The organism is Methylobacterium sp. J-067 (genome assembly GCF_022829465.1).
GTDB lineage: Bacteria > Pseudomonadota > Alphaproteobacteria > Rhizobiales > Beijerinckiaceae > Methylobacterium > Methylobacterium litchii.
In genome coordinates this window covers 52,316-108,100 of sequence record NZ_JAKSXZ010000108.1, presented here as the reverse complement: position 1 = coordinate 108,100, position 55,785 = coordinate 52,316, and the positions used below count along the sequence as shown (strand labels likewise).

Here is a 55,785-nt window from a genome sequence, read left to right as displayed (position 1 = left end):
CTGCTCGGCGAGAAGGCAGCGCAGGCGGTGGTGACGCGCTACCTGCAGGACGAAGGCGCCTATCCGGCGCGGATCGTCATGGACCTCTGGGCCTCGCCGACCCTGCGCACCGGGGGCGAGGACGTGGCGCACGCCCTGTCGCTGATGGGCGTGCGGCCGGTCTGGGACCATGCCAGCACCCGCGTCACCGGCTTCGAGGTGTTGCCGCTCGCCGTGCTCGACCGCCCCCGGATCGACGTGACGATGCGCGTTTCCGGCGCCTTCCGCGACACCTTCCCGGATACGCTCGCCCTTCTCGATCGGGCGGTGCGCGCCGTCGCCGCGCGCGACGAGGACGAGGAGGACAATCCCCTCGCCGCTGCCGCCCGCCGGGGCGAGGCCGGCGCGCGCGTCTATGGCGCCGCGCCGGGCCGCTACGGCGCGGGCGCCGCCGCCCTCGCCCTCGACGGCGATTGGCAGGAGCGCGACGCCATCGGCCGGGCCTACCTCGCCGCCAGTGGCTACGCCTATGGCGACCGCGAGGGGCCGGATGCGGGCTTCGGCCGGCGGGTGGCGCAGGCGGATGCCTATGCGCACGCCTTCGACGTGGCCGAGCGCGACCTGTTCGACGGGGACGCCGCCGTCGATGCGATGGGCGGGTTCGCTGCCGCCGCGACGCTCAGCGGCGCCAAGCCGGCCCTCTACAGCCTCGACGTGTCAGAGCCCGAGCGCCCGAAGGCCCGCACCGCGCGGGAGGATTCCGCCCGTCTGATCCGTGGCCGCCTCGCCGATCCCCGCTGGATCGCGGCGCAGCTTCGCCACGGCTATCGCGGCGCGCAGGAACTGGCGCAGGGGCTCGACGCGGTGTTCGTCCTGGCTGCCGGCAGCGATGCCGTGACAGACGCCGGGTTCGAGGCGCTGTATTCCGCCTGGATCGCCGATCCTGACGTGTTCGAGCGCCTGCGCGCCGCCAACCCCGCCGCCACGCGGGCGATCCTTGACCGCTTCGACGAGGCGCGCGACCGGGGCCTCTGGACGAGCCGCCGCAACGCGCTCCCCGCCGACGCGCTGCTCGGCGAGGTGGCCGGATGACCCGCGCCCTGCCCGATTCCGCCCGCCGTGGCTGGTGCCCCGGTCTCAGCCGGCCGATGCCAACCGGCGATGGGCTCCTCGCGCGCATCCACCCGCCGCTGGGCGTGCTGAGCTTGGCGCAAGCCCGTGCCGTGGCCGAGGGCGCGCGCCGCTTCGGCAACGGCCATCTCGACCTGACGGCGCGGGCGAACCTTCAGATCCGGGGCGTCACCGAGGCGACCACCGTGCCGCTCGCCGCCCTGCTCGAGAGTGTCGGCCTCGGGGATACCCGCCGGGATGGCGGCCCGCAGCGCCTGACCCTGACAAGCCCCCTCGCCGGGGACGGCATTTCCGCGCTGGCGAAGGCCATTGAGGAGGCCGGGCGCGGCGTGCCGGGCCTGCCGCCGAAGACGCTGGTCGCGGTCGGCATGGCGATGGCCGAAGCGGACCTGTCCGTCATGCCGCTGTCGGCGGATCGGGTCACCATCGTCGCGACGACTTCCGCATGGGAATGCGATGTGGCGGACGCTCCCTCCGCCATCGCCGCCCTGCTCACCGCCTTCGCCGCGACGGGCCAACGGCGGATGAGGGATGTGAATCTGGACGCTCTCCGTCATTGCGAGCGAAGCGAAGCAATCCAGGGCAGCGCGACGTCTCGGAGTCTGGGCGAAAAGCCGAGTTCTCCCCTCACTCCCCCTCATCCTGAGGTGCCGCGCAGCGGCCTCGAAGGAGGGCTCCAGACAGCTCCGCGATCGCTGGAGCCCTCCTTCGAGGCCTCCGCTGCGCTCCGGCACCTCAGGATGAGGTCGAGGGTACAAGAACCGCCGAACTCTCGGCCAGACACTCCGAACGTGGCGCCGCTGGATTGCTTCGCTCCGCTCGCAATGACGGTGGCGGTTCCGGCGCCAGGCCTCTCCACCCATCACGGCCGGCCCGTCGTCGCCCTCGACGCACCGTTCGGCCGCTGCACCGTCGACGCCTTCGAGCGGCTGATCGCCGTCGCGGAGGATATCGGCGCGTCGGAAATCCGCCTGTCGCCCTCGCGCGGCGTGGTGCTGCTCCCCTCCCAGCCCAAGCGGATCCGCCTCGCCGCCCTCGCCGCCGACTTCATCGTCGCGGCGGACGATCCGCGCCGCGCGGTGGCCGCCTGCACCGGGGCGCCGGCCTGCGCCTCCGGCTCGACGCCGACGCTCATCGACGCCGCCCGCCTTGCGGAGAGCTTTCGCCCCCTCGCGGCGCGGGGCCTCTCGGCGCATGTCTCGGGCTGCGCCAAGGGCTGCGCGAAACCCGGCCCAGCCGACCTGACCCTCGTCGGGCACGAGGGCGCGTACGCCATCATCGTCGGTGGAGCGCCCGGCGATTCACACCAACTGCAAGTCCCTATCGAGGCGGCTTTGGAGCGGTTAGGAAGGGCGGCAACTCTCGGGCTTGCCGCCGCCTTCGCGTCGGCTACCAACGACGGGGGGAGGAACCGGAGACCGGCATGAGCGCGAGCCCGACCGCCGTGCAGCACGACACGTCGCGTTACGAGTATGTCCGCGATGGCGGCGCGATCTACGCGAAGTCCTTCGCGATCATCCGCGCCGAGGCCGACCTCGCCCGCTGGTCGGGGGCGGCCGAGCGCTGTGTCGTGCGCATGATCCACGCCTGCGGCATGACCGACCTGCCCGCCGACGTCGAGATGTCAGACGGCTTCGCCGAGGCCGGCGCGCGGGCGCTCGCCAACGGCGCGCCGATCCTGTGCGACGTCCACATGGTGGCGGACGGCGTGACCCGCGCCCGGCTTCCCGCCGACAACCGGGTCGTCTGCACCCTGCGCGATCCGCGTGTGCCGGAGATGGCCCAGCGCCAGGGCACCACCCGCTCGGCGGCGGCGATGGAATTGTGGCGCGAGCATCTGCCCGGCAGCGTCGTCGCGGTCGGCAACGCGCCGACCTCCCTGTTCCGCCTGCTCGAATTGCTGGACGAGGGCGTCGCGCCGCCCGCCGCCGTGATCGGAATCCCGGTCGGGTTCGTGGGCGCGGCGGAGTCCAAGGAGGCGCTGGCGCGAGACGGGCGGGTGCCCTTCGTCGTCGTCCACGGGCGCCGGGGCGGCAGCGCCATGGCGGCGGCGGCCGTCAACGCGCTCGCCAGCGAGGTCGAGTGATGGACGGGCTGAGGCCCTTCGAGGGCGAGACGGACGAGGTGACACGCGCGGTCGAAACCGGCACGCTCTACGGCGTCGGCATGGGGCCGGGCGACCCGGACCTGCTCACCGTGAAGGCCCTGCGCATCCTGCAGCGGGCGCCGGTCCTGGTGCATTTCTGCAAGCAGGGGAAGCGCGGCAACGCGCGCGGCATCGCCGACGCGATCTTCAGCGATCCGTCCCGCGAGATGGCGCTGGCCTACCCCTACACGACCGAGCTTCACCCGGAGCACCCGGACTACGTCTCCGCCCTCGCGACCTTCTACGACGAGGCGTCGGACAAGCTCGCCGGCCATCTCGATGCCGGCCGCGACGTGGCGATCCTGTCGGAAGGCGATCCCTTCTTCTACGGCTCGTTCATGCACCTGTGGCGGCGCTTGAAGGACCGCTTCCCCGTGGATGTCATCCCCGGCGTCACCGGCATGTCCGGCTGCTGGACGCGAGCCGGCACGCCGATCACCTGGGGGGACGACGTGCTCACCGTCCTGCCTGCGACCCTGCCGCTGCCGGTGCTGACCGAGCGCCTCAAGGGCACGGACGCCGCCGTGGTGATGAAGCTTGGCCGGCACCTGCCGAAGGTCCGCGCGGCGCTGACCGAGGCGGGGCTTCTGTCGCGCGCGGTCTATGTCGAGCGCGGGACCATGGCCGGCGAGCGGGTGATCCCCCTCGAGGTGAAGGCCGACGATTCGGCGCCCTACTTTTCCATGGTCCTCGTGCCGGGCGAAGGCCGCCGGCCGTGAGCGGCAGCGTCACGGTGGTCGGGCTCGGTCCCGGCGACCCGTCGCTCCTGACGGAGTCCGCCCGCCGCGCCCTCGACGCAGCCACCGACCTGATCGGCTACTTTCCCTACGTCGCCCGCGTGCCGGAGCGTGACGGCCTCGTGCGCCATGCCAGCGACAACCGCGTCGAGGTCGACCGCGCCCGCCATGCCCTGAGCCTCGCCGCCGCCGGCCAGCACGTGGCGGTGGTGTCGGGGGGCGATCCCGGCGTCTTCGCCATGGCCTCGGCGGTGTTCGAGGCGGTGGAGCACGGCGAGCCCGGCTGGCGCGACCTCGCGATCACCGTCGAGCCCGGCATCACCGCCATGCTCGCCGCCGCCGCGCGCCTCGGGGCTCCGCTCGGCGGGGATTTCTGCGCGATGTCGCTCTCCGACAACCTCAAGCCCTGGCCGGTCGTGACCGCGCGGCTGGAGGCGGTGCTGCGGGCCGATTTCGTGATCGCGCTCTACAATCCGATCTCCTCCGCGCGCCCTTGGCAGCTCGGCGCCGCGCTGGAGCTGGCCGCCGGCATCCGCCCGCCGGAAACCCCGGTGATGTTCGCCCGCGCCATCAGCCGGCCGGATGAGGCGATCCGCGTCACCACGCTCGCCGAGGCGCCCTCCGCCCCCGCCGACATGGCGACGATGGTGATCCTCGGCGCTTCCGGCACGCGGCTGATCCCCCGCGAGGGCAAGGCGCCCTTCGTCTACACCCTGCGCAGCGTGCCGGGGGCGGCGTGATCGCGCAGCCAAGCCAGCGCTCCCGCCGCATCCGCCACGCTCGGGACGTACGGCTTGGCGGGCCGGCGCACCATCACCACCGGCAGGCCGAGGCGGCGGGCCGCGACGATCTTGCCGTGGGTCGCCGCGCCGCCGGCATTCTTGCTCACCACCACCTCGATGCCGGCCTCGCGCATCAGCGCCGCTTCGGCCTCGGCGTCGAATGGACCGCGCGCGGCGATGGTGGTGAGGCGCGGCACCGGCAGGGCATCGCCCACCGGCTCGATGCTGCGCACGACATACGCATGGTGAGGCGCCCCGGCGAAGGCGGACACCTCCTGCCGGCCGATGGTGAGGAACACCACGCGCGGCACCGGCCCGAGGGCTCCGGCCGCCGCCGCCATGTCATCGACCTCGATCCAGGCGTCACCCGCCTCCCGCTCCCAGGCCGGGCGGCGGATCGCGAGCAACGGCACCTGCGCGAGTTCGGCGGCACGGGCCGCGTTGGCGGAGATCCGCGCGGCGAAGGGATGCGTGGCGTCGATCAGCGCCGCGATTCCCTCCTCGCGGAGAAAGCGGGCCAGCCCCTCGGCCCCGCCGAACCCGCCGACCCGCATGGGGACGGGGCTCGCCATCGGCGCGCTGGTGCGGCCGGCAAGCGAGAGCACGGGCGCGAAGGCCGGATCGTCGGCGAGCGCCCGCGCGAGGGCGGTCGCCTCCGTGGTGCCGCCGAGGATCAGGAGTCGCGTCGGGGATTCGGGCATGGCCGCCTTGTCCCCGTCCGGTGAGCCCGTGTCGAGCCGCTGGCTGACGATCGTGGGGATCGGCGAGGACGGTCGACCCGGCCTCTCACCCGCCGCCGCCGCCGCCCTCGATGCGGCCGAGATCGTCTATGGCGGGCGCCGCCACCTCGACCTCGCCGCGCCGCTCACGGCCGAGACCCGGATCTGGCCAAGCCCCATCTCCGACGCCTATCCCGGCATCCTCGCCCGGCGCGGACGGCCGACCTGCCTCCTCGCGACGGGCGACCCGTTCCATTACGGCATCGGCGCCGAGATCGCCCGGCTGGTGCCGGCGGACGAGATCGCCGCCTTCCCGCAGCCCTCCGCCTTCAGCCTCGCCTGTGCCCGGCTTGGCTGGCCGCTGGCCGAGATCGGCCTCGTCACGCTGCATGGGCGGGCGTTGGAGCGGATCGTCCCGCATCTGCGGCCGGGGGCGCGGCTCCTCGTCCTCGCCTGGGACGGCGGCACCGCCTCGGCCCTGGCCGGGCTCCTGACCGCGCGCGGGTTCGGCACCAGCGTCGTGACGGTGCTCGAAGCGATGGGCGGCCCGCGCGAGCGCATCCGCCGCGCCCGCGCCGAGGGCTTCGACCTCGGTGACATCGCCGCCCTCAACACCCTGGCCATCGAGGTTTCGGGCGAGGCCGAGGGCCTGCCGCTCGCGCCGGGGCTCGATGACGAGCTGTTCGAGAACGATGGCCAGCTCACCAAGGCCGAAATCCGCGCGCTGACCCTCTCGGCCCTGAAGCCGCAGCCGGGGCAGCACCTGTGGGATATCGGCGGGGGGGCCGGCTCGGTCTCCATCGAATGGATGCTGCGGGGGCCGTCCCTGCGGGCCACCGCCATCGAGGCGCGGCCCGAGCGGGCCGAGCGGATCCGCCGCAACGCCCTCTCCCTCGGCGTGCCGGATCTCGCCGTCGTCCTCGGGCGGGCGCCGGCCGCCCTCGACGGGCTGGTGCTGCCGGATGCAATCTTCGTCGGCGGCGGCGTGTCGGAACCGGGGCTGATCGACCTTGCATCGGAGGCGCTGAAGCCGGGCGGGCGGTTCGTCGCCAACGCCGTGACCCTCGAAGGCGAGGCCGCCCTGCTCGCGGCCTATGCCGCGCGGGGCGGGAGCTTGCGCCGGGTCTCGGTGGCGCGCGCCGGCGCAGTTGGCGGGCTGCAAGGCTGGCGGACGGCGATGCCGGTGACGCAATGGGCCTGGACGAAGCCGCGATGATCGTCGCCGGCATCGGCTTCCGCCGGGGCGCCGAGGCTTCCGAGATCGTGGCGCTGATCCGGCGGGCGCTGGCAGAAGCGGGGCTCGCGCCTGGCCGCCTCGCCGCCATCGCCACCGCCGACGACCGGGCCGGCGACGCGGCGCTATGCGAGGCGGCGAGTGCCTTCGGCCTCTTGCCGCAGGGCATCGCCCCCGAAGCGCTCCTCGCCTGCGATGCCCGCGTGCCGACCCGCTCGGCGCGGATCGAGGCCCTGCGCGGCGTCGGCTCCCTCTGCGAGGCGGCGGCGCTCGCCTGCGCCGGGCCGGAATCGCGGCTCGCGCTCGACAGGATCGCCAGCGGCAGCGTCACCTGCGCACTGGCCTTCCGGCCGGAAACCCGCCAGAGGGCTGAAGGATGACGGTCCATTTCATCGGCGCCGGGCCCGGCGCGGCCGACCTCATCACCGTGCGCGGGCGTGATCGCATCGCCGCCTGCACGGTCTGCCTCTATGCGGGCTCCCTGGTCGCCCCGGAGATCCTGTCGTGGTGCCCGCCGGGCGCGCGGATCGTCGACACGGCGCCGCTCTCCCTCGACGCCATCATGGCGGAGATCGAGGCGGCGTATGCGGAAGGCCACGACGTGGCGCGCCTGCATTCGGGCGATCTCTCAATCTGGAGCGCCCTGGCGGAACAACTACGCCGGCTCGACCGGCTCGCCATCCCCTACACGATCACCCCCGGCGTGCCCGCCTTCGCAGCGGCGGCCTCGGTGCTCGGCCGGGAACTCACCGTGCCGGGCCTCGCCCAATCCGTGGTGCTCACCCGCACCTCGGGCCGCGCCAGCGCCATGCCGGAGCGTGAGCGGCTGGCCGCCTTCGCCGCGACGGGGGCGACGCTGGCGATTCATCTCTCGATCCACGTCATCGACGCGGTCGCCGCCGAATTGACGCCCTTCTACGGAGCCGATTGCCCGGCGGCCGTGGTGTTCCGCGCGACGTGGCCCGACGAATTGGTGGTCCGTGGAAAGCTTCGAACAATCCCACAACTTGTGCATGCAGCAAATCTTGAGCGGACCGCAATTATTTTCGTCGGGCCGGCTCTAGAGGCCGAGGACTTCCGCGAAAGCGCGCTTTACGCCGCCGATTACGACCGCCGGTTCCGGCCGAACGGGGCCGTGGGAGGCCGTTCGGCATGAGTGCGCCGGGCCTTCTGATCGCCGCACCGCGCTCCGGCTCGGGCAAAACCACCGTCACGCTGGCCCTGATGCGGGCCCTGCGCCGCCGGGGCATGCGGGTCCGGGGCGCCAAATGCGGGCCCGATTACATCGATCCGGTCTTCCACCGGGCCGCCACGGGGGAGCCGAGCTTCAATCTCGACAGCTTCGCCATGGCCCCCGCCCTGCTCGATACCCTCGCTGGCGCCTCGGCGGCCGAGGCCGACATCGTCCTCGCGGAGGGGTCGATGGGCCTGTTCGACGGCGTCCGTGCCGCCGAGAACCGCTCCGGCGCCAACGCCGACATCGCCGCGCGCTACGGCTGGCCGGTGATTCTGGTGATCGACGTCTCGGGCGCGGCCCAGTCCGCTGCCGCCGTGGCCCTGGGCTGCACGCTCTACGATCCGCGCCTGACCATCGCCGGGGTGATCCTGAACAAGGTTGCGAGCCCCCGCCATCGCCGTCTCGTGGAGGCGGGCATGGAAAGGGCGGGCCTGAGGGTCTTCGGCGCCCTGTCGCGGGAGGCCGGGCTGGTCCTGCCGGAGCGGCATCTCGGGCTCGTCCAGGCGGGGGAGACCGCCGACCTTGCCGCACGACTGGAGCATCTGGCCGGGTTGGCCGAGGCCGGGATCGATCTCGATGCCCTCGTGGCCGCCGCTAGCGGCGCGGCGCCGACAGGTGGCGCCCGCCCCCTCGTGCCGCCGCCGGGGCAGCGGATCGCCATCGCGCAGGACGAGGCGTTCAGCTTCGTCTACCCGCACATGGAGGCGGGCTGGCGGGAGGCCGGAGCGGTCCTGGTGCCGTTCTCGCCGCTGGCGGACGAAGCACCGCCCGAGGATTGCGATTGCTGTTGGCTGCCAGGGGGTTACCCGGAACTCCATGCCGGCCGCATCGCCGCCGCGTCACGCTTCGTGGAGGGCATGCGCGCCTTCGCGCGGACGCGCCCCGTCCATGGCGAATGCGGGGGCTACATGGTGCTGGGGGAGAGCCTGGAAGACGCGGACGGGGCGGTCCATCCGATGCTGGACCTTCTCCCCGTCGCCACGTCCTATCGTCGGCGGAAGCTGCATCTCGGCTACCGCGTGGCGCGGCTCGCCGGAGACTGCGCCCTGGGCCGGTCGGGGACCGGCCTCGTCGGGCACGAGTTCCATTATGCCAGCGTCACGTCGGACCCGCCGGACGAGCGCATCGCCCTCGCCCGCATCGCCGACGCCGAGGGCGTCGACATGGGCTTCACGGGTCACCGCCTCGGGCCTGTCAGTGGAAGCTTCTTCCACCTGATCGCGGCCGGAGACTGATCCAGTTGCCGCCCCGCAGGGCGGCCACCTCACTGCTGGGCGCCGGCCTCGGCACCGGTGGCGCGCAGATGCGCCAAGCGGGCGGCGCTGCGGACCAGCGCCAGAACGTCACGGCGCATCTGGTCGTCCACGATCTGCGTGTAGGCGCGCAGCAATTCCACCGAACCCGGGGCGTTGAGGAAGCTGAACACGTCCTCCTGCGGCCCGTCCGACGAGGTGTTGTCGTCGAAGAAGGCCGAGACCGGCACTTCAAGGAGCCGGGCGATCTCACGCAGGCGCCCGGCGCCGACGCGGTTCTGGCCCTTTTCGTACTTCTGCACCTGCTGGAAGGTCACGCCGACGGCGGTGCCCAGCGCGGTCTGGCTCAGGCCGCGGGCTTTCCGCAGGGCGGTGATTCTCAGGCCGACGAGCCGGTCGACGTCCGTGGTCTGCTTCGGCATCAGCGGCGGCATCGCGTCCTTCCCCAGGGGGCGACTGCCTTTCAAATGCAGATCCGTCAATTTATTCTCACTTCTGTCCACTTTCCCCACCCCGTCGTTGGTGCGTCACCGGAAAGCATCCCCTTATGCTCCGGAGCGGTGCATCGTGGCACCGACGCAATCACTAGGACCCCAAATCTTTGAATTCTGCAAGTCGCACAATGCACGTTGTGGTTTCACGAAGAGAGATGAGCGTTTCCGAGCCAAGTCTTGGATTGAAGTCACGAGTTGTATCGTTTTATACACCGCAACTTCAGGGAAATTGATCTCGGAACGACGTCCGCCGTCTCCAAGTTTTGCGCTAGCTCCCAGTCTGAACGAAGGGAATTATCTTATGTTTCTCGCTATGAACCGCTTCAAGGTCGTCAAGGATGCCGTCGACGAATTCGAAGCCGTCTGGCGCAATCGCGACAGTCATCTAGGAGAGATGGAAGGTTTCGTTAACTTCCATCTGCTCAGGGGCCCCGAATTGCCCGATCATATTTTGTATGCATCCCACACGGTGTGGCGGTCTCGTGCGGATTTCGAGGCCTGGACCCGGTCCGAACAGTTCAGAAAGGTACATAGTCGCGCACCTTCGACGCGACCTTTGTATCTCGACCACCCGAATTTCGAGGGATTCGAGTCGGTTCAAGAGCTCTAATCTGTAACCTCACCTGCATTAGACGCAGGGCACGGGACTTCGCCGGGCCGGCGATCTCGCCGGCCCACCCCCCTCAACGATTCAGCCGAATCGAAGCCGACAGCGAAATAAGTATTCCGCGGAGTTGCCGTACGGTTACGGTGCGGTTATCCCCCGCACATGCTTTCAAGCATCGACCAGAGTGAAGTCCTGTCGCGAAAGAGTTCATCGCGCGCGGGAGTCTGAACCCGGCAAGGGGCGGTGAACGTCCTCGAACCGGGCCGGAAAAGGGTGTGTCATGGCGGCAGGCTCGGCGCTTGCTCACACCCCCGGTGGGTGCCGTGACCGAAACCACGTTCGTTTCAAAACGGCACAGAGACCGACCGGTACGGGACAGGCAGACCGATGCTTCAAGAGCGGGTCCCACAATCGTACGAGCCCATCACGCTGGGCACGGCGACGCGACGCCGACGCGTCTGGGCGGCGCTCCTGCCGCAGCGCGGCCGTGGCGTCATGCGGGTGATGCTCTCCGTCGCGGCCGCCATGGCGGACCTCGCGGCCATCGCGGGCGTGACACTGGCGAGTGAACTGTCCTACCGGATCGCTTTCTCCGACGACGACGCGTGGCCGACCGAGACCCGGGGCCTGCAACTCACGGCGCTCCTCAGTCTCGTGATCGTGACCACGAACGCCCTGCGCGGCGAATACGCCCTCGACCGGCTCGTCGAAGGGCGCGCCGGCCTGCGTCGGGTCGTCTCCCTGTGGTTCGTCGCCTGGGCGGTGGTGCTGGTGATCGGCTTCCTCACCAAGACGACCACCGACTATTCGCGTCTCGTATCCATCGTCGTATTCTTCGTCGGCCTGCCGACCCTCTTCGCAAGCCGGCTGGCGATGAGCCGCCTCATCGGCCGCAGCCTCAACCCGGCCTCGCCCACGGTGAGCCGCGTCCACCTCGTCGGCTACGAGGAAGACATCCACGCCTTCTACGCCAGCAACCACACCGGCGGGCCGGGCCTGCGCGTGGTCGGCACCAGCTACCTGCGCCGCACCGATCCGCAGGCCGACACCGCCACGCGCTACGAGCAGCTTCAGGAAGACCTCGACCTCGCCGTCTCGGTGGTGCGCTTCCTGCGGCCGGATGACGTGTTCGTCCTCGTGCCCTGGGCCGACGCCGCCGAGGTGGAGCGCTGCATCGACGCCTTCCTGCGCGTGCCCGCCGCGCTGCATCTGCGCCCCGGCACCGTGCTCGACCGCTTCCCCGACATGCAGGTCGCCCGCGTCGGCAAGGTCTCCGGCATCAATATCGGCCGCCGCCCGCTCAACCTCGGCGAGATCGTGCTGAAGCGCTGCTTCGACGTCGTTGTCGCCTCGCTCGCCCTGTTCGCGTTGTTCCCGCTGCTGGCGGTGATCGCGGCGGCGATCAAGCTCGATAGCCCCGGCCCGGTCTTCTTCCGACAGCGCCGCTACGGCTTCAATCAGCAGCCCTTCGACGTGTTCAAGTTCCGCTCGATGAAGGCGGAGCGCAACGCGGCCTTCGTCCAGGCCACCCGCAACGACAGCCGCATCACCCGGATCGGCGCGCTGCTGCGGCGGACGAACCTCGACGAGCTGCCCCAGCTCTTGAACGTCATTCTGGGCGATATGTCCCTCGTCGGCCCGCGCCCGCACGCCCTGGCGCACGACCGCAGCTTCGAGCGGCGCATCGCCCTCTATGCCCGCCGCCACAACGTGAAACCGGGCATCACCGGGTGGGCGCAGGTCAACGGCTTCCGGGGCGAGACGCAGACCGACCAGGACATGGCGGGCCGCGTGGAGCACGACCTGTTCTACATCGATCACTGGTCGATCTGGCTCGACATCCAGATCATGATCCTCACGGTGCTGTCGCGCCGCGCCTACCGGAACGCGTTCTGAGGACAGGCGGCGTGGCCCGGCTTGCGTTCGCGCGGCGAGCCGGCCATATAGCCGGCGGGGGGTTGGCGGGGGACGTTTCACTCGCCAACCGGGTCAGGTCCGGAAGGAAGCAGCCCTAACGAGACCGAGCGGGTCTCTGTCCAGCCTCCCACCCCTGATCCAGGGCGCGAAGCTCCTCACCCGATACGTCATGGACGCACCGACCGGCACGCCTGACGACGAGCCGGGGCTTCCCGGGCTCAAAGCCCCGACTTTGCAGCCGGCGCCCTACCGCGTCCTGGCGCGCAAGTACCGCCCCACGCATTTCGGCGACCTGATCGGCCAGGAGGCCATGGTCCGCACGCTGGGCAACGCCTTTGCGGCCCAGCGCATTCCCCAGGCCTGGATGCTGACCGGCGTGCGCGGCGTGGGCAAGACCACCACCGCCCGCATCCTGGCCCGCGGCCTCAACTATGCCCGCGCGGGCGTGCCGGACACCGGCCCCACCGTGGACATGCCGGAACTCGGCGTTCACTGCCAGGCGATCATGGAATCCCGGCACATGGACGTGCTGGAGATGGACGCCGCCTCCCATACCGGCATCGACGACGTCCGCGCCATCATCGACGGCATCCGCTACGGGCCCGTCTCGGCCCGCTACAAGGTCTACATCGTGGACGAGGTCCACATGCTCTCGGAGAAGGCGTTTAACGCCTTCCTGAAGACTTTGGAGGAGCCGCCGCCCCACGCGAAGTTCGTGTTCGCCACCACCGAGATCCGCAAGGTCCCGGTGACGATCCTCTCGCGCTGCCAGCGCTTCGACCTGCGCCGGGTCGAGGCGCCGGTGCTGCGCACCCACCTCGCCCGCATCTGCGAGGCCGAGAAGGTCGGCGTCGAGGATGAGGCCCTCGCGGCCATCGTCCGCGCGGCGGAGGGCTCGGTGCGCGATTCGCTCTCGCTCCTCGATCAGGCCATCGCCCACGGGGCCGGCACGGTCTCGGCGCAGGGCGTGCGCGACATGCTCGGCCTCGCCGACCGCGCGCGGATCGTGGACCTGTTCGAGGCGGTGATGCGCGGCGCCGTGCCCGCCGCCTTCGCCGAACTGCGCGCGCAATACGACTCCGGCGCCGACCCGGCGGTGGTGATGTCGGACCTCGCGGCCTTCACCCACCTCGTCACCCGCCTCAAGATCGTCCCTGACGCCGCCGCCGACCCGACCCTCAGCGAGACCGAGCGCCTGCGCGGAGCGGAGTTCGCCGGCAAGCTCTCCATGCGGGCGCTGTCGCGGGCGTGGCAGATCCTGCTCAAGGCGATTCCGGAGGTCCAATCCGCCCCCCGGCCCCTGGCCGCCGCCGAGATGGCCCTCGTCCGCCTCGCCTACGCCGCCGACCTGCCGACCCCGGACGAAGCCCTGCGCCGCCTGCGCGAGGAGGCCGCCTCGGGGGGCGAGGGCGAGCCGCGCCAAGCGCTTCCGCCGACGCCGCCCGCGCCCGTCGCCCTCGCCGCCCCGCGCCCGGTCCTCGAACGGATCGTGCCGCCGCCGGCCCAGGCGGTGAACGCCCCGCCCGTGGCCGCGCCCATGGCTGCCCGCCGCCCGGCGCCGACGCCCGCGCCCGCTGCGGAGGCCGGTCCGAGGCTCGCGCGGTTCGAGGACGTGGTCGCCCTGGCCGATGCGCGGCGGGACATTCTGATGAAGGCCGCGCTTGAGCGCGACGTGCACCTCGTGCGCTTCGAGGAAGGCCGGATCGAACTGCGCCTCGCGGCCGGCGGGCGGCCGAGCCTTGCGAACGACCTTTCCACGTCGCTGACGGCCTGGACGGGCCGCCGCTGGGTTGTCAGCCTGTCGCAGGAAGACGGCGCGCCGACGCTCGCCGAGAACAGCCGCATGGCGAGCGAGACGCGGCGGGAGAACGCCGCCGCCGACCCGTTCGTGCGGGAGGCCCTGACGCGGTTTCCGGGGGCCGAGATCGTCGACGTGCGGGAGACGGCGACGGACGCACGCGCCACGGCCGAGGAGGAAATCCTTGGAGACGTCGATGCGGCCCGCGTCGAGGAAACGGAGAGCGACGACCTCTAGGGGCGTCGGCTCGATTATAGCGATTGCGAGAGTAAGGAATCCGGCATGCGCGACCTGATGGGCATCATGAAGCAGGCTCAGGCCATGCAGGAGAAGATGGCCGGGATGCAGGCCGAACTCGACACCGTCGAGGTCGAAGGCGCGTCCGGCGGCGGCTCCGTCCGCGTGACGATGACGGCCAAGGGCCAGTTGCGCCGGGTGAGCATCGACCCCGCCCTGATGGTGGCCGACGAGCGCGAGATCCTGGAAGACCTGATCGTCGCCGCCTCGAACGATGCGCGTGGCAAGGCCGAGCATGTCATGCAGGAGCGCATGGCCGACCTCACCAAGGGCCTGCCCCTGCCGCCCGGCATGAAGCTGCCCTTCTAGGCGTCCCATGCCATCCGACGCCCTCGTCTTCTCCTGCCCGGAGACGGTGGCGCAGGCCGAGCCCGCCTTCGCGGGCGACACGGCGCTCTATGCCGCCATGCGCGGGCGGGTCAGTGCGCGCACCCGTGCGGTGGCGACGCTGTTCCCGCCCTATTCCTATCGCCGCCCCGCCCCGAAGCAGCTCGCCGGCCCCGATCCGGCCGGGGTCGCGGAGGTGGCGCGCTGGTATAGCGAATTGGACGAGACCTATCGGGCCTTCCCGGCGACGATCCTGTGCGAGACCACGGACGTCCGCCTCGGCGGCAACGTCCTGCATTATCGCGAGGGCGGCGCCCTGCGGGTGCTCTTCGAGACGCACCGCCTCAGCGATCTCAAGATGATCGAGGCGATCGGCCTCGATGACGACAGGGTCGACGAGCAGTTCGGCCCCGAGGGCGTGTATTTCTATCTCGGCTCAGTCGGCTCGTTCAATTACGGCCACTGGCTCGTGGACGACCTGCCCCGGCTCGAAGGTTTCTTCGTGCTGCGTCGGCGGCATCCGGGCCGGATCATCACGATCCTGCTGCCGGGCTACGATCCGCAGATCGATGAGGTGCGGCGGCGGATGATCGCCCTCACCCTCGGGCGCGACGACAGATGGCGGGCCGTCTTCTACGACCGGACGCGCGTGTACGCCTTTCCGCACCTGTATTTCGCCAGCCCCTGCAGCCAAGAGCCCTACGGCAAGTCGCCTGAAGCCGTCGCCGCCGTGCGGTCTCGTCTCTTGAAGCGCACGCGCGTGGCCCGCGCCGAGGCGGCGTTTCGCCGGATCGGAGCGGAGAACGACGGGCGGCGCCTATTCGTGGACCGCTCCGGGGCCAGGGGGCGTACCCTCGTCAATCGGGCGGAGGTCGTCGCAGCGATGGAGCAGCGCGGCTTCGAGGTGATCGACCCGGAAAAACACAGCCCGCGTCAGCAGATCGTCCGCTTCGCAAGGGCGCGGGTCGTGGTCGGGCTCGCGGGCGCGGCGATGACCAACACGATCTTCAGCCCGCCGGGCGCGAAGATCCTGACCATCGCCCCCGATAGCCGCTGGAGCGATCCGTTCTTCTGGGATCTCGCCGCCGTCTGCGGCCAGCCCTACGCCGCTTTGTTCGGCCAGTGGAGCGAGCGGGAGGAGGTCGCCGCCCGGCGCGACTTCTCGGTGGCGGTGCCGGCCCTCGAAGCCGCGCTGGACGCGCTGTAGGGCGGCGGCACCCCGTGGGGCACCGCCTGTCGGATCAGGCCGCGATGGCCTGGGCGCTCGGGCCGGCGGCGCGGACATCCGCGTCGACGTGGTTCTCGAAGCGCTTGAAGTTGTCCTCGAACATCTTCACGAGGCGGGCCGCCGTCTCGACGAAGGCGCTCTTGTTGCCCCAGGTCTTCACCGGCTGGAGGATGTGCGGCTCGACGCCCGGCACGAAGACCGGCACCGCGAAGCCGAAATACGGGTCGCGGCGGAACTCGGCGTTCGAGAGCGAGCCGTCGAGGGCGGCGGCCAGCAGGCGGCGGGTGACGCGGATCGGCATGCGGCGGCCGGTGCCGACGCCGCCGCCGGTCCAGCCGGTGTTGACGAGCCAGCAATCGACGCTGTGCTTGGCGATCAGGTCGCGCAGCAGGTTGCCGTAGGTGCTCGGGTGGCGCGGCATGAACGGCGCGCCGAAGCAGGTCGAGAACGTCGCCTCCGGGCCGGTCAGGCCGCGCTCAGTGCCGGCCACCTTGGCGGTGTAGCCCGAGAGGAAGTGGTACATCGCCTCGGCGCCGGTCAGCTTGGCGATCGGCGGCATCACGCCGAACGCATCGCAGGTGAGCATCACGATGTTCTTCGGATGCCCGGCCCGGCCGGTGCTGCTGGCGTTGGCGATGAAGTCGAGCGGGTAGGCGCAGCGGGTGTTCTCGGTGCGCGAGGCGTCGTCGAAGTCCGGCACGCGGGTCAGCGGGTCGATGACGACGTTCTCCATCACCGTGCCGAAGCGCTCGGTGGTGGCGTAGATCTCGGGCTCGGCGTTGCGCGACAGGCGGATCGTCTTGGCGTAGCAGCCGCCCTCGAAGTTGAAGATCCCCTCGTTCGACCAGCCGTGCTCGTCGTCACCGAGCAATTGGCGGGAGGAATCGTTCGACAGGGTGGTCTTGCCGGTGCCGGACAGGCCGAAGAAGATCGCCGAACCGCCCTCGGCGTCGAGCGCCGCGTTCGCCGAGCAGTGCATCGGCATCACGCCCTGTTTAGGCAGCGTGTAGTTCAGGTAGGTGAAGACCGACTTCTTCATCTCGCCGGCGTAGGCCGAGCCGCCGATCAGCACGAGCTTCTTGGCGAAGTCGATGGCGATGACCGTCTTGGAGCGGCAGCCGTGCCGGGCCGGGTCGGCCTGGAAGCTCGGCAGGTCGATGATCGTCAGGTCGGGGGTGTAGCCGGCGATCTCGGAATGGTCCGGCCGGATCAGCAGGTTGCGGATGAACAGCGAGTGCCACGCGAACTCGGTGAACACCCGGGCCTTCACCCGGTGGGCCGGATCGGCGCCGCCGTAGAGGTCCTGGGCGAACAGTTCCTTGCCCTCGGCGTGCTTCAGGAAATCCTGGCGCAGGGTCTCGAACTGCTCCGGCGTGATGGCGCCGTTGTTGTCCCACCAGATCTCGTTCTCGGTGGAGGCGTCCCGCACCACGAACTTGTCCTTGGGCGAGCGGCCCGTATGCGAGCCGGTCGTGGCGACGAAGGCGCCGCCGCGGGCGAGCTGGCCCTCCTTGCGGGTCAGCGCCTCCTCGTAGAGGCGGGGGGCCTCGAAGTTCCAGTGAACCGCCTTCAGTTCCCGGAAGCCGGCAGCCTCAGCGCCGTGGGCCGCGTTGAAATCACCGATGTTGTTCAAATGCGAATCTCCCGGGCACCTGCGCGCGGCGCACCCTGACAAGCGGACGGCAGGGCCGTCACACGGCTCTTCCGTTGCGTAAACAGCGAAGCGTCGCCGTCAATATGACCTTCGTAGGGGCCTCGCAACGTCGCCTGAGCCCAATTATATCAATGCGGCTCAAACGTCATGGCGATCAGCATAGCAACCCGCCAGTAACCTGAACGGAGGGAACCCCTCCAACACCATTACAAAATCCACGAAGTCTATCGTGCGAGGCTGGATATTGCCGCGTCCGCTTCTTGGCGCCGCACCCGCTTCCCCTTCGGCCGGCAGCGTTCTAGACGGAGACACGAGCCGCCGAAGACACACGAGACCCGATGCCTCAAGCCGTCGCCGGCCCGGAGATCGAACGCCTGATCCAGTTGCTGGGCCGGATGCCGGGGTTGGGCCCGCGCTCCGCCCGCCGGGCCGCGCTCCAACTCATCAAGAAGCGGGACACGCTCCTCGCGCCGCTGGCCGAGGCGATGCGGGTCGCCTCCGAGCGGATCGTCGTCTGCTCGAACTGCGGCAACGTCGATACGAGCGAGCCCTGCACCGTCTGCCGCGACCCCGGCCGGGACCCGACGACCCTCGTGGTGGTGGAGGATGTGTCGGACCTTTGGGCGCTCGAACGCTCCGGGGCGGTGAAGGCGCGCTACCACGTGCTCGGCGGGGTGCTCTCCGCCCTCGACGGGGTGCGGCCGGAGCACCTGAACATCGCGCGCCTCGTGGAGCGGGCGGCCGACCCGGCGGTGACGGAGGTGATCCTGGCGCTGAACGCCACCGTGGATGGGCAGACGACCGCCCATTACATCACGGAGGCGATCCGGCATCTCGACCGAAGGATCACCCGCCTCGCGCATGGCGTGCCGGTGGGCGGCGAACTCGACTATCTCGACGAGGGCACCCTCTCGGCCGCCATCCGCAGTCGGACTCTGTTCTAGACCCAGCGGTATTTGACCACCTTCGGGTGCCGCCATATTGCCACAACTGATTAGGGCGCCCTCCTCCGGCGCCGCGCCGGTAGACGCCATGACCATACACCCCCTCGTCATCCTGCCCGATCCGCGCCTGAAGCTCGTCTCCGAGCCGGTCGGTCCGATCACCGACGAGATCCGCACCCTCGTCGCCGACATGCTGGAGACCATGTACGACGCGCCGGGCGTCGGGCTGGCCGCGATCCAGATCGGCGTGGCCAAGCGCGTCGTCACCATCGACACCTCGAAGGAAGAGGGCGTGCGCGAGCCGCGCGTCTTCATCGATCCCGAGATCGTCTGGGCGTCAGAGGAGAAGCGCGTCTACGACGAGGGCTGCCTCTCGATTCCGGAATATTATTCCGAGGTGGAGCGCCCGGACCGCGTGCGGGTGAAGTTCCGCGACCTCGACGGCAAGGAGCAGGAGATCCCGGCCGATGGCCTGCTCGCCACCTGCATCCAACACGAGATCGACCACCTCAACGGCGTGCTGTTCATCGACCACCTGTCGAAGCTGAAGCGCGACCGGGTGATGAAGAAGTTCACGAAGGCCGCCAAGCGCGACGCGGCCTGATCCTGCCATGCGCGTCGTCTTCATGGGCACCCCGGATTTCGCGGTGCCGACCCTGGCGCGGCTGGCCGCCGATGGGCACAAGATCGCCGCCGTCTACACCCGCGCCCCGGCGCGGGCCGGGCGCGGCATGGCCTTGCGCCCCTCCCCCGTCCACGCCCTGGCGGACAGCCTCGGCGCCCCCGTGCTGACGCCCTCGACGCTGCGCACGCCGGAGGCCGCCGAGACCTTCGCCGGCCATGGCGCCGATGTGGCGGTGGTGGTGGCCTACGGGATGCTGCTGCCGCAGGCGATCCTCGACCTGCCCCGCCACGGCTGCCTGAACCTGCACGGCTCGCTGCTGCCGCGCTGGCGGGGCGCCGCGCCGATCCAGCGGGCGGTGATGGCGGGCGATGCCGAGAGCGGCATCGGGGTGATGCGGATGGAAGCCGGGCTCGATACGGGCCCCGTCGCCCTGGAGGCGCGGGTGCCGATCACGGCGGGGATGACGGCCGGCGAGTTGCACGATGCGCTGATGCCGGTCGGCGCCGGGCTGATGTCCGATGCGCTTAAGGCCCTCGACGGCGGGGGCCTCACCTTCACGCCGCAGCCCGAGGAGGGCGTGGTCTACGCCCACAAGATCACCAACGAGGAGGCGCGGATCGACTGGTCGCGCGACGCCGCGACAGTGGCCGCCCACATCAACGGCCTGTCGCCCTTCCCCGGCGCCTTTTTGGAGGCCGATCTCGGCAAGGGGCCGGAGCGGGTGAAGGTGCTGCGCGCCCTCCCCGCCGAGGGCAGCGGCGAGCCCGGCACGCTCCTCTGCGGCGAGGCGACCATCGCCTGCGGCGCGGGCGCCGTGCGCCTCCTCGAAACGCGCCGGGCCGGCAAGGGCGGCAGTGCGACCGGCGGCGAGTTCGTGCGCGGCGCGCGTCTGGCACCGGGCGCGCGCCTCGGCTGATGCCCCGCTACAAGCTGATCATCGAATACGACGGCGGCCCGTTTTGCGGCTGGCAGCGGCAGAGCGACGACCCGACCGTGCAGGGCGCCATCGAGGCGGCGGTGACGCGGTTCTCCGGCGAAACTGCCCGCCTCACCTGCGCGGGTCGCACCGATGCCGGCGTTCACGCGACGCATCAAGTCGCCCATCTCGACCTCGCCAAGGAGTGGCGGACGGACACCGTGCGCGACGCGATCAACGCGCATCTGCGCCCGCGTCCGGTGGCGGTGATCGCGGCCGAGATCGTGCCCGAGACCTTCGACGCGCGACATTCGGCGATCCGCCGGCACTACCGCTACCGCATCCTCAACCGACGCAGCCCGGCGGCGCTGACCCGCGCCCATGTCTGGCACGTCCCCTGGCCGCTCGACGCTGAGCTGATGCACGCGGCCGCGCAGCGGCTCACCGGCCTGCACGACTTCACCGCCTTCCGCGCCGCCGAGTGCCAGGCGAACAGCCCCGTGCGCACCCTCGAAAAGCTCGATGTGAGCCGGCAATGGATGGGCCAGCACGGGGAGATCGTGATCGAGACCTGTGCCCGCTCCTTCCTGCACCATCAGGTGCGGGCGATGGTCGGCACGCTGATGCTGGCGGGCTGCTGCCGGCTCTCGGCCGACGACGTGGCCAACATCCTCGCCACGGGCGATAAGACCCGCTGCGGCCCCCTGGCGCCGGCCTGCGGACTCACCTTCGTGGGCGTGGATTACGAGGCCGGGAAGTAGGCGTCGAGCACCCGGCCGTAGATCGCCGTCAGCCGCTCGATGTCGGCCACCGCGACGCATTCATCGACCTGATGCATCGTCTCGCCCACGAGGCCGAACTCGATCACCGGGCAGACATCCTTGATGAACCGCGCGTCCGAGGTGCCGCCCGTGGTGGAGAGCACCGGCGTCAGGCCGGTCTCGGCGCGGATTGCCTCCGAAACGAGGTCCACGAAGGCGTTCGGCCGGGTCAGGAAGGCCGGCGAGTTCGAGGGCTGAAGGTCGAGGAGGTAGCGCACCGAATTGCCGGCAGCCTTGTCGAGGCGGCGGCGGATCTCGGCGCCGAGGCTGTCGGCCGTCCAGTCGTCGTTGAAGCGGATGTTGAACACCGCCCGCGCGGTCGACGGGATCACGTTGGTCGCCGTGTTGCCGACGTCGATGGTGGTGAATTCGAGATTCGAGGCGTCGAAATGCGCGCTGCCGCCGTCGAGCGGTTCGGCGATGAGCGCCGTGGTCAGGCGCAGCAGGCCGGGGATCGGGTTCTCGGCCTTGTGCGGATAGGCGACGTGGCCCTGCCGGCCGAGCACCGTGAGCTTGCCGGTGAGCGAACCCCGCCGGCCGATCTTGATCATCTCGCCGAGCGTGCCGGGATTGGTCGGCTCGCCGAGGACGCAATGGTCGAAACGCTCGTCCCGCGCCCGTGCCCAGTCGAGGAGCTTCACCGTGCCGTTCACGGCCGGCCCCTCTTCATCCCCCGTGATGAGAAAGGCGATGGAGCCGGGAAAGGAACCGCCCCGCTTCTCCACGAAGGCGAGGGCCGCCGCCATCATGCAGGCGACGCCGCCCTTCATGTCGGCCGCGCCGCGCCCGTAGAGCATCCCGCCCTCGATCACCGCGCCGAACGGGTCGTGCCGCCACGCTTGCCTGTCGCCCGTGGGCACCACGTCGGTGTGGCCCGCGAAGGCGAGGCAGGGCCCCTCGCGGCCGATCCGCGCGAACAGGTTCGGCGTGTCGGGATGGCCGGCTTCCGAGAAGACCGGACGCTCCACCGTGAAGCCGGCCTCCGCCAGCGCCCCCGCCACGATGCCGAGCGCCCCCGCATCCTCCGGAGTGACGGAGGGGCAGCGGATGAGGGCCTGGGCGAGGTCGAGGGCGGAGGCGGACACCGGGGACCTCTTACTTCATCACCACCACCCGCGCGTCGCCGTGGCGGCGCATGACGCTCACGGTGACGTCGTCGTCGTAGGATTGGAAGCGCAGGTCGAGCCGCGAATCGCGGAGCTTCACGTTGTACAGCGTCACCCCGTCGAGGAAGCCCGGCAGGATCGGGTTCTTCAACAGGACCCGGTTGCGGTCGTGGTCGAGTTCGAGGCCGAGGCAGGCCGCGAGGAACGCGAAGGGCGCCGCCGCCGCCCAGGCCTGCGGACTGCACGCCACCGGATAGGACACCGGCCCGCGCTGAGGCCGGCGCATGAAGCCGCAGAACAGCTCCGGCAGGCGCTTCTGGTCCTGATAGAGGGAGGTGTCGAACATCCCCTGGAAGATCCGCGCCGCCTCGGCCTTGCGGTCGTAGCGGGCGAGGCCCATCGCGATCAGCGCGTTGTCGTGCGGCCAGATCGAGCCGTTGTGGTACGACATCGGGTTGTAGCGCGCCTCGCCCTTGGCGATGGTGCGCACGCCCCAGCCGTTGAACCCGTCATTGCCGAGCAGGGTCTCCGCGACGCGAGCGGCCCGCTCCGGCTTGGCGATGCCGGTGAACAGGGCGTGGCCGGCATTGGACGAGCGCACGGCGCATTGCTTCTTCGCGCCGTCGAGGGCGAGGGCGTAGGTGCCGATCTCCTCGTTCCAGAAGGCCTGATCGAACTTTTCGCGCAGGCCCTTGGCCTCGGCCGTCAGTTGCTCGGCCATGTCGTCGTGGCCGAGCAGACCGGCGAGCTGTCCCATGCCGTTCTTGGCGGCGTAGACGTAGCCCTGCACCTCGCACAGCGCGATCGGCCCCTTCGCGAGATGGCCGTCCGCGTGGAAGATCGAATCGTGGCTGTCCTTCCAGCCCTGGTTCTCCAGGCCCTTGTCGGTATCGCGGGCGTATTCCACGAAGCCGTCGCCGTCGCGGTCGCCGTACTTGTTCATCCATTCGAGCGCGAGTTCGAGCGCCGGCCAGATGTCGCGGATCGTCTGCAGGTCGCCGGAGACGAGGTAGTATTCCCAGGCCAGCATCACGAAGAGCGGCGTGCCGTCGATGGTGCCGTAATAGTGCCGGAACGGCACTTCCCCGAGCATCGCCATCTCGCCGCGGCGGGTCTCGTGCAGCACCTTGCCGGGCTGCGCGTCGGCGGCCGGATCGACCACCTTCGCCTGCGTGGCGGCGAGGTAGCGCAGCACGCCCCGGCCGAATTTCGGATCGATCCACAGGGCCATCATCGCGGTGATGATGCCGTCACGGCCGAACACCGTGGAATACCAGGGGATGCCGGCGAAGGGGTAGATGCCCTCCGGCGTCCGGCTCGCCAGCATGTAAAGGTCGGCGGTGGCGCGGCAGAGCCCCTCGTTGAACTGGTCGTTCGAGGAGATGATCGTGGTGATGCCGGCAGTCAGCGCCCGCAGGTCGCGGCGGGAATCGCGGTAGGCGCGGGCGAAGATCGTGCCCTCGCCGAGGCCCTTCGGGTGCTTGGGCGAGCCGCCGCCATTGGCCACCTGCGTCAGGCGCGCGGCGGCATCCTCGCCGATCATCGTCTCGGTCGGCGGCTTGGTGAAGGCGCGGTGCGATTCGAACACCACGCGGATGAAGATGGAGGTCTGCGCGCCGGGCGAAAGAGAGATCTCGAACTCGGCCTTGCCGGGCTCCAGCAGGGCGGGCTTCGGCCCGAAATGCAGGCTCGTGGTGCGCACCACGTCATCGAGGCCGACATAGCGGAACTGCACCTCTGTGGGGGTCGCGACCAGCACACCCCGCTTGCCGCGCTCTTTACGGTCGGTGCCGCGCACCTCGAACAGGTCGCGGTAATCAGCGTCGAACGTCACGCTCACGCGCAGGCGGCGGTGCTTGGTGTCGTAGGAGCGCAGACCGATCCGGTCGTAGCAGGCGCCCCGGAACAGGAACTTGGTGCGCTCGATCGCCACCGTCTCGCGGGGGATCGAGGTCTCGTCATGGGCGTCGAGGCGGATGTCCGGCGTGGTCATGTCGACGCTGAGCGCGCCGTTGTCGTCCTGCATGACGGAGGAGAGCATCAGGGGCCGCTGACCCTCGATCTTTACCTCGAGGCGGGAGAGGTAGCGGGTATCCTGGAAGTACAGGCCCTCGGGGCCGGGCTGCACGCCGATGTCGCCATAGGAATCGAGGACGCCGAAGGCCTCGCCGAACTTCAGCGAGCGCAGCGGGCGCTCGACCAGGGAGGTCTGCGCCTCGATGTGATAGGTCGGCAGAACCTCGTCCGCATCCTGAAAGCCGTGGCCGAACGGGGTTTCCGTCGCGAGGTCTGTCTTTGCCGCCATGCAGGCTTCTCCGGGGTGTCGCGGAATCGAGAGGGCCGCCGCATCGGCCTCGATGCGGCGGCCCTGTCTCAAGCAGTCGGATGAGTCGCTTTCGCGACGCTAAGACGGGCGACCGGTCCCTCGCAAGCCCGATGCCGCCCGAATTCGCGTCGTCAGGCCGGGAAAGCCGCCGCCGGCATGGCCGGGCGCGAGGACCCGTTCACGTCGCTCGGCACCGTCTTGAACGTGGCCTTCGGCAGGCGGATCACCTCGGCGGTGCGGGAGAGAAGCTCCTCGTAGGCCGCGACGTACTTCTGCACCATGCGCTCGGCGGTGAAGCCGCCCTCGAAGTGGCGGCGGACGCCCGCGCGGCTCAGGGCCTTCACCTTCGCCACGGCGGCGACGGCATCGTCCATCGAATCGCAGAGCACGCCGCTCACGCCGTCGGCGATGACCTCGGGCACGGAGCCGTTGCGGAAGGCGATCACCGGCGTACCGGCCGACATCGCCTCGATCATCACGAGGCCGAAGGGCTCCGGCCAGTCGATCGGGAAGGCGAGCGCCAGGGCGTTGCCGAGGAAGTCCTTCTTCTGCTCTTCGTTGATCTCACCGATGAACTCCACCAGCGGGTGGTGGATCATCGGCTCGATCACCTCGTTCCAGTAATCCTGGTCCGCCTTGTCGACCTTGGCGGCGATCTTCAGCGGCGTGCCCGAGCGGATCGCCATCTCGATGGCGCGGTCGGGGCGCTTCTCGGGGGAGATGCGGCCGAGGAAGGCGAGGTAGCCGCCCTTCGCCTCGGGGTAGTACGGGCAGTTCTGCGCCGGCAGGCCGTGATGGATCGTGGAGAGCCAGTTCACGTTCGGCGGCATCGGCAGGCGCTGGTTGTCGGAGATCGACACCAGGGGCATGCCCGTGAAGGTGCGGTAGACCGGCATGAAGTCCGGCACGTCGAGGCGACCGTGCATCGTGGTGATGCACTTGTGGTTCATGTCCTCGAACATCGGATACTGCAGCAGATCGATGTGGAAGTGCAGCACGTCGAACTCGTGCGCCCGGCGATGCACCTGATGCAGCATCGCGAGGTGGCTCGCGGTGTGGTCGCGGTAGCCGAGCAGGCGAAGACCCTCGGGGGTGCAGGCCGCCAGCTTCGCCGATGTCTCCGAATCGCCGCTCGCGAACAGGGTCACGTCATGGCCCTGGCGAACCAGTTCTTCCGTGATCCAGCTGACGACACGCTCGGTGCCGCCGTAGAACTTCGGAGGGACCGCCTCCGAGAGCGGAGCAATCTGAGCAATGCGCACGAAGTGTCTCCTTAGTGACCGACTTTGGACGGGGATCTACCGAGATCGGCCTGAGCGGGACATGAATGAAACAGAAAGCCAAGGTTATGGTTCCTGAGCCCCCCACGTCACGGCTGCGTGACCCCTCCAGGCGGCCCCTTCCCCGCTTTCCCCGGCATCCCTCCTGCCCGAGAAACCGGCTTGCATTTCACGCGCCGTCACGAAGCCGTTGCCGGAACGGGCGGTTTCTGGCATAAGCCGCCCCGCGTTGAACCGCCCGGCCGATCAAGGGCTGCCGTGGCGGTTCATGCTGCTCCTTCAGAAGCATCATCGCGCAAACCCAACCCGGTCCTCGCGGGCCGAGACGGCGTTTCGCGCAACCAGGAGAGCCAAATGCCCAAGCTGAAGACCAAATCGGGCGCGAAGAAGCGCTTCAAGATCACCGGCACCGGCAAGGTGATGTACGCCCAGGCCGGCAAGCGCCACGGGATGATCAAGCGGACGACGAAGCAGATCCGCAACCTGCGCGGCACGACGACCCTGTTCGAGGGCGACGCCGCCAACGTGAAGAAGTACTTCCTGCCGAACGCGCGGTAAGTCTTCCCACCAGCCGATACTGTTTCAGTCGAAATCCAGGAGATAACCGATGGCCCGCGTCAAACGCGGCGTGACCTCTCACGCCAAGCACAAGAAAGTCCTGAAGGCCGCCAAGGGCTATTACGGCCGGCGCAAGAATACCATCCGGATCGCCAAGCAGGCGGTCGAGAAGGGCATGCAGTATGCCTACCGCGACCGGAAGAATAAGAAGCGCACGTTCCGCGCCCTGTGGATCCAGCGCCTCAACGCCGCCGTCCGCGAGCAGGGCCTGACCTATTCCCGCTTCATCAATGCCCTGGCGAAGGCCGGCATCGTGGTGGACCGGAAGGCCCTGTCCGAGCTCGCCATCCACGAGCCGGCCGCGTTCGCCGCCGTGGTGGAGAAGGCCAAGGCCGCGATGCCCGCCCAGCCGGAGAAGAAGGCCGCCTGAGCGGACCCTTCGCTGACGAAACGGAAGGCGCGGTGCCCGAGGGGTGCCGCGCCTTCGTCGTTTTTGGAGCCGCGCGGCTTGCATGAATGCGAGCGGCGCGCAAAAGCACACCCGTCGGCGGCACGGCCCCCGCGATCCGAATGAAGCGATGACCGATCTCGACAGCCTCGAACGCGATCTCCTGGCCCAGGTGTCCGCCGCCCCCGACGAGGGCGCCCTCGACGCCGTGCGCGTGGCCGCCCTGGGCAAGAAGGGCAGCGTCTCCGAACTCCTGAAGACGCTGGGCGCGATGACGCCGGACGAGCGCAAGGAGCGCGGCCCGCTCATCAACGGCCTGCGCGACCGGGTCGCCACCGCCCTCACGGCACGCAAGACCGGCCTCGCGGAAGCGGCCCTCGAAACGCGGCTCGCCTCCGAGCGGATCGACGTCACCCTGCCGGGCCGGGAGGCGCCCGAGGCGCGCGGGCGCATGCACCCGATCAGCCAGGTGATCGACGAAGTGACGGCGATCTTCGCCGACATGGGCTTCGCGGTGGCCGAAGGGCCCGACATCGAGACGGACGAGCTGAACTTCACCGCCCTGAACTTCCCGCCGGGCCATCCGGCGCGGGAGATGCACGACACGTTCTTCCTGGCGCCCGACGCCAACGGCAAGCGCAAGGTGCTGCGCACGCACACCTCGCCGGTCCAGATCCGCACCATGCGGAGCCAGCAGCCGCCGATCCGGGTGATCATCCCCGGCCGCACCTACCGGCACGATTCCGACCAGACCCACACGCCGATGTTCCATCAGGTCGAGGGGCTGGTGATCGACACGGCAGCCAACATCGCCTCCTTGAAATGGGTCCTCGAAGAGTTCTGCAAGGCGTTCTTCGAGGTCGATCAGGTCAAGATGCGCTTCCGCCCCTCGTTCTTCCCCTTCACCGAGCCCTCGGCGGAGGTGGACATCCTGTGCTCGCGCAAGGGCGGCGAGATCCGCTTCGGCGAGGGCACCGACTGGCTGGAAATCCTCGGCTGCGGGATGGTCCACCCGAACGTCCTGCGCAATTGCGGCCTCGACCCGGACGTGGTGCAGGGCTTCGCCTTCGGCGTCGGCCTCGACCGTATCGCCATGCTGAAATACGGGATGCCCGACCTGCGGCCGTTCTTCGAGGCGGATGTCCGCTGGCTGGATCATTACGGCTTCCGGCCCCTCGACGTGCCGAGCCTCGTGGGCGGGCTGACGGGGTGAGCGGAGCGGCACGATGACAGACCAGGAGTTGCATACGGTCGTCTCCGGCATCCTGCGCAGCCGTGTGCCCGACGCCGGCTTCCAGGGCGTCGAGGTCAGGTCTGGTCTCGACTCGGGCGGCGAGCCGGTGATCCACGTCGTGGCCCACTACCGGCGGCGGCCGAACGTGAAGCCCGACCCGCTGTTGGCGGTCGGCCCGGTGCTCCAGTCCGAACTGTTCGCCCGGGGTGAAGACCGTTTCATCCTGCTGAAGAACGAAGTCGATGAGGAGCAAGACGTCGGCGAGGACATCGACTGACCATGCCCTCGATGATCGACTCCATGCTGAGGCAGGCGGCCGACCTCGTCGAACGGAACCCGCGCAGTTCGGCGGCGAAGCGTCGTGCGGTCAGTTCCGCCTACTATGCCGCCTTCCACCAGCTCCTGGCGCTCTGCGCCGGCAGCATCCTTCCCGACGGGGACGTGGGTACGCCGGAATTCGAGCGGGTGTACCGCACCCTCGATCACGGGACATTGCGGCACGCCTTCACTGCGGCTCCCCTTCGGTCGAACCCGGTGCTCAGTCCCATCGGCTTCGGGTTCGTCCAGTTGCAGGAAGCCCGAATCAAGGCGGACTATTCGCCGCCCCGCCGCAATCTGTTCTCGCTCGCCGAGGTCACCGAGTACCTCGCGCGGGCCAGTGCCCTCGTCAGCGCCCTGACCGAGTTGGATGACCCGGATCGTCGCGTCCTCGTCGTTCATCTCCTCTTCCCGAGCCGCAAGAAATGAAATTCACCCTCTCCTGGCTCAAGGATCACCTCGAGACCGAGGCGTCCCTCGACACCGTCGCCGAGACCCTGACCCGCATCGGCCTGGAGGTCGAAGGGATCGAGGACAAGGCGGCGACTCTGAAGCCCTACGTCATCGCCCACGTCCTCACCGCCGAGCAGCACCCGAACGCCGACCGGCTGCGGGTCTGCTCCGTGGATACCGGCGAGGGCGCGCCGGTGCAGGTGGTCTGCGGCGCGCCGAACGCGCGGGCGGGGATGCGCACCGTGTTCGCGCCCCCCGGCACCTACGTGCCCGGCAAGAACATCACCCTGTCGGTGGGCACCATCCGCGGCGTCGAGAGCCGGGGCATGCTGTGCTCGGCCGCCGAACTCGGCCTCGGTGAGGACCATGACGGCATCATCGACCTGACGACCGACGCCCCCGCCGGCACGCCCTATGCCGCCTTCGCGGGGCTGGACGACCCGGTCATCGAGATCAACCTCACCCCGAACCGGCCGGATTGCACCTCGATCTACGGCATCGCCCGCGACCTCGCGGCGGCGGGGCTCGGCGTGCTGAAGCGCGAGACCGCGACCCAGATCCGGGGCGAAGGTCCCTGCCCCGTGTCGGTCGTCCGTGACTTCGCGCCGGAGGATGCCGGCCTGTGCCCGATGTTCGCCCTACGCCTCGTGCGCGGCGTCCGGAACGGCCCCTCGCCCGAGTGGATGCAGGCTCGGCTCCGGGCCATCGGGCTCCGGCCGATCAACGCCCTGGTGGACATCACCAACTACATCACCTTCGACCGGGGCCGCCCGCTTCACGTCTTCGACGCCGCCAAGGTGAAGGGCGCGCTCACCATCCGCAGGGCGAAGGCGGGGGAGACGCTGCTTGCCCTCGACGGCAAGACGCACACACTGACCGACGACACCGTGGTGATTGCCGACGAGGCCGGCGTCGAATCCATCGCCGGCATCATGGGCGGCGAGGCCTCGGGCTGCGACGAGACCACCACCGACGTGCTGATCGAATCGGCCCTGTGGGATCCCGCCAACATCTCCCAAAGCGGGCGGCGGCTCGGCATCGTCACGGATGCCCGCTACCGCTTCGAGCGCGGCGTCGATCCGCTTTCGACCGTTCCGGGCCTCGACCTCGCGACGCAACTCGTCCTCGACCTCTGCGGCGGCACCGCCACCGAGGCGAGCGTCAGCGGCGAGCCGCCGGAGACGGAGCGGATCATCGACTTCCCCTGGACCGAGGTGCGCCGCCTCGCCGGGCTCGACCTGCCCCGGCCCGAGATGAAGGTGACGCTGGAGGCCCTGGGCTTCCACGTTTCCGGCACGGGCGACCGGGTGAAGGTGCTCACCCCGTCCTGGCGGCCGGATGTCGAGGGCAAGGCCGACCTCGTGGAGGAGGTGATCCGCATCGCCGGCCTCGACCGGATCGAGGCGAAGCCGCTCCCCCGCCCGCCGGGTGTCGGCCGCCCGCTGCTCACGCCCATGCAGAAGCGCACCCGCACCGCCAAGCGTGCGCTGGCGAGCCGTGGCCTGATGGAAGCGGTGACGTGGTCCTTCATCCCCCACGCCGACGCGACGCTGTTCGGCGGTGGCGGGGCGGACCTGAAGCTTGCCAACCCCATCGCCTCCGACCTGTCGGACATGCGCCCGAGCCTTGTGCCGGGGCTCCTGCGCGCCGCGCAGCGCAACGCCGACCGAGGCTACCCCGACGCCGCCCTGTTCGAGGTCGGCCAGTGCTTCGCCAACGACCAGCCCGAGGGCCAGACCACCCGCGCGGCGGGAATCCGGCGCAACACGGCCGCCCTCCTCGGTGCCGGCCGGCACTGGGACGGCGCAACCCGCACCGTCGATGCCTTCGACGCCAAGGCCGACGCGATGGCGCTGCTCGCCAGCCTCGGCATCCCGACCGGCGGCTTGCAGGGTACGGCCGGCGGCCCGGCCTGGCTGCATCCCGGCCGCTCCGGCACCCTACGCTTCGGGCCGAAGACCGAGATCGGCTGGTTCGGCGAGGTCCACCCGCGCACGATGCAAGCCCTCGACCTGAAGGGCAGCCTCGTGGCCTTCGAGCTGATCCTCGATGCGCTGCCGCTGCCCAAGCACAAGCCGACCAAGGCGAAGCCGGCCCTCGCCCTCTCGGAGTTCCAGCCGCTGACCCGCGACTTCGCCTTCGTGGTGGGCCGCGACGTCCCGGCGGGCGATGTCGTGAAGGCCGCCCAGAACGCCGAGCGCAAGCTCATCGCCGGGGTCGAGGTGTTCGACCTCTACGAGGGGCCGGGCGTGGCCGAGGGGTCGAAGTCCATCGCCGTGGCGGTGCGACTGCAGCCCATCGACAAGACGCTGACGGACGCGGAGATCGAAGCGGTGAGCGCCAAGATCGTCGCCGAAGTCGCCAAGCGCACCGGGGCGAGCCTGCGCGCATGACGCCGCTCTCCGCGCTCATCGAGGATCTGGCGGCGGCGATCCACCTGCCGGCGCCGGCCCTGCGCAAGGCGCTGGAGCATCCCGAAGCCGTCGCCGCGGCGACCTTGCCGCTGCTGAACGCGGCGGCCGAGGGCGAGGAGATCGACCAGGGACAGGCGAACCTCGTCTTCTGGGGCCTGCACCTCATGGCCTCGGCGCGGGACACGCGCGCCCTGGCGCCGCTCCTCGGCTTCCTGCGCCAGGATAGCGAGTTCGTCGATGCGGTGCTGGGCGACGCCGTGACGGCGACGCTCTCGCGGGTTCTCGCGAGCCTCTACGACGGGCAGGCCGAGCCGCTGTTCCGCCTGATCCTCGATTCGAGCCTGGACGACGGTATCCGCGAGGCCATCCTCGCCGCTTGCACCTTCCTGTGCCTCGACGGCCGGATCGACCGCGACGCCCTGCACCGGGTGCTGGTGCGCTTCGATGACGCCAAGGCGTCGATCGAGGGCGCTATCGGCTGGACCGCCTGGGAGGAGGCCATCGCCACCCTGGGCTTCCGCGACCTCGCCCCGAGGGTCGAGGCGGCGCGTAAGGACGGGCGGATCGACCCGGAGCACAGCGACGCCGACTGGTTCAAGGAGACCCTGCGCGAGGCCGAGCGCCACCCGCACGACCGGGAGCGCCTTCCGCCGGACCTCTATGGCTATCTTGACGACCCCGTCGCCGCCCTCGAATGGACCCGCGAGGGCTATGGCGAGCCCCAGCGCAACCCGTTCAAGGATGTCGGCCGGAACGACCCCTGCCCCTGCGGCTCCGGCCAGAAGTTCAAGAAATGCTGCCTCGGCAAGGTCGAGACCGAGGCGCCCTGGATGCCACCCGCCTCATGACGGAGCCGCCGTCCCACGGAGTGAGTCTGCGCGAGGCGACCTCCGTGTGGGCGCGGATCGCCGCCCTGTCCTTCGGCGGGCCGGCGGGGCAGATCGCGGTGATGCACCGGATCGTCGTGGAGGAACGGCGCTGGGTCGATGAGGGCCGCTTCCTGCATGCCCTCAACGTCTGCATGTTGCTCCCCGGCCCGGAGGCGCAGCAACTCGCCACCTATCTTGGCTGGCTGATGCACCGGACGCTCGGCGGAGTGATCGCCGGGGTTCTGTTCGTGCTGCCGGGCGCCGTGTCGGTCATGGCGCTGTCGATCATATACGCCTTGTACGGTCAGGTGCCGGCCATCGGCGCGCTGTTCTTCGGACTCAAGGCCGCCGTGCTGGCCATCGTGCTCCAGGCGGTGCTGCGGGTGGGCCGCCGGGCGCTGCGGAGCCGGGCGCAATGGGCGCTGGCCGCCGCCTCGTTCCTCGGCATCTTCCTGTTCGGCATCCCCTTCCCGCTGATCGTGCTGGGCGCGGGGCTGATCGGCTTCGTCGTGGCCCGCGCCGGCTCGACGGCCTTCGCGGGCACGGCGTCCCCAGCCGAGGCCACGAGCCTGCTCGGCGATTCACTCCCTGCCCATACCCGCGACCGGCGCGCGGCCTTCCGCATCGCCGCGATCTGCCTCGCCCTGTGGCTGGTGCCGGTGGGGGCGATCCTCCTGACGCTCGGCTCCGGCGACGTGTTCGCCCGCATCGCGACCTTCTTCTCGACCATGGCCGTCGTGACCTTCGGCGGAGCCTACGCCGCCCTCGCCTACGTGGCGCAGCAGGCGGTGGAGAGCTTCCACTGGCTCTCGGCGCGGGAGATGCTCGACGGGCTCGGCCTTGCGGAGACGACGCCGGGGCCGCTCATCATGGTGATGCAGTTCGTGGCCTTCATCGGGGCCTATCGCAACCCGGGCGATCTCGCGCCGCTGGTGGCGGGCATCTTCGGCGGGCTGCTCGCCACATGGGTGACGTTCGTGCCCTGCTTCCTGTTCGTGTTCCTCGCCGCCCCCTTCGCCGAGGCGTTGCGCGGCAATCCACGGGTGGTCGGCGCGCTGAACGCCGTCACGGCGGCGGTTGTGGGGGTGATCCTCAACCTCGCGGTCTGGTTCTCCCTGCACACGATCTTCCGGGAGGTGCAGTCCGTGCGCGCACCCGGCCTCGCCTTCGACGTGCCGGTCCTGTCGAGCCTCGATCCGGCGGCGCTCGTCCTGTCGCTCGCCGCCATCGTCGCGACGCTGCGGTTCGGCGCGGGGCTCGCCACCGTCCTCGGCGGCTGCGCGGCGGCGGGGCTGCTGCTCCACCTCGCCGGCTACGCGACGGGCTGACCACTCAGTTCCGCCGCAGCAGCCGCTCGAAGTAATCCAGTTCCTCCTGCGGCCGGCTCGGGTCGCCGAGCTTGCGGCGCAACTCTTCCATGATCCGGCGGGCGCGCTGGACGGCCGATTCGTCGGCGGTCGGCACGCGGACGCGGCCGTCGCTCATCTCCTTGCCGCGCGTCGGGCGGCCGAGGGGATCGTCGTCGCGGGCGCCGGCTTGGCCCTCCTGGCCCGGCTGCTGGCCCTCGCCCTGCTGGCCTTCGCCCTGGGCCTCGGCCATCTCCTGCATCTGCTGTGCCATGCCCTCGGCCCCGCGCTGGAGCCCGTCGAGGGCGCGGCCCTGGGCATCGACGGCATCGCCTTCCTGGCCGTCCTTCAGCGCCTGCTCGGCGTCGCGCATGGCCTGCTCGGCATCGTCGAGCCCCTGCTCACCGCGCATGCCGTTCTCCTTCATGCGCTGTTCGAGGTCTTGAAGGCGCTCGCGCAGGGCCTGCTGCCGGTCGCCGGGGCTGCCGCCCTGCTGGCCCTGCTGCTTCTTCCCGCCCTGCTGCCCTTGCTGGCCCTGTTGCCCCTGCTGTTGCTGTTGCTGGCCGCCGCGCTGGCCCTGCTGCGGCTCGCCCCGGTTCGACGGGCGCTGCTGGCCGTTTCGCGGCTGCTGTCCGTCCTTGAACGTCTCGTCGCGCAGATCCTGCTGGTCGCGGGTCATCTGGTCGAGGTCGCGCATCTGCTTCTGCATCTGCTTGGCGGCCTCGTTGCCCTGCTGGCCCTTCTGCGCCGTCTGCAGGTTTTCCAGGATGTTGCGCAGCTGCTCCATCAAGCGCTGCGCTTCGGCGGTATCACCGCGCTTCATCGCGTCGGCCATGTCCTGGATCATCTTGTTGAGATCCTCGGGCGTGACCGACTTCGCGTTCTTCTGGTCGCCGCGCTGCTGCTGGCTCTGCTGATTCGGATCACGACCCTGCTTCTGGGCCATTTCGTTGAGGAACTTGTCCAGGGCCTGCTTCAGGTCCTGCGTCAGGCGCTTGATCTCATCGTCGGGCGCGTTCCGATCAATGGCCTCCTTCAGGCGGTCCTGGGCCTGCCGCAACTGCTTCTCGGCATCGGACAGGTCGCCGTCCTCGATCTTGAGTGCCATCTCCCAGAGGAGATCGGCGACCTCCGTGAGTTCGGCATCGGTCCTGGCCCGGCGCAGGCGGTTCGTCGCCGTGCGCAGGCCGAGGAAGATCGCCGGCTGCGGGGTGAACAGGTTCGGCGCGATGAGCAGGGCGTCGAGTCCGGCCTGGACGCGCGGACGGCCGCTGTCGGGCTCGGTGACGAGGCGGCGGCGCTCCTCGGCGAGGGAGCGTGCGAGGGGATCGCGGAACGGGCGGCCCGGCAGGGTCATCTCGCTGACCGGGGTGGTACCCTCCTGCCCGGCCTCGTCCTTCACGACGATGTGGAAGCGCACCCGCGCGCCGGCCCAGGGATTGTCGGTGAGGTCGACCAGGGACTTCGTGTCCGCCTGCCCGCTCGGATCGGAGGGCAGCGCCAGGGCGATATGCGGCGGCGGCACCAGCGAGCGGCCGGGCTTCAGCGGCTGCACCAGCCCCTCGGCGGAGGCGATGCCGTAATCGTCCTTGGCGCGGTAGGTCAGGTTGAACGTGCCGCGCCCGTTCACCTCGGGCCCGCCCACGAGCGTGACCTCGGGGGCGTTGTCGGGGATCGCATCGATGGTCAGGCGCTGGGTGCCGGCGGGGGTGGCGAGCGTCAGGTCGGCGGCGCCGGTCACGCGGAAGCGCTCCTCGCGCAGGTCCGGGCGCGGGGCCTGCCCCGGCACGGACACGAGGCCGCGCGCGGGGGTGAGGTTCGTGTGCGCGCCCTGCCCCTCGCCCGCGATGCGGACGATGAGTTGCGAGTTCACGGGCGCGCGCAGGTGCTGGTCGCCCGCGCCGATGGAGATCAGGAGCGGCGGCATCCGCGTGTAGAGCGGCGGGTCGATCCAGGCATCGACGCGGAAATTCGGGCCGGGGGCCGGCGGGGCGGTCCAGTCGAAGGCGGCGCCGAGGCGCTGGCGCCATTCCGGCCCCGCGACGAACAGGGCGGCGACGGTGGCGACGATCAGCCCGGCGCGGAGCGCGTAGGGGTCGCGCCGGACCATGCCGGGCTTCGGACGGCCGACCCGGAGGGCCGCCACCGCCCGCGCCGCCCGCGCGCGGTGCAGCTCCCACAGGGCACGGCTGCCGGCGTCGCCCGTGCCGACGGCGAGCACATCCTCCGCCGCAGAGGCAGGGCCGTGGGCGAAAATCGGATCGCGGCCGGCGGCCTCCCGGTCGAGCCGGGCGAGCGCGGCGCTGCGGCCGGGGCGCGGCAGGCGGACGAGGGGGATCAGCGTGGCGACGAAGGCCAGGGCGAAGAGGCCGAGGCCGATCTTCCGCCACAGCGGCGGGAGGTCGAGCCACAGACCGGCCCAGGACAGGGCAAGGAAGGCGAGGACGAGACCGAGGCTGCGCCACAGGATCGGCCACGCGGCCTCCCACAGGACGACGGCCTTCGCCTGGGCGACGAGGCGATCGAGCCGTGCGGCCTCGCCGGACTTCGTCCGCGGGCCGTCCGCTCCGTCACCGCGTTGGCTGCTTGTCACGCTGCCCGATCCGCCGTTCCGCCCCGGCGCCGCAGCGCCCATCCACCGAGGTTAGCATGGTGGCCCCGGCCGGACGCCGGGTCAAATCGGCGCTGCGGGCTCAGGCGTGCGACTGGATGAAGTTGCGCACCTGCGGGTAGATCTGGTTCTCCCATTTCCGCCCGGCGAAGACCCCGTAATGGCCGACGCCCGCCTGGAGATGGTGGGTGCGCATGTAGGGGGGCAGGCTGGTGCAGAGATCGTGCGCGGCCATGGTCTGGCCGGGGGCGCAGATGTCGTCGCGCTCGCCCTCCACCGTCATCAGCGCCGTCCGGCGCACGGCGCGCATGTCGATGGCCTCGCCCCGCCACGTCAGCTCGTTCTTGGCCAGCGTGTAGTCCTGGAACACGGTCTTGACCGTCTCCAGGTAGAAATCCGCCGCGAGGTCGAGGACGGCGAAATACTCGTCGTAGAAGGATTCGATGGCCGTCGCCTTGTCGACCTCGCCGTTGGCGAAGTGCCAGAACAGGTCGGCATGGCCCTGGATGTGCCGCTTGGCGTTCATCGACATGAAGGCCGAGACCTGCACGAAGCCGGGATAGACCTTCCGCCCGGCGCCCTTGTGGCGGGACGGGACGGTGGCGATCAGGTTCTGCTCGAACCACTCGATGGGCTTCGAGGTGGCGAGTTCGTTCACCCCCGTGGGGTTCACGCGGCAATCCACCGGCCCGGCCATCAGCGTCATGCTGCGCGGCGCGGCGGGGTCCTTGGTCTGGGCCATGACGGCGGCGGCGGCGAGCGCCTGCACCGCCGGCTGGCAGACGGCGACGATGTGCGAGCCTTCGCCCATCGTCTGCAGGAAGCCGACGAGGTGGGCGACGTAATCGTCGAAGCCGAACACCCCGTCCGACAGCGGCACGTCGCGGGCGTTGTGCCAGTCGGTGATGTAGACGTCGTGGTCGGGCAGCATGGTCCGCACGGTCGCGCGCAGCAGCGTCGCGAAATGGCCGGAGAGCGGCGCCACCACGAGCACCTTCGGCTGCTCGGTCACGATGTCCTTGCGGAAGCGCAGCAGCGTGCCGAAGGGCGTGACCTCGACCTTCTCCTCCGCGACCGCCACCTCGCGGTTGCCGACCATCACGGTCTCGATCCCGTAGGCGGGCCGCGCGAAGGTCAGGCCGGTGCGCATCATCATGCGCGCGCCCGCCGACATCCAGTTGATCGGCTCGCCCCACATCGCCCAGGGCGACCAGGCGGAATCGAGGAGGCGGCCCCAGCCCCTCATCTGCTGGGCGAGATCGCTTTGCAGATCGAACGCATCGTACAGCATCGGTCGGGAGCTCGCAGGTGCGCGGCCCGGCACGCGGGCGAAGACAAGAGGAGGCGGAGGCGCAGGCCTTACGGGCAAATGCATCTGCATGACCCACCAACGATGTGCCTCGACCGCCGCCCCGGCAACTCCCCCTTAGGAGAGTCTCCTCCCGAAACGGTTCACCTGTGGCAACGATGCACCAATTTTAATGCGTACTCCGCTTTAAACCCGGTGCCCAGCGCGCCTCATCGGCAGAAAACTGCAAGCCTCCGATGAAAAAGCGGTCAGTTCGGCCGGCTATAGGACCCCGTCAGGAAGCTTGCCGGGTGATGACGGCCCGGTCGGTGCGGCGATGCTCGCAGGCGACCTTGAGGTAGCGGTCCCCGCCGCCCGGCAAACCGGCCTGCGCGGCCATGGCCTGGGCATGCATCAGGCACTCCATGGGCGAGTGCGCGGGGGAGACGATGACGTCGAAGGCGGTGTCGCGGGAGCAATCCTGCGCGATCAGCGTCCCGGCACAGACCAGGGCAACGGCCAACAATTCGGGCATGACGGACCTCATGTTCGAGTGTTCGAAAGGTCCGCGGAATGCTCCGGCGTGCGAGCGACCGCGTTCTTGTTGCCTGGACGTCGCCTCCACCCATCAAACGGCTAAGCATGTGCCATGCCAGCCGGATCAAAACCTTTGAAATCAGTCGAAACGCGTCAGGCGCGAGCCGGAAGCCACTGCGTCTCGGGCTCCTCGGACGGCAGCAGGGTCGCCACCGCGTCGAGGTCGACGACGAAACGCTCGGTGAGGAGGCGCCACATCTCGGCGGTGGAGCCGGCCTTCTGGCGCAGTTCGCTCACCGCGTTGGCGACGCCGGACGTGTTCACGAGGACCGGCCGGAGAACTCGGGGATCTACGTTGGGCATCGGATTCAAACCCGCTTCGTTAGCGGAGATTGTTGTCGATCGTGGTTAACGCTCGGTTAATGGCAGGCATTCGCGAGGGCTCAGCGAGATGAGCCGGGCCTCCGTCCGCGTGGTTCACAAGATCGGCGCCTTCCCCTATCAAGCGCGCAGCAAAGGGCCGGCCCGGCACAGCCATGGCGGGGGCCGGCCGGACCGGAGCATCATGGACGCCTCCCCCGACACCGCTGGCGCCCCGGCGCGCGCGACACGCCTCGTCCTCGCCTCGGCCTCGCCGCGCCGGCTCGCGCTGCTGCAGCAGATGGGGATCGAGCCGGACGCCCTCCTGCCCGCCGACATCGACGAGACCCCGCGCAAATCCGAGCCGCCGCGCGATCTCGCCCGCCGTCTCGCGCGCTCGAAGCTCGCCGCGGCGGAAGCGGCCCTGCACGGGGCACAGGACGCGACGCCGACATGGCTGCTGGCCGCCGACACGGTGGTGGCGGTGGGCCGGCGGGTGCTGCCCAAGGCCGAATTGCCTGACGAGGCGGCCGATTGCCTGCGCCTGCTCTCGGGGCGGCAGCACCGCGTTTACACGGCGGTGTGCCTGCTCTCGCCCAAGGGGCGGCGCGAACGGGTGATCGAGACGCGGGTGCGCTTCAAGCGCCTCTCCGGCCGCGACATCCAGGGCTATCTCGATTCCGGCGAGTGGCGCGGCAAGGCCGGCGGCTACGCGATCCAGGGGATCGCGGGCGCCTTCGTGGTCAAGCTCGTGGGCTCCTATAGCGCCGTGGTCGGCCTGCCGCTCTACGAGACGCTGAGCCTGCTCGACGGCGAGGGCTATCCCGTCCGCGCGGCCTGGGGGGGGGCGGCGTGAGAGGCGCGCCCTGCCCGATCTGCCGCAAGCCGGCGGTACCCGAATTCAGCCCGTTCTGCTCGCAGCGCTGCGCCGACGTCGATCTCGGCCGCTGGTTCAACGAGCGCTACGCGGTCCCCGTCGAGGACGACGAGGAGGAGGCGCAGCCGGAGCCGCGCCGCCCCCTGTCGGACGACGAGTGAACCGCCCTCACGCCGCCTTGCGCTGAAGCGGGGCGAGGAGGTCTGGCAGGGCCTTCAGGTCGAGGGGCTTCGGCAGGAAGCCATCGAACCCGGCCGCGTGCGCCTTCGCCTCGTCGTCGCGGCTGGCGTTGGCGGTGAGCGCGATGAGCCGCAGATGCCCGCCCTGCTCCGCCTCGGCCGCACGGATCTGCCGGGCGACGTCGTGCCCGTCGAGCCGGGGCATGCGGATATCGATCAGGGCGAGGTCGAACGGGCTGGAATCCCTGAAGCGCTCCACCGCCTCGGCCCCGTCGGGCGCGTGGACGACGTGGCAACCCAGCCGCTCCAGGGCGCGGGTCGCGAGCAGCGTGTTGATCGGGTTGTCCTCCGCGAGGAGCACCCGCAGGCTCCCGGAGGCCGGCGCGGGCTGCGGGGTCGGCTGAACGGGCGCGGCGACGGCCGGCGAGACCGCCAGTTGCTCCACCAGCGAGCGCGCCCGCACCGGCTTGATGAGATAGCCGTCGAACCCGGCGGAGGCCGGCGCGCCGAAATCCCGGCGGTCGAAGGGCGAGAGCAGCACGACGCGGCGGCGCACGCCGCAGCTGCGGGCGGCCTCGGCGATCCGGCGCACCGCTGTGTCGCCCAGCGCCCGATCGGCGATCACGGCGTCGAAGGCGACCGCCGAGAGGGCATCGAGCCCTTCCTCCAGGCCGCGCACGATCACCGCCGCGCCGCCGTGGCGGGCGAGCGCGCTGGCGAGATACGGCGCCTGGTAGGGTGAATCGGCCACGATCAGGCAGCGCCGCCCGGCGAGGCGCGGCGCCTCGGCCGCCCCCTCGCCCTCGACCGGCGCGACCGGCAGCGGCAGCAGGGCGCGGAAGGTCGAGCCCATCCCGACGCGCGACTGCGCCTCGACGCGCCCGCCCATCCGCGTGGCGAGGCGGCGCGTGATGGCGAGGCCGAGGCCCGTGCCCTCGTGGCGGTTGGCGCCCTTCTCGTCCCCCTGCTCGAATTCCTCGAACAGGCGCGGCAGGCGCTCCGCCGGGACACCCGGACCCGTATCGGTGACGGTCACGGCGAGCCCGTCGCGGCCGAAGGCGAGGGCGACGCCGACGCCGCCGCGCTCGGTGAACTTGATGGCGTTGCCGGCGAGGTTGAGCAGGATCTGGCGGAAGCGGTCGGCATCGCCGATCAGCGAGGGCGGCACCTCGGCGGCGACGTCGAGGGCGATTTCCAGCCCCTTGTCCTGGGCGCGGGGCGCCAGAAGCTCCACGACGCCCTCCGCCACGGCGGCGGCGTCGAAGGGCTCGGCGGCGAGGTCGAGGCGCCCGGCCTCGATCCGCGAGAAATCGAGGATGCCGTCGATGAGCCCGAGGAGCGCCTTGCCGCTCGCCCGCACCGCGTCGACATAGGTCTTCTGCTCGGGGTCGAGCCCCGTGCCGATCAGAAGATCGGTCATGCCAATGATGCCGTTGAGCGGCGTGCGCATCTCGTGGCTGACGGTGGCGAGGAAGCGGGACTTCGCCACGCTTGCGCTCTCGGCCCGCGCCAGGGCGGCGTCCAGGGCCTTCACCGCCTCGACGCGCTCGGTGATGTCGCGGCCCGCGCGCATCCATTGCATCGGCCCGTCGCCGTCCGCGACCGGCACTTCCACCACGTCGAACCAGCGCTCGCGGCCGTCGGCGGCGATGATGCGGGTCTCGATCCGGCGCAGCCCGTCGGCGCGCACCGAGACCGTCTCCCCGTCGAGGACATGCGGCTCGATCGACTCGCCGAGCAGGTCGGCGGGGGCACGGTCGAACAGCCGCGCATAGCCCTCGTCGGCGTAGGTGATGCGCCCGTGCACGTCCCGCTGCACGACGTGGTCGGTGGTCGCGGCCACGAGGGTGCGGTAGCGTTCCTCGCCCTCGCTCGCCCGCCAGACGCGGTCGTGCAGACTCTCTTCCTCGCTGTCCGCCACCCGGCGGCGCCGGACGCGGGACGCCATCGCGATGCCGCCCGCCATCGCGAGCAGGATGGCCGCCAGGATAAGTTCGGTGATCGGCATGAACGTCTCCGCGCCGGGTCGAGCGGGGACGTTCGCAAACGAACCTGAAGGTGACGTCAGGAAAAGCACTTAACCACTGGTTGCTGTGGATACACGTCGCGGGGGAATTTGAAGCGGGCGCCCGATCCAGGCGGCGCCTTGGGCGTTGGCTGCGCGGAACGGATCCAGCGGAGACTTGGATGCAGGGCGAACGCTACGACGTCATCATCATCGGCTCGGGCCCCGGCGGTGGGACGATGGCCTGGCGCCTCGCCCAGACCGGCAAGCGCATCCTGCTGGTGGAGCGCGGGGACTACCTGCGCCGGGAGCCGCGCAACTGGGACAGCCAGGCGGTGATCGTCGATGGGTACTATCAGGCCAAGGAGACGTGGTATTCCTCGGAGGGAAAAAGCTTCCATCCCGGCCTGCACTACTATGTCGGCGGCAACTCGAAGTTCTACGGCTCGATCTTGTTTCGCCTGCGCGAGAAGGATTTCGGCGAGATCCACCATCAGGACGGTCTCTCGCCCGCATGGCCGGTCGGCTACGACGAGTTCGAGCCGTATTATCAGGCGGCCGAGGAACTGTTCCACGTCCACGGCTTGCGCGGCGAGGACCCGACGGAGCCCTGGGCCAAGAAGCCCTACGCGCATCCGCCCGTCACCCACGAGCCGCGCATCGAGCAACTCTCCGAGGACCTGAAGCGCGAGGGCCATCACCCGTTCCACCTACCGGTGGGGGTGCGCCTCCAGGAGCGTGACGGCCAGCCGCTCTCGACCTCGCCCTGCATCAAGTGCGAGTCGTTCGACGGCTTCCCCTGCCCCACCAACGGCAAGTCGGACGCGCAGGTGATGTGCGTCGATCCGGCGCTGCGCGACTGCCCGAACCTCACCCTCTCGACGCGGACCTATGTCGAGCGCCTCGTCACCGACGCGGCGGGCCACAGCGTGACCGGCATTGAGGGCACCTGCGACGGCAAGCCCTTCTCAGCCAGCGCCGACCTCGTGGTCGTCGCCTGCGGCGCTCTCTCCTCGGCGCTGCTGATGCTACGCTCCGCGACGGACAAGCATCCGGACGGGCTCGCCAACGCCTCGGGGCAGGTCGGGCGCAACTACATGCGCCACAACAACTCGACGGTGCTGGCGATCTCCAAGATCCCCAACCCGACGCGCTTCCAGAAGACGCTCGGCGTCAACGATTTCTACTTCGGCGACCCGGACCCGAAGGACAATTGGGAGTTCCCCCTCGGCCATATCCAGATGGTCGGCAAGTCGGACGGGGCACAGGTTCACGGCGAAGGTCTGCCGGGCTTCCTGCAATGGTTTCCTGAGAAGCCGTTCGATTGGATCGCCAAGCACTCCGTTGATTTCTGGCTGACCACCGAGGACATTCCGAAGGCGGAGAACCGCATCTTCTACAAGGGCGGCAAGGTCCATCTCGACCTCACCGAAACCAACGCGGAGGCGCACAAGCGCCTGCGCCGCAAGCTGCAGGAGCTGTGCGACAAGACCCACATCCACCCGCACCTGTTCGACCGCTCGCTCTATCTCGGCAAGGACGTGCCCATCGGCGGCACCGCCCACCAGGCCGGGACGCTGCGCTTCGGCACCGATCCGGCGACCTCCGTCCTCGACCGGGACTGCAAGGCCCACGGGCTCGACAACCTGTACGTGACGGATGCGAGCTTCTTCCCGTCGATCGGGGCGGTGAACCCGACGCTGACGATCATCGCCAACGCCCTGCGGGTGGCCGACCGGCTCATCGCGCGCCTGGGCGCCCGTGACGAGATCCCCGCGCCCCGTCTTTTCGACCACACGGAGTCCAGCGAACCCCTTCCCGCGTGAGGCGGGCGAGGGCATCCTCGTCGCGGAGCGAATCCTGCATCGATGGCGCGGGACCGGCGTTGCCATCGGCGGAGCCAAGCGAGTCGAGTCATGAGTACGCCCGCTGCCGGTCTGTCGCCCCTGTGCGAGGCCATCGCCCGTCGCCTCTATGAGCACGACGGGAGCGGCCTCGCGGGGGCGCCCGATTGGGAGGGGGACCGGCTGGACGGCGAGCATCCGGGCCTGCGCGAGCGTTATCGCGCCCGCGCCGAAGCCCTGCTCGACGGACCGCTGAAGGACTTCATCGCGGGCCTTGAGCGCGGCGACCAGTTGCGCGGCGAGATGGAGGAGGAGTTGCGCGTCCTGCGCCGCCAACGGATCGCGGCGGAGCGGGAGCGCGAATTGCTCGAAGCCAACAACCGGATGCTGGAGCGCGCCCGCAAAGCCGACGCGGCCCGCGCCGAGACCGAGGCCGCGCTGAAGACCCTGGAGCGAGAGCGGGACGTCGCCCGCGAGGCGGAAGCCTTCTGGCAGCAATTCGCCTTCGATGCCGACGACCTCGCCACCCAGCGCCTCGTCGCGGCGGCGGACGCGCAGGCGGCGGCCGAGCGCGAGGCGATCCGCGAACGGGCCCAGCGGGAGCGGATCGAGGGGGCGCTGAAGCTCTTCGCCGACCGGGCCGACATGATGCCGAAGGAGGGCTGGATCTCGGACCTTCTGGGCTCGAACCGCGACCTGCCGCTCTGGTGGTTCCACGCCGCGCAGGTCGCCCTGCAACGGGCCGAGCCCGCCGCCGACTACAAGCCGCCGGGGGCGGAGCGGCCCGGCGAACGCGGGGCCCGCTGATGCGAAGCGCCGGCCGGAACCGGGCGCCCCGCTGATGGCGATCGACCACGTCGATCTCGCCCGGCTCGACCTCAACCTGCTCGTCGCCCTCGACGCGCTGTTGCAGGAGTGCAGCGTCACGCGGGCCGCCGCGCGGATCGGCATCGGCCAATCGGCCATGAGCGCGAGCCTCGCCCGCCTGCGCCGGCTGTTCGACGACGAGCTCTTGACCCGCGCCCCGGACGGGATGCGCCCGACGCCCCGCGCGCTCGCCCTGGCCGAGCCCCTGCGCGGGGTGCTGCGCGGGGTCCAGGCGCTGGTTCACCGGGAGGAGCAGTTCGATCCGGCGACGGTGGAGCGGACCTTCATCGTCAGCCTGCCGGACAGTCTCGAAATCCTGCTCGGGCCACGCCTCGTGGCGCATCTGCGCACCCATGCGCCCGGCATCCGGCTGCTGCTGCGCTCGGTGGAGGCGGTGCGCATCCTCGACGAACTCGACGCCGACCGGGTCGACCTCGCCCTCGGTTTCTTCACGCGGGGGCAGGTCCACCACAAGCAGCGCCTGCTCTACCGCGACAGCTACGTGGTGCTGTTCAACGCGGACCTCGTCGGGGTCGAAGCGCCGATCAGCCTGAACGATTACCTCCGGTTCCCCCACGTCCTGACCTCCCTGCGCGAGACCGCGCACGGGGTGGTGGACGATGCGCTGGCGTTGATCGGGCGCTCGCGGGAACTCGCCGTGACGACGCCGCGCTTCCTCGTGGTGCCCTCCCTCGTGCGGGCGGCGCCCCTGATCGCGACGATGCACGCGCGGCTCGCGACCTTCTTTGCCGGCTCGCTGGGGCTCAGCGTGAGCCCGGTGCCGGTCCCTCTCGATGAGGTCACTGTCTCCATGCTCTGGCATGCCTCATACGACCGGGATCCAGCCCATCGCTGGTTGCGAAACCTGCTCGTTCAGTTGTCCGGGGACAGTCCAACAGCCCTGGAATGAGAACCGGCGTCATCTGTGACTTGTGAACGGCTCCCGGCCTTGACCGGGCGGGTATGGGAATCCTCTAACCGGGGCGAGCAGGGACGGATCTCGTCGTCCCGAACGAACCCCGTGGGCGGGCCGCCGTGGCGACGGGCGGTCCCGCACCTCAGCCGAACGCTTCCGTTCCGCCCCCTCGTCACCTCAGCGGACAATACGATGCCCAAAGGATCAGACCTTCTCGTCGCAGCCCTGGAGAACGAGGGTGTCGATCGCATCTTCGGCATTCCCGGCGAGGAGAATCTCGACGTGGTCGAGGCCCTGCGGACCTCGAAGATCCAACTGGTGCTGACGCGCCACGAGCAGGCCGCCGCCTTCATGGCCGCGACCCACGGGCGCCTCACCGGCCGTCCCGGCGTGTGCCTCTCGACCCTCGGCCCGGGGGCGCTCAACTTCTCGACGGGCGCGGCCTACGCCCATCTCGGCGCCATGCCGATGATCATCATCACCGGCCAGAAGGGCATCCTGTCCTCGCGGCAGGCCAAGTTCCAGATCGTGGACGTGATCAGCTCGATGAAGCCGATCACCAAGATGGCCCGGCAGATCGTCTCGGCCTCCTCGATCCCGACCATCGTGCGCGACGCCTTCCGCGTCGCCATGGAGGAGCGGCCCGGCCCGGTCCTGCTCGAACTGCCGGAGGACATCGCGTCCGAGCAGGCCGAGGCGAGCCTCGTACCCTCGCACCCGATCGACATCCCGGTGGCCCATCCGAAGGCCATCGCCCGCGCGGCCGAACTGATCCTCCAGGCCGAGCGCCCGCTCATCATGCTCGGCGCCGCCGCGAGCCGGCCCCGCGCCACGGGCGAGCTCGGCGGCTTCGTCCACCGGACGCAGATCCCGTTCTTCACCACGCAGATGGGCAAGGGCACCGTTGCGGGCGGCACGCAGCTCTACATGGGCACGGCCGCCCTCTCCGAGCGCGACTACGTCCACGAGGCCATCGACCGGGCCGACCTGATCATCGCCATCGGCCACGACACGATCGAGAAGCCGCCCTTCTTCATGGGCCAGAAGGACCAGAAGGTCGTCCATATCGGCTACGTGCCAGCCAACGTGGAGGAGGTGTACTACCCCGACGCGGAGGTGGTGGGTGACCTCGGCCCGACCCTGAAGCTGCTCGCCGACGAGCTGGAGGGCAAGCTCCCCAACGCGGGCGCGCTCCTGCACCTGCGCGAGCACATCCTCAGCCACATCTCCGACCGGGCCACCGAGGACCGGTTCCCGGTGACGCCGCAACGCCTCGTCCACGATGTGCGCCAGGTGATCCCGGAGGACGGAATCGTCTGCCTCGACAACGGGATGTACAAGATCTGGTTCGCCCGGAACTACCGCACCTACGTCGCCAACACGCTGCTCCTCGACAACGCGCTGGCCACGATGGGCGCGGGCCTGCCCTCCGCGATGATGGCGGCGATGCTGTATCCCGAGCGCCGCGTGATGGCGGTGTGCGGCGACGGCGGCTTCATGATGAACAGCCAGGAGATGGAGACCGCGGTGCGCCTCGGCCTCAACCTCGTGGTGCTGGTGCTGGACGATTCGGCCTACGGGATGATCCGCTGGAAGCAGGCGGTCGATCATTTTGAGGATTACGGCATGACGTTCCGCAACCCGGACTTCGTGAAGTACGCCGAATCCTACGGCGCCACGGGCCACCGCATCGGATCGGTGCAGGACCTCGTGCCGACCCTCGACAAGGCGTTCAACGCGGGCGGCGTCCACCTTGTGGCAGTGCCGATCGACTACTCGGAGAACACCCGCGTGCTGGTCGAGGAGCTGCGCGCGAAGGTGAAGCCCTTCGAGCAGGCCCAGTGAGCCGGAGGACAGGCACGCCATGAACCCGTTCACCTTCCAGACCACGCCGAACGTCCTGTTCGAGGCCGGTGCCTCGAAGAAGCTCCCCGACATCGTGGCGAGCTACGGCGCCAAGCGCGTCATGCTCGTCACCGACAAGGGCGTCCGGGCGGCGGGCCTCACCCGCTCCGCCGAGGAGGCCCTGGCCAAGGCGGGCATCGCCATCGACGTCTACGAGGACGTCGTGGCCGATCCGCCCTCGTCGGTGATCGAGGCCGCCGCCGCCCGCGCGCGGGATCTCGGCACGGACCTCGTCCTGTCCATCGGCGGCGGGTCGGCGCTGGATACGGCCAAGCTCGTCGCCTACCTCGCCAAGTCGGACGACAAGCTGGAAGACATCTACGGCGTCGGCCTCGCCAAGGGCGACCGCCTGCCGCTGATCCTCGCGCCGACCACCGCCGGGACGGGCTCGGAGGTGACGCCGATCTCCATCGTCACCACACCGACCACCGAGAAGAAGGGCGTCGTGGCACCGAAGCTCCTGCCCGATTGGGCGGTGCTCGACCCGGAGCTGACGCTGGGCCTGCCGGCCCACGTCACCGCCGCCACCGGCATCGACGCGATGGTGCACGCCATCGAGGCCTTCACCAGCAAGAACAAGAAGAACCCGATCTCGGACCAGCTCGCCAAGCAGGCGCTGGCGCTGCTCTCGGCCAACATCCGCACCGCCTGCTCGGACGGCAAGAACGTCGAGGCGCGCTCCGGCATGCTGCTTGGCTCGATGCTGGCCGGCATGGCCTTCGCGAACGCGCCGGTCGCCGCCGTCCATGCGCTCGCCTATCCGGTGGGGGCGATCTTCCACGTTCCGCACGGGCTCTCGAACGCCCTGGTGCTCATGGGCGTGATGCGCTTCAACCTCAGCCACGCGCAGGGGCTCTACGCGGAACTGGCGCCGATCCTCGACCCCGCCGCTGCCAACCTGCCGGAGGCCGAGGCCGCCGCCCGCTTCGTGGAATGCCTCCAGGCGATCTGCCACGATTGCAAGGTGCCGGCCTCGCTCAGCGAAGTCGGCGTCAAGGAGGGCGACCTCGAGCGCATGGCGACGGACGCCATGAAGCAGACCCGCCTCCTCGTGAACAACCCGCGCGAAGTGACCTACGACGACGCCTACGCGATCTACGCCGGGGCGCTCGGCGAGGTCCGCCCGGCGGCCTGACCGGACGATCCGAACCGAAACACGGGCCGCGCGATGCCGTGCGGCCCGGCAGGGGGAAGGCGCCAGGATGGACCAGTTCGACGCGTTCAAGGCGATGGGCGAGTTCTGGGCCCGCACGGGGATGGGCTTCCTCACGCCCCCCGGCATGGGCAACAATGCGGCGGGCTTCGGCGCCTTCCCGCCGGCCGGCGACCTCAACCCCTTCGCGGAGGCGCAGACCTCCCTCACCCAAGCCTGGGCGGCGGCGACCTCCCTGTCGCAGACGCTGGCCGCCTCGCTCCAGGGCGTGGCCGCGACCAGCGACCCCACGGCGGGCGCCGTTCTGGCGCGGATCTTCGACCCCCAGGCCTGGCTCGGCGGCACCAGCGATTTCAGCGCGACCCTCAACCGGATGTCCGAGGGGCCGCAACTCGCCGACCTGTGGCAATCCGAGAAGCGCTTCGCCGCCCTGTTCACGGCCTTTGCCGCCCTGCGGCAGGCGCAGGGCAAGCATCAGGCGGTGATGCTCGACGCCTGGACGCGGGCCGCCGGCACCTTCGCCCGCGAGGCCAACGCCCGCGCGGTGCGCGGCGAGACCTACCCAACCGGCCGGGACATGATGCAGCACTGGATCGAGACCGCGAACGGCGTGCTCCTCGACGTGCAGCGCTCGGACGCCTTCCTCGCCTCCCAGCGGGACGTGCTCAAGGCGGCCACCGAGTTGCGCCTCGCGCAGCAGGACGTGGCCGGCTTCATGAGCGACCTCTACGGCCAGCCGAGCCGCGCGGAACTGGACGACGTCCACCGCAGCCTCACCGAGCTTCGCCGGGAGGTCCGCTCCCTCAAGAAGGACAAGCGCGCCGCCACGAAGCGCGCGAAGGCCGGGGCGACACGGGAGGAAAGCCATGGCTGAGACCACGGACAGCGGGCACGGCCTGCCGGCCGCCACGCCCCTCGACCTCACCCCCGCCGAGATGATGGCGGAGGTCGGCGCCCTCGGGCGCAAGATGGCCGAGGGCGCCAAGCTCTTCGCCAGCGTCCGCGACGAGGACGTGCGCATCGCCACGACCCCGAAGGACCTCGTCTGGAGCCAGGACAAGGTCAGCCTCTACCGCTACCGGCCCCTCGCCGAGAGCCGGGGCCTGCCGCCGGTCCTGATCGTCTACGGGCTGATCGGCCGCTACACGATGGCGGACCTGCAGGAGGACCGCTCCCTCGTCCGCAACCTGCTGAACCTCGGCCTCGACCTCTACGTGGTCGATTGGGGCAACCCCGGCCGGGCCGACCGCTTCGTCACCATAGACGATTACGTCGACGGCTACCTCGCCGAATGCGTCGCCTTCATCAACGACACGACGAACCGCGAAAAGGTGAACCTCCTCGGCATCTGCGAGGGCGGCGTCTTCACCACCTGCTACGCGGCGCTCTACCCCGAGACCGTCAATGCCATGGTGTTGACGATCACGCCGGTCGATTTCCACGCCGACACCGTGGAGAACCGCAAGGGCCACGGCTTCATCAACATCTGGGTGCGCTCGCTCTCGGCCGAGGACATCGACCAGTTGATCGCCGCGCAGGGCTCCCTGCCGGGGGAGTTCATGGGCTCGGTCTTCTCCATGATGACGCCCATGCGCACCATGACGAAGTACAACCTCGATTTGCTCGAAGCCCTCGACGACCGCAAGAAGTTCCTGAACTTCCTGCGCATGGAGAAATGGATCTCCGACCGGCCGGACCATCCCGGCGAGGCGGCCAAGCAATGGCTGAAGGACCTCTACCAGGACAACAAGCTGGTGAAGAGCGACTTCGAACTCGGCGGGCGCAAGGTGGAACTGAAGAACATCACCTGCCCGGTGTTGAACGTGTTCGCGCAGGACGACCACATCATCCCGCCTGCGACCTCGCAGGCCCTGCGCGGCAAGATCGGCACGGAGGATTACACCGAACTCGGCCTACCCGGCGGGCATGTCGGCGTGTTCGTCGGCGGCAAGGCGCAGAAGCTCCTGGGCTCCGGCATCGCGGATTGGATCGCCGCCCGTGGCTGACGGACAACGCCTGCCCACCGGCCTCAAGAACAAGATCGTCACCGCCGACGAGGCCGTGGCCATCGTGCAGGACGGCGACATGGTCGCCGTCTCCGGCTTCGTCGGCATCGGCACGCCCGACGAACTCATCCTGGCGCTCGCCAAGCGCTTCACCGAGGGCAAGGGCCCCCGCGACCTCGGCCTGATGTTCGCCGCCGCCCCCGGCGACGGAAAGGATCGCGGCCTCAACCGCCTCGCCATGCCGGGCCTGATCCGCCGCGTTGTCGGCGGGCATTGGTCCCTCGTCCCGAAGCTCGGCGCCATGGCGATTGAGGGCACGATTGAGGCCTACAATCTGCCGCTGGGCGTGGTCTCGCACCTCTACCGGGACATCGCCGCCAAGACCGCCGGCCACATCACCAAGGTGGGGCTCCACACCTTCGTGGATCCGCGCAAGGGCGGCGGCAAGCTGAACGACCGGACGACGGAAGACCTCGTCAGCCTGATCGACCTGCACGGCGAGCCATGGCTGCATTACCGGACCTTCCCGGTGAACGTCGCGCTCATTCGCGGCACCACCGCCGACCCGGCCGGCAACGTCACGATGGAGCGCGAGGCGCTGACGCTCGACAACCTCGCCGCCGCCATGGCCGCGAAGAATTCCGGCGGCTTCGTCATCGCGCAGGTGGAGCGGATCGCCGAGAACGGCTCGCTGGCCCCGCGCGAGGTGACGGTGCCGGGCGTGCTGGTGGATTGCGTGGTGCTCTCGAAGCCCGAGAACCACCACCAGACCTACGCCACGCCCTACAACCACGCCTTCACCGGCCGCCAACGGGTGCCGCTCGACCGGATCGGCACCCTGCCCCTCGACATCCGCAAGGTGATCGCACGGCGCTGCGCCTTCGAACTGCCGATGGGCGGCGTCGTGAATCTCGGCATCGGCGTGCCGGAGGGCGTCGCCAAGGTGGCGGCGGAAGAGCGGGTGCTGAAATACCTGACGCTCACCGCCGAGCCCGGCGTGATCGGCGGCCTGCCCCAGGGCGGGCTCGATTTCGGCGCGGCGCTGAACCCGGCCGCCGTGCTCCACCAGAACCAGCAATTCGACTTCTACGACGGCGGCGGCCTCGACCTCGCCTGCCTCGGCCTCGCGGAGGCGGACGAAGAGGGCAACGTCAACGTCAGCCGCTTCGGCACGAAGCTGGCCGGAGCCGGCGGCTTCATCAACATCTCGCAGAACGCCAAGCGCCTCGTTTTCGCCGGCAGCTTCACGGCGGGGGGCCTCGACATCGGCCTCACGGACGGGACGCTGCGCATCCTGAACGAGGGCAGATCCAAGAAGTTCGTGCGCGCCGTGGAGCAGGTGACGTTCTCCGGTGCCTACGCGGCCGAGCGCGGCCAGCCGGTGCTCTACGTGACCGAGCGCTGCGTCTTCCGCCGCACCACCGAGGGCGTGGAACTGGTGGAGGTCGCGCCGGGCATCGACATCGAACGGGACATCCTCGCCCACATGGACTTCACGCCCATCGTGCGCGACCCCGCGCCGATGGATTCGCGCCTGTTCCGGGACGAGGCGATGGGCCTGGAGCACTGGCTGCTGGGCATGAGCCTGTCGGAGCGCATGTCCTACGATGCCGAACGGAATACTCTCTTCGCCAATTACGAGGGCTTCCAGGTCCGCACGGTGGAGGATGTCGACCTCGTGCGGCGGGAATTCGAGCGGACCTGCCAACAGATCGGCAAGCGTGTCCACTTGATCGCCAACTACGACGGCTTCGAGCTTGATCCCGCCGTGGCCGAAGCCTACTTCTCGATGATCGCCTATCTGGAAAGCCGCTACTACGCCACGGCCTCGCGGTACACGACGAGTGCCTTCATGCGGCTCAAGCTCGGCGCCTCCCTGCAATCGCGGGATCTTGCGCCCCACGTGTTCGAGACGCGCGCGGAGGCTCAGGCCCGCAGCACGGCTCGCAGCGTGCCTCCGCGCGCCCAGACCGAGCCGTCGCCGCCCAAGGAACCGTTGGATGCCTGAGACCGGTGATCGGTTAACGCTGAAGAACCCCGAGCTTCTCGTGGAAGCCTGCCTCATCGGCGGGGAATGGTCGCAATCCGGCGCGGGCCAGATCGACGTCACCAACCCGGCCACCGGCGCGGTCATCGCGCGAGTGCCGAATGCCGGCGCCGAGGAGACGAAGCGCGCCATCCAGGCCGCGCACGCCGCCTATCCGGCCTGGCGCGCCAAGACCGCCAACGAGCGCGCCGTGCTGCTGCGCAAGCTCGCCGCCGTGATCACCGAGAACCAGGAGGATCTGGCGCAGATCCTCACCGCCGAGCAGGGCAAGTCCCTCGCCGAATCGCGGGGCGAGGTCGGCATGTCGGCCGCCTACGTCCTGTGGTTCGCGGAGGAAGCGCGCCGCGTCTACGGCGAGACCGTCCCCTCCCCCTGGGCGGACCGGAAGATCCTCGTCACCAAGGAGCCGATCGGCGTGGTGGCGGCGATCACCCCGTGGAACTTCCCCTCCTCGATGATCGCCCGCAAGCTCGCCCCGGCGCTCGCGGCCGGCTGCCCCATCGTCATCAAGCCCGCGTCGCAGACGCCCCTCTCGGGCCTCGCCTGGGGCAAGCTCTGCCAGATGGCCGGCATCCCGGATGGGCTGGTCTCGATCCTCACCGGCCCGGCCCGCGCCATCGGCGGCGAGCTGACCGGCAACCCGCTGGTCAAGAAGGTGACGTTCACCGGCTCCACCGAGGTCGGCAAGATCCTGCTCCAGCAGGCGGCTGGCACGGTGAAGAAGGTCTCGATGGAGCTGGGCGGCAACGCGCCCTTCATCGTCTTCGACGACGCAGACCTCGACCGCGCGGTGGCGGGCGCCATGCTCGCGAAGTTCCGCAACTCCGGCCAGACCTGCATCTGCACGAACCGCTTCCTCGTGCAGGACGGCATCTACGACGCCTTCGCCGAGAAGCTGGCCGAGGCGGCGAACAAGCTGAAGGTCGGCGACGGCACGCATGAGGGCGTGGCCCAGGGTCCGCTCATCGACATGGCCGCCGTGGAGAAGACCGAGGCCCATATCCGCGACGCCCTCGACAAGGGCGGCAAGGTCATCGCGGGCGGCCACCGCCACGCCCTGGGCGGCCAGTTCTTCGAGCCGACCGTCGTCGTGAACGCGACGCCTGCCATGGATGTCGCCCGCGAGGAGACCTTCGGACCCCTCGCCCCCCTCTTCCGCTTCAAGGACGAGGCCGAGGCGGTCCACATGGCCAACGACACCGAATACGGCCTCGCCTGCTACTTCTACACCCGCGACCTCGGCCGGATGTTCCGGGTCTCCGAGGCGCTGGAATACGGCATGGTCGGCGTCAACGAGGGCATCATCACCACCGAGGTGGCGCCCTTCGGCGGCGTGAAGGAATCGGGCCTGGGCCGCGAGGGCGGCCGGCTCGGCATCGAGGATTACCTCGAGGTGAAGTACATCTGCGTCGGCGGCCTCGGCGCCTGACGTCGCGCGGGGAGGCCTCAGGCCTCCTCGCTCTGCCGCATTCCGGCGAGCGCCGCCTCCGGCTTCGGCTGAGCGCCCGGCGCCGCCCCCTCCGCCTGCGACACAAGTCGAATGGCCCGCGCGGTCAGAAACCAGCATCCGGGATCGGAGGCACGGTCGCGCCCGCGATCGCGCGTGCGGAGCAGCCCGCGCCGCACGAGGGAGCGCACGGTGCGCATCTCACCGGGATCGGGGGTCGGCAAAGGCCCTTCGCACCACAGACGCCGAAGCATCGCCCGCTGTGCGGGGGTTAATTGCCACCAGAGATTTGGTGCTGTGCGTTCCGGCATCTTGAGTTTGGAATCAATCCAGATTCTCCCGCATACGCAAGGGATAATTTGGCAATTCCAACTGACATTCTCGTGCCCGCCCATGAGCAGTATACCAGTGCCGCCCCGCCGCGTTGACGGACGGCCCGTCCTCGCGCCTATAGCGCGGGGCGGCTTCGGGCAGGCGGGGGACGATTCCGGGCGCATGTCGGTCGCCGAGGAGAAGACGGGCGGAAGGACGGGCGCGGGCGACGGGCAACCGGAGACCGACCGCTCGGCCGTGGGCCTCGTGGCGGTGATCGTGGCCGCCAACGAAGGCGAGCCCCGCGCCTTGACGATTCGCGTGCCGGGACAGGCCACCTGCCGGGGCGACGGCCTTCCCGCCGGCCCCCTGGTGCCGGAGCACGCCACCCTGGAACGGGGCCTGCGCGCCTGGGTGGAACGCCAGACCAACCAGCGCCTCGGCTATGTCGAGCAGCTCTACACCTTCGGCGACCGCGACCGCTCCGGCAGCGACGACGCGCCGGCCGCGCACGCCCTGTCGGTGGCCTATCTCGCCCTGGTGCGGGAGGAGCGCCCCGCCGGCCTCGCCGAAGCCGCGTGGCACAATTGGTACCGCTACCTGCCCTACGAGGATTTCCGCCGGGGCCGCCCCGCGCAGCTCGATGCCATCGAGCCCCGGCTCATGGCCTGGGCCGCCGAGACCCCGGACAAGGCCCTGCGCCAGCGCCGCCTCGACCGGCTCGGCCTGACCTTCGGTATGAACGGCGGCACCTGGAACGAGGAGCGGGTGCTCGAACGCTACGAGTTGCTGTTCGAGGCGGGGCTGATCCCCGAATCGCGGGGCAATCCGGGGCCGGGCCGGGCGGGCGACCCGACCGGCGTGCCCATGGCCTTCGACCATCGCCGCGTGCTGGCCACGGCGATCGGCCGCCTGCGCGGCAAGATCAAATACCGCCCTGTCGTGTTCGAGTTGATGCCGCCGGAATTCACGCTGCTGCAATTGCAGCGGACCGTCGAGGCGCTGTCGGGCGTGCAATTGCACAAGCAGAACTTCCGCCGCCTCGTCGCCCAACAGGGGCTGGTCGAGGAGACGGAGAGCCTCACCAGCGGCGCCGCCGGCCGCCCCGCCCGCCTCGTGCGCTTCCGCCGGGAGGTGCTGCTGGAGCGCCCCGCGCCGGGCCTGCGCCTGTCCGCGCGCCGGGTCGGGTAGCGCTACCCGTAGGTCTGGTCCTGCCCCGGGAAGGTGCCGGCGCGGACCTCCTCGGCATAGGCCTGCACCGCCCCCTCGATATGGGCGCGCAGCGACCCGAACTGGCGCACGAATTTCGGCGTCCGCTCGGACAGGCCGAGCATGTCTTCCAGCACCAGGATCTGCCCATCGCAGACGGAGGAGGCGCCGATGCCGATGGTGGCGGCCGTCACCTTGGGCGAGGTCGCGATGGCCCGTGCCACCGGCTCCACGATGCCCTCCAGCACGATGGCGAAGGCCCCCGCCTCCGAGATGGCGCGGGCATCCTCCAGCAGGCGGCGCTCGTCGTCGGGCGCGCGACCCTGCACCTTGAAGCCGCCCATCACGTTCACCGCCTGCGGGGTGAGGCCGATATGGCCCATCACCGGCACGCCGCGCTGCACTAGGAAGGCCACCGTGTCGGCGAAGTGGGCGCCGCCCTCCATCTTGATCGCCCCGGCGCCGGTCTCCTTGAGCACGCGGGAGGCGTTGACGAAGGCCTGCTCCCGGCTCGCCTCGTAGGAGCCGAAGGGCATGTCCACCACGACGAGCGCCTTCGATGTGCCGCGCATCACCGCCTGCGCCTGAAGGATCATCATCTCCAGGGTGACGGGGATGGTCGATTCCATCCCGTGCATCACCATGCCGAGGGAATCGCCCACGAGGATGAAGTCGCAGAAGGGATCGACGATACCGGCGGTGTGCGCGTGATAGGCGGTGAGGGAGACGATCTTGCGCCCCTCAGTCTTGCGCTTGCCGATATCCACCGCCCGCAGGCGGCGGGATTGGATGACCTGGGACATCCCGCGCTCCCCAACGCTCACCGCCGGGATCCGGCGTGGCGCCTTATACGACAGGCGACGCCGTGAGCCAGGGGCCGGTCGCGGCGGAACGGGGGAGATGTCAGGGACCGCCGGCCTGCTTCCACTCCGGGTCCTCGGTGAGGTTCCGGGTCTCGTGGAAATCCTGCCAGCCCTCGACGCCCAGCGGGAACCAGTTCACCGCCGTATAGCCCTTGTCTACG

At 70.0% G+C, this 55,785-nt stretch carries 52 protein-coding genes, 1 other RNA gene and 1 pseudogene (2 of these 54 only partly in view); 40 read left to right on the top strand and 14 right to left on the bottom strand.

Annotated features, from left to right (window positions below; translation table 11 throughout):
- The 5 genes in view from cobN to cobJ are tightly spaced (each overlapping or abutting the next) and all read left to right on the top strand, a layout consistent with a single transcriptional unit that may run on beyond the window.
- Window positions 1–1,071 carry the end of a cobaltochelatase subunit CobN gene (gene cobN / locus MKK52_RS14475; RefSeq protein WP_243954899.1) on the top strand. It extends 2,565 nt beyond the left edge of the window, so the window shows 1,071 of its 3,636 coding nt (coding positions 2,566–3,636); the start codon falls outside the window, past its left edge; it ends in the stop codon at window positions 1,069–1,071.
- The gene (locus tag MKK52_RS14470) at window positions 1,068–2,537 is read left to right on the top strand and encodes a precorrin-3B synthase (RefSeq protein WP_243954897.1); all 1,470 of its coding nucleotides are present in this window, start codon (window positions 1,068–1,070) and stop codon (window positions 2,535–2,537) included. The genes cobN and MKK52_RS14470 overlap by 4 nt, the downstream gene beginning before the upstream one ends.
- On the top strand, window positions 2,534–3,196 hold the full coding sequence (locus MKK52_RS14465) for a precorrin-8X methylmutase (RefSeq protein WP_243954894.1): 663 nt from the start codon (window positions 2,534–2,536) through the stop codon (window positions 3,194–3,196). The genes MKK52_RS14470 and MKK52_RS14465 overlap by 4 nt, the downstream gene beginning before the upstream one ends.
- Window positions 3,196–3,975, top strand: a complete 780-nt coding sequence (locus MKK52_RS14460) for a precorrin-2 C(20)-methyltransferase (RefSeq protein ID WP_243954892.1) — start codon at window positions 3,196–3,198, stop codon at window positions 3,973–3,975. The genes MKK52_RS14465 and MKK52_RS14460 overlap by 1 nt, the downstream gene beginning before the upstream one ends.
- On the top strand, window positions 3,972–4,733 hold the full coding sequence (gene cobJ, locus MKK52_RS14455; protein ID WP_243954890.1) for a precorrin-3B C(17)-methyltransferase: 762 nt from the start codon (window positions 3,972–3,974) through the stop codon (window positions 4,731–4,733). The genes MKK52_RS14460 and cobJ overlap by 4 nt, the downstream gene beginning before the upstream one ends.
- Here cobJ and MKK52_RS14450 read toward each other — a convergent pair.
- Window positions 4,700–5,476, bottom strand: a complete 777-nt coding sequence (locus MKK52_RS14450) for a cobalt-precorrin-6A reductase (RefSeq protein WP_243954888.1) — start codon at window positions 5,474–5,476, stop codon at window positions 4,700–4,702. The two genes, cobJ and MKK52_RS14450, sit on opposite strands and share 34 nt — an antisense overlap.
- Between MKK52_RS14450 and cbiE the strand changes: the two genes are divergently transcribed.
- The 4 genes from cbiE to MKK52_RS14430 are packed head-to-tail and all read left to right on the top strand — an operon-like array spanning window position 5,475 to window position 9,200.
- A complete protein-coding gene (gene cbiE / locus MKK52_RS14445) occupies window positions 5,475–6,710 on the top strand; it encodes a precorrin-6y C5,15-methyltransferase (decarboxylating) subunit CbiE (protein WP_243954886.1) in 1,236 nt (411 codons plus the stop codon). The genes MKK52_RS14450 and cbiE overlap by 2 nt on opposite strands.
- The gene (locus MKK52_RS14440) at window positions 6,686–7,108 is read left to right on the top strand and encodes a cobalamin biosynthesis protein (protein ID WP_243954884.1); all 423 of its coding nucleotides are present in this window, start codon (window positions 6,686–6,688) and stop codon (window positions 7,106–7,108) included. Before cbiE ends, MKK52_RS14440 begins: the two co-directional genes overlap by 25 nt.
- Complete coding sequence (gene cobM, locus MKK52_RS14435) at window positions 7,105–7,884, top strand: precorrin-4 C(11)-methyltransferase (RefSeq protein WP_243954882.1); 780 nt, start codon at window positions 7,105–7,107, stop codon at window positions 7,882–7,884. Before MKK52_RS14440 ends, cobM begins: the two co-directional genes overlap by 4 nt.
- On the top strand, window positions 7,881–9,200 hold the full coding sequence (locus MKK52_RS14430; RefSeq protein WP_243954880.1) for a cobyrinate a,c-diamide synthase: 1,320 nt from the start codon (window positions 7,881–7,883) through the stop codon (window positions 9,198–9,200). The genes cobM and MKK52_RS14430 overlap by 4 nt, the downstream gene beginning before the upstream one ends.
- A 29-nt stretch (window positions 9,201–9,229) precedes the next feature.
- Here MKK52_RS14430 and MKK52_RS14425 read toward each other — a convergent pair whose 3' ends face one another.
- Entirely contained in the window at window positions 9,230–9,643 is a 414-nt protein-coding gene (locus tag MKK52_RS14425; RefSeq protein ID WP_243955114.1) for a helix-turn-helix domain-containing protein, read from the bottom strand.
- Window positions 9,644–10,013: 370 nt separating this feature from the next.
- Between MKK52_RS14425 and MKK52_RS14420 the strand changes: the two genes are divergently transcribed.
- The 6 genes from MKK52_RS14420 (at window position 10,014) to MKK52_RS14395 (ending at window position 15,865) form a co-directional block, all read left to right on the top strand.
- Window positions 10,014–10,322, top strand: a complete 309-nt coding sequence (locus MKK52_RS14420; protein WP_243954878.1) for an antibiotic biosynthesis monooxygenase family protein — start codon at window positions 10,014–10,016, stop codon at window positions 10,320–10,322.
- Between the two features lie 384 nt (window positions 10,323–10,706).
- On the top strand, window positions 10,707–12,215 hold the full coding sequence (locus MKK52_RS14415; RefSeq protein WP_243954876.1) for an undecaprenyl-phosphate glucose phosphotransferase: 1,509 nt from the start codon (window positions 10,707–10,709) through the stop codon (window positions 12,213–12,215).
- A gap of 55 nt (window positions 12,216–12,270) precedes the next feature.
- Window positions 12,271–12,369: signal recognition particle sRNA small type (gene ffs / locus MKK52_RS14410), an RNA gene on the top strand.
- A 36-nt stretch (window positions 12,370–12,405) separates the two neighbouring features.
- Window positions 12,406–14,271 carry a DNA polymerase III subunit gamma/tau gene (locus MKK52_RS14405; protein ID WP_243954874.1) on the top strand — a complete coding sequence of 622 codons (1,866 nt, stop codon included), beginning with the start codon at window positions 12,406–12,408 and terminating at the stop codon, window positions 14,269–14,271.
- A 45-nt stretch (window positions 14,272–14,316) separates the two neighbouring features.
- The gene (locus MKK52_RS14400; RefSeq protein ID WP_243954872.1) at window positions 14,317–14,640 is read left to right on the top strand and encodes a YbaB/EbfC family nucleoid-associated protein; all 324 of its coding nucleotides are present in this window, start codon (window positions 14,317–14,319) and stop codon (window positions 14,638–14,640) included.
- Between the two features lie 7 nt (window positions 14,641–14,647).
- Window positions 14,648–15,865, top strand: coding sequence for a glycosyltransferase family 61 protein (locus MKK52_RS14395; protein WP_243954870.1), 1,218 nt, complete (start codon window positions 14,648–14,650; stop codon window positions 15,863–15,865).
- A 34-nt stretch (window positions 15,866–15,899) separates the two neighbouring features.
- Here the strand turns inward: MKK52_RS14395 and MKK52_RS14390 are convergent, their stop codons facing one another.
- A complete protein-coding gene (locus MKK52_RS14390) occupies window positions 15,900–17,519 on the bottom strand; it encodes a phosphoenolpyruvate carboxykinase (RefSeq protein WP_243954868.1) in 1,620 nt (539 codons plus the stop codon).
- Between the two features lie 359 nt (window positions 17,520–17,878).
- Here MKK52_RS14390 and recR point away from each other — a divergent pair, with 359 nt between their 5' ends.
- The 4 genes from recR (at window position 17,879) to truA (ending at window position 20,786) form a co-directional block, all read left to right on the top strand.
- Window positions 17,879–18,484 (top strand): recombination mediator RecR, encoded by a 606-nt coding sequence (recR, locus tag MKK52_RS14385; protein ID WP_243954866.1) that lies wholly within the window; start codon window positions 17,879–17,881, stop codon window positions 18,482–18,484.
- 88 nt (window positions 18,485–18,572) lie between these two features.
- Window positions 18,573–19,088, top strand: coding sequence for a peptide deformylase (gene def, locus MKK52_RS14380; RefSeq protein WP_243954864.1), 516 nt, complete (start codon window positions 18,573–18,575; stop codon window positions 19,086–19,088).
- Between the two features lie 7 nt (window positions 19,089–19,095).
- Window positions 19,096–20,025 (top strand): methionyl-tRNA formyltransferase, encoded by a 930-nt coding sequence (fmt, locus tag MKK52_RS14375; protein ID WP_243954862.1) that lies wholly within the window; start codon window positions 19,096–19,098, stop codon window positions 20,023–20,025.
- Window positions 20,025–20,786 (top strand): tRNA pseudouridine(38-40) synthase TruA, encoded by a 762-nt coding sequence (gene truA, locus MKK52_RS14370; protein ID WP_243954860.1) that lies wholly within the window; start codon window positions 20,025–20,027, stop codon window positions 20,784–20,786. Before fmt ends, truA begins: the two co-directional genes overlap by 1 nt.
- On the opposite strand, the gene dapE is transcribed toward truA, so the two are convergent.
- From dapE to MKK52_RS14355, 3 genes are all read right to left on the bottom strand, one after another.
- Entirely contained in the window at window positions 20,768–21,931 is a 1,164-nt protein-coding gene (dapE, locus tag MKK52_RS14365) for a succinyl-diaminopimelate desuccinylase (protein WP_243954857.1), read from the bottom strand. The genes truA and dapE overlap by 19 nt on opposite strands.
- 10 nt (window positions 21,932–21,941) lie before the next feature.
- Entirely contained in the window at window positions 21,942–24,257 is a 2,316-nt protein-coding gene (locus tag MKK52_RS14360; RefSeq protein WP_243954856.1) for a glycogen debranching N-terminal domain-containing protein, read from the bottom strand.
- Between the two features lie 152 nt (window positions 24,258–24,409).
- Complete coding sequence (locus MKK52_RS14355) at window positions 24,410–25,540, bottom strand: glycosyltransferase family 4 protein (protein WP_243954854.1); 1,131 nt, start codon at window positions 25,538–25,540, stop codon at window positions 24,410–24,412.
- A gap of 372 nt (window positions 25,541–25,912) precedes the next feature.
- Here MKK52_RS14355 and rpmI point away from each other — a divergent pair, with 372 nt between their 5' ends.
- The 9 genes and pseudogenes from rpmI to chrA all read left to right on the top strand — a co-directional run bounded on the left by rpmI (window position 25,913) and on the right by chrA (window position 33,180).
- A complete protein-coding gene (gene rpmI, locus MKK52_RS14350; RefSeq protein WP_007561407.1) occupies window positions 25,913–26,116 on the top strand; it encodes a 50S ribosomal protein L35 in 204 nt (67 codons plus the stop codon).
- Between the two features lie 49 nt (window positions 26,117–26,165).
- A complete protein-coding gene (gene rplT / locus MKK52_RS14345; protein WP_243954852.1) occupies window positions 26,166–26,546 on the top strand; it encodes a 50S ribosomal protein L20 in 381 nt (126 codons plus the stop codon).
- Between the two features lie 148 nt (window positions 26,547–26,694).
- The gene (pheS, locus tag MKK52_RS14340; protein ID WP_243954850.1) at window positions 26,695–27,777 is read left to right on the top strand and encodes a phenylalanine--tRNA ligase subunit alpha; all 1,083 of its coding nucleotides are present in this window, start codon (window positions 26,695–26,697) and stop codon (window positions 27,775–27,777) included.
- Window positions 27,778–27,790: 13 nt separating this feature from the next.
- On the top strand, window positions 27,791–28,075 hold the full coding sequence (locus tag MKK52_RS14335; RefSeq protein WP_243954848.1) for a hypothetical protein: 285 nt from the start codon (window positions 27,791–27,793) through the stop codon (window positions 28,073–28,075).
- A gap of 2 nt (window positions 28,076–28,077) precedes the next feature.
- A complete protein-coding gene (locus MKK52_RS14330) occupies window positions 28,078–28,545 on the top strand; it encodes a hypothetical protein (RefSeq protein ID WP_243954846.1) in 468 nt (155 codons plus the stop codon).
- Window positions 28,542–30,962, top strand: coding sequence for a phenylalanine--tRNA ligase subunit beta (gene pheT, locus MKK52_RS14325; RefSeq protein WP_243954844.1), 2,421 nt, complete (start codon window positions 28,542–28,544; stop codon window positions 30,960–30,962). The genes MKK52_RS14330 and pheT overlap by 4 nt, the downstream gene beginning before the upstream one ends.
- Window positions 30,959–31,591: pseudogene (locus tag MKK52_RS14320) on the top strand (DUF1186 domain-containing protein); the annotation flags it as partial. The gene pheT and the pseudogene MKK52_RS14320, both read left to right, overlap by 4 nt.
- Window positions 31,589–31,831 carry an SEC-C metal-binding domain-containing protein gene (locus tag MKK52_RS27255; RefSeq protein WP_409564675.1) on the top strand — a complete coding sequence of 81 codons (243 nt, stop codon included), beginning with the start codon at window positions 31,589–31,591 and terminating at the stop codon, window positions 31,829–31,831. The pseudogene MKK52_RS14320 and the gene MKK52_RS27255, both read left to right, overlap by 3 nt.
- Entirely contained in the window at window positions 31,828–33,180 is a 1,353-nt protein-coding gene (gene chrA / locus MKK52_RS14315) for a chromate efflux transporter (protein WP_243954841.1), read from the top strand. Before MKK52_RS27255 ends, chrA begins: the two co-directional genes overlap by 4 nt.
- 4 nt (window positions 33,181–33,184) lie before the next feature.
- On the opposite strand, the gene MKK52_RS14310 is transcribed toward chrA, so the two are convergent.
- The 4 genes from MKK52_RS14310 to MKK52_RS14295 form a co-directional block, all read right to left on the bottom strand.
- Window positions 33,185–35,833 carry a TIGR02302 family protein gene (locus MKK52_RS14310; protein WP_409564668.1) on the bottom strand — a complete coding sequence of 883 codons (2,649 nt, stop codon included), beginning with the start codon at window positions 35,831–35,833 and terminating at the stop codon, window positions 33,185–33,187.
- Between the two features lie 58 nt (window positions 35,834–35,891).
- Window positions 35,892–37,100, bottom strand: a complete 1,209-nt coding sequence (locus MKK52_RS14305) for a polyhydroxyalkanoate depolymerase (RefSeq protein ID WP_243954837.1) — start codon at window positions 37,098–37,100, stop codon at window positions 35,892–35,894.
- Between the two features lie 292 nt (window positions 37,101–37,392).
- The gene (locus tag MKK52_RS14300; RefSeq protein WP_243954835.1) at window positions 37,393–37,632 is read right to left on the bottom strand and encodes a hypothetical protein; all 240 of its coding nucleotides are present in this window, start codon (window positions 37,630–37,632) and stop codon (window positions 37,393–37,395) included.
- Between the two features lie 155 nt (window positions 37,633–37,787).
- Window positions 37,788–37,997 carry a hypothetical protein gene (locus MKK52_RS14295; protein ID WP_243954833.1) on the bottom strand — a complete coding sequence of 70 codons (210 nt, stop codon included), beginning with the start codon at window positions 37,995–37,997 and terminating at the stop codon, window positions 37,788–37,790.
- A gap of 202 nt (window positions 37,998–38,199) precedes the next feature.
- On the opposite strand from MKK52_RS14295, the gene MKK52_RS14290 reads away from it, so the two are divergent.
- Window positions 38,200–38,850 carry a Maf-like protein gene (locus MKK52_RS14290; RefSeq protein WP_243955112.1) on the top strand — a complete coding sequence of 217 codons (651 nt, stop codon included), beginning with the start codon at window positions 38,200–38,202 and terminating at the stop codon, window positions 38,848–38,850.
- The gene (locus tag MKK52_RS14285) at window positions 38,847–39,032 is read left to right on the top strand and encodes a DNA gyrase inhibitor YacG (RefSeq protein ID WP_409564667.1); all 186 of its coding nucleotides are present in this window, start codon (window positions 38,847–38,849) and stop codon (window positions 39,030–39,032) included. The genes MKK52_RS14290 and MKK52_RS14285 overlap by 4 nt, the downstream gene beginning before the upstream one ends.
- 7 nt (window positions 39,033–39,039) lie before the next feature.
- Here the strand turns inward: MKK52_RS14285 and MKK52_RS14280 are convergent, their stop codons facing one another.
- Window positions 39,040–41,058 (bottom strand): PAS domain-containing hybrid sensor histidine kinase/response regulator, encoded by a 2,019-nt coding sequence (locus MKK52_RS14280; RefSeq protein WP_243954831.1) that lies wholly within the window; start codon window positions 41,056–41,058, stop codon window positions 39,040–39,042.
- Between the two features lie 179 nt (window positions 41,059–41,237).
- Between MKK52_RS14280 and MKK52_RS14275 the strand changes: the two genes are divergently transcribed.
- From MKK52_RS14275 to MKK52_RS14235, 9 genes are all read left to right on the top strand, one after another.
- Entirely contained in the window at window positions 41,238–42,881 is a 1,644-nt protein-coding gene (locus MKK52_RS14275) for a GMC oxidoreductase (protein ID WP_243954829.1), read from the top strand.
- A 90-nt stretch (window positions 42,882–42,971) separates the two neighbouring features.
- A complete protein-coding gene (locus tag MKK52_RS14270; RefSeq protein WP_243954827.1) occupies window positions 42,972–43,706 on the top strand; it encodes a hypothetical protein in 735 nt (244 codons plus the stop codon).
- Between the two features lie 34 nt (window positions 43,707–43,740).
- Window positions 43,741–44,676 carry a LysR family transcriptional regulator gene (locus MKK52_RS14265; protein ID WP_243954825.1) on the top strand — a complete coding sequence of 312 codons (936 nt, stop codon included), beginning with the start codon at window positions 43,741–43,743 and terminating at the stop codon, window positions 44,674–44,676.
- Between the two features lie 198 nt (window positions 44,677–44,874).
- Window positions 44,875–46,527, top strand: a complete 1,653-nt coding sequence (locus tag MKK52_RS14260; RefSeq protein ID WP_243954823.1) for an acetolactate synthase large subunit — start codon at window positions 44,875–44,877, stop codon at window positions 46,525–46,527.
- A gap of 19 nt (window positions 46,528–46,546) precedes the next feature.
- A complete protein-coding gene (locus MKK52_RS14255; protein WP_243954821.1) occupies window positions 46,547–47,722 on the top strand; it encodes an iron-containing alcohol dehydrogenase in 1,176 nt (391 codons plus the stop codon).
- Between the two features lie 67 nt (window positions 47,723–47,789).
- On the top strand, window positions 47,790–48,614 hold the full coding sequence (locus MKK52_RS14250) for a poly(R)-hydroxyalkanoic acid synthase subunit PhaE (RefSeq protein WP_243954819.1): 825 nt from the start codon (window positions 47,790–47,792) through the stop codon (window positions 48,612–48,614).
- A 61-nt stretch (window positions 48,615–48,675) separates the two neighbouring features.
- Window positions 48,676–49,746: a class III poly(R)-hydroxyalkanoic acid synthase subunit PhaC gene (gene phaC, locus MKK52_RS14245; protein ID WP_409564674.1), complete on the top strand. Its 1,071-nt coding sequence runs from the start codon at window positions 48,676–48,678 to the stop codon at window positions 49,744–49,746.
- A gap of 79 nt (window positions 49,747–49,825) precedes the next feature.
- The gene (locus MKK52_RS14240; protein WP_243955108.1) at window positions 49,826–51,754 is read left to right on the top strand and encodes a CoA-transferase; all 1,929 of its coding nucleotides are present in this window, start codon (window positions 49,826–49,828) and stop codon (window positions 51,752–51,754) included.
- Entirely contained in the window at window positions 51,747–53,222 is a 1,476-nt protein-coding gene (locus MKK52_RS14235; RefSeq protein WP_243954815.1) for an NAD-dependent succinate-semialdehyde dehydrogenase, read from the top strand. Before MKK52_RS14240 ends, MKK52_RS14235 begins: the two co-directional genes overlap by 8 nt.
- Before the next feature lie 17 nt (window positions 53,223–53,239).
- Here MKK52_RS14235 and MKK52_RS14230 read toward each other — a convergent pair whose 3' ends face one another.
- Window positions 53,240–53,464: a hypothetical protein gene (locus MKK52_RS14230; RefSeq protein ID WP_243954813.1), complete on the bottom strand. Its 225-nt coding sequence runs from the start codon at window positions 53,462–53,464 to the stop codon at window positions 53,240–53,242.
- Window positions 53,465–53,735: 271 nt separating this feature from the next.
- On the opposite strand from MKK52_RS14230, the gene MKK52_RS14225 reads away from it, so the two are divergent.
- On the top strand, window positions 53,736–54,743 hold the full coding sequence (locus MKK52_RS14225; protein WP_243955106.1) for an NUDIX hydrolase: 1,008 nt from the start codon (window positions 53,736–53,738) through the stop codon (window positions 54,741–54,743).
- Window positions 54,744–54,745: 2 nt separating this feature from the next.
- On the opposite strand, the gene panB is transcribed toward MKK52_RS14225, so the two are convergent.
- On the bottom strand, window positions 54,746–55,564 hold the full coding sequence (panB, locus tag MKK52_RS14220; protein ID WP_243954811.1) for a 3-methyl-2-oxobutanoate hydroxymethyltransferase: 819 nt from the start codon (window positions 55,562–55,564) through the stop codon (window positions 54,746–54,748).
- Between the two features lie 100 nt (window positions 55,565–55,664).
- A protein-coding gene (locus tag MKK52_RS14215; protein ID WP_243954809.1) for a rhodanese-like domain-containing protein crosses the window boundary here: on the bottom strand, window positions 55,665–55,785 show its final stretch. 470 nt of this gene lie beyond the right edge of the window; only the last 121 of its 591 coding nucleotides appear in the window; its start codon lies beyond the right edge, outside the window — the gene reads right to left on this strand; the stop codon is at window positions 55,665–55,667.

What these genes read in the sequence shown, in the direction of transcription:
- MKK52_RS14470 (WP_243954897.1), top strand. Translation starts at nt 1,068, where the DNA reads ATGACCCGCGCCCTGCCCGATTCCGCCCGCCGTGGCTGGTGCCCCGGT.
- MKK52_RS14465 (WP_243954894.1), top strand. Translation starts at nt 2,534, where the DNA reads ATGAGCGCGAGCCCGACCGCCGTGCAGCACGACACGTCGCGTTACGAG.
- MKK52_RS14460 (WP_243954892.1), top strand. Translation starts at nt 3,196, where the DNA reads ATGGACGGGCTGAGGCCCTTCGAGGGCGAGACGGACGAGGTGACACGC.
- cbiE (WP_243954886.1), top strand. Translation starts at nt 5,475, where the DNA reads ATGGCCGCCTTGTCCCCGTCCGGTGAGCCCGTGTCGAGCCGCTGGCTG.
- MKK52_RS14450 (WP_243954888.1), bottom strand. Translation starts at nt 5,476, where the DNA reads ATGCCCGAATCCCCGACGCGACTCCTGATCCTCGGCGGCACCACGGAG.
- MKK52_RS14440 (WP_243954884.1), top strand. Translation starts at nt 6,686, where the DNA reads ATGGGCCTGGACGAAGCCGCGATGATCGTCGCCGGCATCGGCTTCCGC.
- cobM (WP_243954882.1), top strand. Translation starts at nt 7,105, where the DNA reads ATGACGGTCCATTTCATCGGCGCCGGGCCCGGCGCGGCCGACCTCATC.
- MKK52_RS14430 (WP_243954880.1), top strand. Translation starts at nt 7,881, where the DNA reads ATGAGTGCGCCGGGCCTTCTGATCGCCGCACCGCGCTCCGGCTCGGGC.
- MKK52_RS14420 (WP_243954878.1), top strand. Translation starts at nt 10,014, where the DNA reads ATGTTTCTCGCTATGAACCGCTTCAAGGTCGTCAAGGATGCCGTCGAC.
- MKK52_RS14415 (WP_243954876.1), top strand. Translation starts at nt 10,707, where the DNA reads ATGCTTCAAGAGCGGGTCCCACAATCGTACGAGCCCATCACGCTGGGC.
- MKK52_RS14405 (WP_243954874.1), top strand. Translation starts at nt 12,406, where the DNA reads ATGGACGCACCGACCGGCACGCCTGACGACGAGCCGGGGCTTCCCGGG.
- MKK52_RS14400 (WP_243954872.1), top strand. Translation starts at nt 14,317, where the DNA reads ATGCGCGACCTGATGGGCATCATGAAGCAGGCTCAGGCCATGCAGGAG.
- MKK52_RS14395 (WP_243954870.1), top strand. Translation starts at nt 14,648, where the DNA reads ATGCCATCCGACGCCCTCGTCTTCTCCTGCCCGGAGACGGTGGCGCAG.
- recR (WP_243954866.1), top strand. Translation starts at nt 17,879, where the DNA reads ATGCCTCAAGCCGTCGCCGGCCCGGAGATCGAACGCCTGATCCAGTTG.
- def (WP_243954864.1), top strand. Translation starts at nt 18,573, where the DNA reads ATGACCATACACCCCCTCGTCATCCTGCCCGATCCGCGCCTGAAGCTC.
- fmt (WP_243954862.1), top strand. Translation starts at nt 19,096, where the DNA reads ATGCGCGTCGTCTTCATGGGCACCCCGGATTTCGCGGTGCCGACCCTG.
- truA (WP_243954860.1), top strand. Translation starts at nt 20,025, where the DNA reads ATGCCCCGCTACAAGCTGATCATCGAATACGACGGCGGCCCGTTTTGC.
- MKK52_RS14360 (WP_243954856.1), bottom strand. Translation starts at nt 24,257, where the DNA reads ATGGCGGCAAAGACAGACCTCGCGACGGAAACCCCGTTCGGCCACGGC.
- rpmI (WP_007561407.1), top strand. Translation starts at nt 25,913, where the DNA reads ATGCCCAAGCTGAAGACCAAATCGGGCGCGAAGAAGCGCTTCAAGATC.
- rplT (WP_243954852.1), top strand. Translation starts at nt 26,166, where the DNA reads ATGGCCCGCGTCAAACGCGGCGTGACCTCTCACGCCAAGCACAAGAAA.
- pheS (WP_243954850.1), top strand. Translation starts at nt 26,695, where the DNA reads ATGACCGATCTCGACAGCCTCGAACGCGATCTCCTGGCCCAGGTGTCC.
- MKK52_RS14335 (WP_243954848.1), top strand. Translation starts at nt 27,791, where the DNA reads ATGACAGACCAGGAGTTGCATACGGTCGTCTCCGGCATCCTGCGCAGC.
- MKK52_RS14330 (WP_243954846.1), top strand. Translation starts at nt 28,078, where the DNA reads ATGCCCTCGATGATCGACTCCATGCTGAGGCAGGCGGCCGACCTCGTC.
- pheT (WP_243954844.1), top strand. Translation starts at nt 28,542, where the DNA reads ATGAAATTCACCCTCTCCTGGCTCAAGGATCACCTCGAGACCGAGGCG.
- chrA (WP_243954841.1), top strand. Translation starts at nt 31,828, where the DNA reads ATGACGGAGCCGCCGTCCCACGGAGTGAGTCTGCGCGAGGCGACCTCC.
- MKK52_RS14310 (WP_409564668.1), bottom strand. Translation starts at nt 35,833, where the DNA reads ATGGGCGCTGCGGCGCCGGGGCGGAACGGCGGATCGGGCAGCGTGACA.
- MKK52_RS14305 (WP_243954837.1), bottom strand. Translation starts at nt 37,100, where the DNA reads ATGCTGTACGATGCGTTCGATCTGCAAAGCGATCTCGCCCAGCAGATG.
- MKK52_RS14300 (WP_243954835.1), bottom strand. Translation starts at nt 37,632, where the DNA reads ATGCCCGAATTGTTGGCCGTTGCCCTGGTCTGTGCCGGGACGCTGATC.
- MKK52_RS14295 (WP_243954833.1), bottom strand. Translation starts at nt 37,997, where the DNA reads ATGCCCAACGTAGATCCCCGAGTTCTCCGGCCGGTCCTCGTGAACACG.
- MKK52_RS14290 (WP_243955112.1), top strand. Translation starts at nt 38,200, where the DNA reads ATGGACGCCTCCCCCGACACCGCTGGCGCCCCGGCGCGCGCGACACGC.
- MKK52_RS14280 (WP_243954831.1), bottom strand. Translation starts at nt 41,058, where the DNA reads ATGCCGATCACCGAACTTATCCTGGCGGCCATCCTGCTCGCGATGGCG.
- MKK52_RS14275 (WP_243954829.1), top strand. Translation starts at nt 41,238, where the DNA reads ATGCAGGGCGAACGCTACGACGTCATCATCATCGGCTCGGGCCCCGGC.
- MKK52_RS14270 (WP_243954827.1), top strand. Translation starts at nt 42,972, where the DNA reads ATGAGTACGCCCGCTGCCGGTCTGTCGCCCCTGTGCGAGGCCATCGCC.
- MKK52_RS14265 (WP_243954825.1), top strand. Translation starts at nt 43,741, where the DNA reads ATGGCGATCGACCACGTCGATCTCGCCCGGCTCGACCTCAACCTGCTC.
- MKK52_RS14260 (WP_243954823.1), top strand. Translation starts at nt 44,875, where the DNA reads ATGCCCAAAGGATCAGACCTTCTCGTCGCAGCCCTGGAGAACGAGGGT.
- MKK52_RS14255 (WP_243954821.1), top strand. Translation starts at nt 46,547, where the DNA reads ATGAACCCGTTCACCTTCCAGACCACGCCGAACGTCCTGTTCGAGGCC.
- MKK52_RS14250 (WP_243954819.1), top strand. Translation starts at nt 47,790, where the DNA reads ATGGACCAGTTCGACGCGTTCAAGGCGATGGGCGAGTTCTGGGCCCGC.
- phaC (WP_409564674.1), top strand. Translation starts at nt 48,676, where the DNA reads ATGATGGCGGAGGTCGGCGCCCTCGGGCGCAAGATGGCCGAGGGCGCC.
- MKK52_RS14240 (WP_243955108.1), top strand. Translation starts at nt 49,826, where the DNA reads ATGGTCGCCGTCTCCGGCTTCGTCGGCATCGGCACGCCCGACGAACTC.
- MKK52_RS14235 (WP_243954815.1), top strand. Translation starts at nt 51,747, where the DNA reads ATGCCTGAGACCGGTGATCGGTTAACGCTGAAGAACCCCGAGCTTCTC.
- MKK52_RS14225 (WP_243955106.1), top strand. Translation starts at nt 53,736, where the DNA reads ATGTCGGTCGCCGAGGAGAAGACGGGCGGAAGGACGGGCGCGGGCGAC.
- panB (WP_243954811.1), bottom strand. Translation starts at nt 55,564, where the DNA reads ATGTCCCAGGTCATCCAATCCCGCCGCCTGCGGGCGGTGGATATCGGC.